This window comes from Rossellomorea sp. NRS-1567, from assembly GCF_050467885.1.
In the GTDB taxonomy this organism is placed as follows: Bacteria; Bacillota; Bacilli; order Bacillales; family Bacillaceae_B; genus Rossellomorea; species Rossellomorea aquimaris_C.
In genome coordinates this window covers 115,343-173,013 of sequence record NZ_JBITPL010000016.1, presented here as the reverse complement: position 1 = coordinate 173,013, position 57,671 = coordinate 115,343, and the positions used below count along the sequence as shown (strand labels likewise).

The window sequence follows — 57,671 nt, the reverse complement described above, 5'->3', positions numbered from 1 at the left end:
GAATGCCGTTTTACCAGTCATCGCTGCTACATTATTAGCAAGTGAAGGAAAAAGTGTCATTAAAAATGTACCACCACTCTCCGATGTATATACGATTAACGAAGTATTACGTCATTTAAATACAGATGTAGAGTTTAACCATGGTGAAGTCATCGTGAATGCATCAAGAGAGTTGTTTGTAGAAGCACCGTTCGAATATGTTCGAAAAATGCGTGCATCCGTTCTTGTTATGGGATCATTACTTGGACGTACAGGTAAAGCACGTGTTGCGCTACCTGGTGGATGTGCGATTGGATCAAGACCGATTGACCAACACTTAAAAGGCTTCGAAGCAATGGGAGCAAAAGTGAAGGTAGGAAATGGTTTCATCGAAGCTGAAGTAGACGGAAGACTGAAAGGTGCCAAGGTTTATCTGGACTTCCCAAGCGTTGGGGCAACAGAAAACATTATGATGGCTGCCGTTCTTGCAGAAGGAACAACCATCCTTGAAAACGTCGCAAAAGAGCCTGAAATCGTCGACTTAGCGAACTTCCTGAACAAAATGGGAGGAAGCGTTGTAGGTGCAGGTACTGGAACGATCCGTATCGAAGGTGTGGACCGTCTATACGGTGTCGAGCACAGCATCATTCCAGACCGTATCGAAGCAGGAACATTCATGGTGGCTGCTGCCATCACTCAAGGTGATGTCCTTGTAAAAGGTGCGATCCCAGAACACTTATCTTCATTAGTTGCCAAGATGGAAGAAATGGGCGTTACGATCATCGATGAAGAAGAAGGTCTTCGTGTCATCGGACCGGAGAAATTAAAATCTGTCGATATCAAAACAATGCCTCATCCTGGTTTCCCAACAGATATGCAATCTCAAATGATGGCATTACTTTTAGCAGCTGACGGCACAAGCGTCATCACTGAAACAGTATTCGAAAATCGTTTCATGCATGCTGAAGAATTCCGTCGTATGGGAGCAGACATTAAGATTGAAGGCCGCTCTGTAATCATGAACGGACCAACGCCTCTTCAAGGAGCAGAAGTGGCTGCAACGGACTTACGTGCAGCAGCAGCTCTTTCGATCGCAGGACTGGTAGCAGATGGTTACACTCGAGTGACAGAACTGAAGCATTTAGATCGTGGATATGTGAACTTCCATCAGAAGCTTGCAGGCCTTGGTGCCGATATCGAGCGTGTGAAAGAAGTGGAAGAAACACCTGTTTCTGAGCAAGACATGATTAAGGATGCGTAAGTATTAGATAAAAAGGTGAGCTTTTCTTTTATAGAAGAGCTTGCTTTTTTTGTTTGGGCTGGGAGTCGGACTGGGTGCGGAAGCAATCTGTAACTCAGTTGGTTTTGGAAAAATAAGTAAAACGGCTGGATTATTGTTGATTTCGGCTGGATTATTGTCAGGAACGGCTGGATTTTTCGTGAAAGTGGCCGGATTTTAATCGAAAGCGGCTGGATTTTCAGCAAAAACCGCTGGATTTGCGATGGGCAATCTTGTAATATCGTCATAATAGGTAGAGAAATAGCTTTAGACGTGTAGGCAAAGGTTGAAAATGCGATGAAAACGTCGTTTATTTTCAATTATGGAGTATTTGTTTTCAAAATTTCACTTTTATTTTCAATTCTGACACATTTATTTTTAAATTTCTGATTTTATTTTCAAAAATGTATCGGCTCATCAACACACTACGTTCCTTATTCCAAATTCACCAATCCCACCCCTAAAAATGACTCTTAAAAGATTCATAATTGCTTGTCCACTACCATACATATGAAAGAGAGTGGAGAAGTGTGCTAGGACATTCTCCTATTTAATCTTTCATTGGAGGCCGCGAACATGAAGCATTTGAAACCAGTACTGATCATCTTCTCAATCTTTATCAGCATCATCTTTATTGTACCTACTCTTCTCGTGCTCCCATTTTCATCAGAAAAGGAAACGGCAAACTTAGACGAAAAGCTAAAAGATACGCCATCCGTTGAAGAGCTGGCGAACTCGGTCGAGGTAGCGGTCTATCGCTCCAACCAGGATCTGATCGAGAAACTTCCTTTGGAGCAGTATGTAGTAGGGGTAGTAGCTGGTGAAATGCCTGCAGATTTTGAAAAGGAAGCGTTAAAAGCTCAAGCACTTGCTGCACGGACGTATATTGTGAATCAGCTTTTACTTGAGGACTCCACTGTTCCGAAGGGTGCCGATGTGACGGATACGGTCTCTCATCAGGTATATAAGAACCAGAAGGAGCTTGCTGGCCTCTGGGGTGCCGACTATGATTGGAAGATCAAGAAAATATCCGATGCGGTGCTTGAAACGATGGGGCAGGTGCTGACCTATGATGGGAAGCCCATTACGGCAGCCTTTTTCTCAACGAGCAATGGTTACACAGAAAACTCTGAGGCTTATTGGCCGAATGAATATCCATATTTAAGAAGTGTCGAAAGCCCTTGGGACTCGGCGTCACCTAGATTCGAAGATCAAAAGGTTATCCCGATCAAAGAGTTCGAGCAGAAACTGGGCGTAACCCTGCCAAAGGATGGCTCGGTAGGAACGATCACGTCAAGAACAGAAGGCAAAAGGGTAGCAAGTGTTGAAATAAACGGTAAAGGATTCTCCGGCCGTGAGATAAGAGAGAAGTTAGAACTGAGATCCTCAGACTTTACCTGGTACCTGAAGGATAATCATATCGTCATCGCCACGAAAGGATATGGTCACGGAGTCGGTATGAGCCAATACGGCGCAAACGGAATGGCGAAGGAAGGCAAGGATTATCAAGACATCGTCACGCATTACTATAAAGACGTCAAAATAACAGAGTCAGATAAACTGCTGCAGAAAGTAACAGCACAAAGATAACAAAAAGGATTGAGTCTATAAGGTCAAGGTGACCAGACTCAATCCTTTTTTAAATAGGCTTCAAACGTCTTCATCTTTCTCGTTAATGGATGATCAGACTTTTTAAAATAAGTCCTGTTCACAATCCAAAAAAGGACAGTGACACCTATCAGATCCTTCGCAGCGTCAATCATCGTTGCCGACCGATACGGAACAAAGGATTGATGAATCTCATCCACAAACCCATAAAAGACCGCAATTAACGCAGCGGTAAAATTCAAAGTGAATCGAAGCTTTCCATGTGCCAACAGAGCAACGACAAATAATCCATATAAAATACCGAATTCGATCAAATGAAGAGATTCTTTAAAAAAACGATCCAACTGATTATCAGGAAAACGAATGACGGCATCATCCGGATTACTGGACATAATCCAAATAAGAATCATATAGAGAAAAGGCGCAGCTGTCAGCACATACGTAAGTAACTTATTCATATGCAGCTCGTCCTTTCTGTTTTTTAATATTGTATCATGCAGGACAGTGATTTCGTTATCATATATCAAGAATTACAGACTTGCTATATCAGATGTTTAGATTGTCATTTTTAATAGGTCTTGTGAAAAAACCGATTCTAAGATAGTTGATTGGAGCGGAAGGCGCTCGACTCCTGCGGGAATAGCGGGAAAGTTGAGACCCCACAGGGCAAAGCCCGAGGAGGCTCAACTCACGCCCCGCGGAAAGCGAGCGCCTGTAGCGAAAATCAACCACTACTGTCTCTGTGAAAATACAAAAAGCGCTTCATAAAAAGAAAATTTCATCTTATTTTAAAAATCATACATATTTTCCATCCCTTTGTCGAAAGATAAGAATTAAAAAATTTTTTCCGAATGTGTATATATTTTCAGAATTCTGTTCAGAATGATTGCAGAGGTGATGAAAATGAGAGAGGAAGAAAAGAAACACCCTTCTCAAAACTTTTTGAAAAGACGTTGGGCATACCCAGCAATCTATTTAGCAAGTGCAGCAATCATTATCACGGGGATTCTGTGGTACCAGGCAGGAAATGATGTAAACGAGAAAGCCAAGGATTACAGCTATGATGGAGTTCCTACTGACAATGAGTTCAACCAGCCTGCAGAAGAAGTCAATCGTTCATTGGAAAACTTTGTAATGCCTGTTTCAAGCCCTGAGGACACAGTGATTGAAAAACAATTCTACGACACTGAAGCATCAGCGGAAGAACAGGAAGCAGCCCTAGTCGTTTATGGTAACATGTATTATCCGAACCAAGGAGTCGACATCTCTAAAGATGGTAAAGAATTCGATGTTCTGGCTGCCATGAGCGGTACAGTTACAAAGGTTCAAGAAGATTCCCTACTTGGTAACACGATTGAAATCGAGCACAGCAAAGGAATCGTTACTCGTTATCAATCAGTGAAAGACTTTGAAGTCGCGGTTGGAGATGTAGTCGATCAAGGACAAGCTATCGCTAAAGCAGGTAAGAGCTTATTCAATGAAGAAGCTGGCGTTCACGTACACTTTGAAATTCGCAAAGCAAATGTAGCAGTGAATCCACTGGAGTACTTCAATAAGTCCCTTGCAACACTTCAAGAAGCGCAATTAGAAGACAAGAAGGTTTCAGGTGAACAGCCGGATGCTGAAGCTGCACAGGAAAACGCAGCTGAAGATCAAGCTAGCGAAGACAAAGCAACAGAAGAAAACGGTGCTGACGATGCAGCTGAAGAAAAACCGGAAGCTGAGCAAAAGCCGAAACAAGAAAATGCTGATCAAAAAGACGACGCAGCCGATAATGGCTCTGACGTAAAAGACGAAGAATAATCATATAGATGAAGAAAGACTGACCGGTGATTTCCGGTCAGTTTTTTTTGTTTTTAGATATATTCCATTCGTTGCCTTATCCATATAAAAAATTTCCTCGGAAATTCGACAAAGGGATTATTTTACTGGAAAAACATTTCCACACCAATCTATTCTACTAATGCAAACCCATTTTTCAATATCTTTATTTTAGTAAAATGATTTATTTATAAAGAGAAAGATCACATGCAGATTTGTCGTTTTTTCTTTATTGACCAGGCTTTTTCCAATAAAGATAATGAGGGCATGAATAAAATTTCAGAAAATTTAATCTTTATTAACGGGAGGTCGTATGATTAAGGAGACCATAATCAGGAGGTGAAACGTTGCTTTACTTCATCGCGATTTTACTCATAACAGGGGGAAGCATTTTTCTTGCAATAAGAAAGAAACGGGCTTTCTTCTTAACCATTCCATTCTTGTCTTTATTCATTTACTTTATTTTTCAAATCGCCATGGTCCCGATTCCGTTTTTTGAGACCGTGAAATTTATTTTCAGTTTAAAATAATGAGCTTGAAAAGGGGTTACATAAATGAAGAAAATCGATAGAGCAAAAGCGGATCAGTATTTTAAAGAAAAAAACCGTTATATGGCAATGTATTTAGTGATTTGGCTCGTCTCTTCCTTTGGGGTCGTGCTGTTTGCCGAAAGCCTGTCAACGATCACGTTCAATGGCTTTCCGTTTCACTACTTCATGGGTGCCCAGGGGTCGATTGTCATTTTCATCATCTTACTCTACGTAAATGCGAAGGTGAGCGATGGAATCGATAAGAAGTATGGAATTGATGAAAGTAAAAATGAACAGATCAGTTACGGAAAGACATTGGATCATTAAACGGCTTCAACCAAATATATAGAACAGAGCAGGGGGAAACGATAAATGGATACTCAGTTTTTAGTATCAACGTCGATTATTCTGTTGACGTTTGCGTTATATATCGGAATTGCTGTTTATAACAAAGCGAAAGCGACATCGGACTTCTATGTAGCAGGCCGTGGCGTACCGCCGATCTTCAATGGGATGGCGATCGGGGCCGACTGGATGAGCGCGGCATCATTCATTGGACTGGCTGGTACCGTCATGATCCTCGGCTATGATGGACTTGCTTACATCATGGGGTGGACGGGAGGATATTTGCTGTTAACCTTCTTACTTGCTCCACAGCTTAGGAAGTATGGACGCTATACGGTACCGGAATTCATCGGGGACCGATATAACAGCCACACGGCCCGGGTCATTGCCGCGATCTGTACGATCATTATCAGTTTCACGTATAGCATCGGGCAGCTATCGGGTTCAGGGGTCGTAATCGGTCGTTTGTTCGAAATCGATGCCAAAGTCGGTACGATGATCGGAGTGGTACTCATCGCCTTCTACGCAGCTTTCGGTGGGATGAAGGGGATCACGTGGACGCAGGTTGCTCAGTATGTTGTTCTTATTATCGCTTATTTAATTCCTGTTATTTTCATGTCGTTACAAATTACCGGAAACCCTGCACCCTGGATTTCTTATGGGGAACTGGTAGGGAAAATCGGGGAGCTCGATCGTGAGCTTGGGGTCTCGGAATACTTCGCGCCTTTTACAAACGGAACGAAGTGGCAGTTCATGGCTCTCATGTTTACGTTGATGGCAGGGACCGCGGGGCTTCCACACGTCATCGTTCGATTCTATACGGTTTCTACGATGAAAGCGGCTCGCTGGTCAGGAGCATGGGCCCTTCTTTTCATCGGACTTCTCTATTTATCCGCACCTGCATATGCCGCATTCTCCCGCTTTATCTTAATGACAAAGGTAGCGGGCAGCCAAATCAGTGACTTGCCTTCCTGGACGAAATCCTGGGTGGATACGGGGAAATTACAGGTCGCAGATGCCAATGGAGATGGAATCCTGCAGTGGAAGGAAATCATCATTTCCAATGATATCGTGGTCATGGCCACGCCGGAGATTGCGAATTTAGGAGTGTTCGTCATCGGTCTTGTAGCGGCTGGTGCCATGGCAGCGGCGTTATCGACAGCGGGTGGGTTGATGATCGCGATATCTTCCTCCTTTGCTCATGATATTTACTATCGTGTATTCAAGCCGAACGCGACAGAGAAAAATCGTCTGGCGGTTGCCCGTTGGTCGATCGTCATCGCGACGGTGCTCGCCGGGATCGTGGCTCTTAATCCTCCAGGGGTTATCACCCAGATCGTCGCCTGGGCCTTCGCACTGGCATCTGGAACGTTCTTCCCGGCACTCTTACTCGGGGTATGGTGGAGGCGCTCTAATGCCCAAGGGGTGATTGCAGGGATGCTTGTAGGGTTAGGGGTAACCCTCACGTACATCTTCCTGGCAAGATCGGGTGTTACCCTATTCGGCATCATTGATACGGGAGCTGGTGTATTTGGGGCAGCGGCAGCAACGATTGCCAATATCGTCGTGTCACTAATGACGAAAGCACCTTCTCAAAAGATTCAGGAAGAGGTAATGGATCTCCGTTACCCAGAACAAATGACCTTCAAAGACGGAGAAGTTTGGGTGAACGACGATGTCGATTTCAAAGCCTGACGGGTCATTTCAAGAAGCTGTACTCCTTCATCCCTTTTTCAAGGGGATGGAGCGTAGTGCGGCTCTTTCCCTTTTTACTGAGTGTAAGCGGCTTGAGGTGGGAAGGCACTCTACCATTCTTAAAAGCTTTGAACATCGTCTGGGACTCTATCTTGTTGTAGAGGGGGAAGTAGAAGTTGTTGTGACAAAGGAAAAGGAAGAGAGTCTCGAGATCATTTCGAAGGACGGGATCGTCGGCTTATCGAGTCTGTATTCTGTACTGAATACAACGATGGATGAGAGTGTATATTCCTCGGTTGAGGTCAAGGCGAAGGAGGACTGTCTGCTCTGCCTCGTGCCATATACTAGTTTGCAAAACTATTGGAATGAACCTTATTTGAAGAATTTTTTATTGGAGGAAACATCGAAACGACTTCAGGATGTTTATTATTCCTTGTCGCAGCAAGTGGGAGTGGCGCACGGACTTGAAGAGCGGACGACGATTCTGAAGCGGGTAAGTGATGTGATGAAGAAATCAGTCGTTACTGTCAGGAGTGAAGATTCCCTGGAGGATGCAGCCCGGGCCATGGGGGAAAATCGGGTCAGCTCTGTCATCATTCTGGAAAACAATCGCATTGCAGGAATCCTGACAGAGAGAGACCTCGTCTCCAGATGCCTTGCAAGGTCCGTCCCTCTCACCAAACCGGTAAACATGGCCATGACCCCCAACCCAACCGTCATCACCCGTCAGGCCTATCTGTACGAAGCTCTCGCCGCCATGATCGATCACTCCATCAAACACCTGCCCGTTGTCGGGGGCGAGGAGAGGGACGGACCTATCGTCGGCATCATCACCCTCCACGATTTAATGAAAGCGAACCATATTGGGGCCCTGACGAGTGCTAGGAAGCTTGAGAACAAGGATTTCCCCCTGGAAAAGGTTAGACCTATGGCAGAGTCAATGCTTACGAGCCTTTGGGAAGCACAAGCTCCGGTGTATCACATACTCGATTTCATGTCAGGGCTATTCGATCGTATTTATCAGCGAATCTTAAGGCAGGTGGAGGAAGAATTGCTTGGGGAAGGACGGGAAAGCCCTTGCTCGTATGCTTTTTATGTCATGGGCTCAGCGGGGAGGAAAGAGCAGTTTATGCTGACCGATCAAGATCATTTCCTGGTTTATGAAAAACATTGTAAAGAAGCGGGGGAATATTTCTGTGATTTTGCTGAACGAGTCGTCGTTGAATTAGAAAAGACAGGACTGCGTCTTTGTGACGGAGGAATGATGGCGAATCAGAAACCGTGGACGGGGAGTATGGGTTCCTGGCAGGAAAGATTGAGAGAATGGTCGGTCCATTCGTCAGAGGAGGCTTTATTGAAGGTGCAAAACTTCTTTTCATATCGTTTTTTATTTGGGGATGAAGCACTTCATTCAACATTTGAAGACGCGATAAAAGATCAGTTGCGCAGCTCAAAAATATTATTGGTAAGGCTGGCTCAAGTGGAAAAAGCCAAGCCGGTGCCTGTCCTTCACTCCTCCATCCGTTTGATATTAGGCTTGGACCGAAAAACGGTTTCCATCAAGAAAGACATTCTGTTTCCTTTTCATCATGCACTGCAGATCTTGAACGTGGCTCATGGTAATACTTCAGGGTCGACTAGAGGGAAGCTGGATTATTTGAAAGAAAGAGGGTCGATTTCGTCGGAGTTTGCAGAAGAATTATCCGAAGCATTCCAAGAATTAATGAAACTATATATAGATTTGAAGCGGAAGGATCAGGGAGATACGATACACCTCTCCTCACTCTCCACCCTTAAAAAAGAAAGTCTATACAGAAGTGTGAAAACGATTCGTGAATTTCAACAAATGATGTTATCTCATTACTCCTTAACGTAGAAGGGATGTGAAGGTTTTCATTTTTTCAAAGAAAAAGATCCAATGTCCGCTCCACTATGATTCAGTCCCTCTGAACAGTAAAATTGAGGACCTTACGTTTGTTGTCTTTGATACAGAGACGACAGGTTTTCGCGTCGGAGCGGAGGATCGGCTGCTTGAAATCGGGGCGGTTAAAGTAAAAGGGTATGAGGTAAAGGAAAACATCACATTTCAGACATTTTCCAATCCTCATCGACTCATTTCTCAGGAAATAATCCAGCTGACGGGAATTCAGTCAAAAGATGTCGAACAAGCGCCGGAAGCAAGGGATGCCATCGATGATTTCTTCGGTTTTTTAGAAGGAAATACCGTGAATAGTCTGGTTGGGCACTATGTAAGCTTTGACGAACTCGTGATGAAGAGTGAACTGAAGAGGGCCGGACTTCATCTACAGATGGCACCGAGCCTGGACACGCTTAATCTAATCGGATATCTTTCGCCCTCATATGATATGAGAGATCTCGAGCGGTATGCCCAGTTGTTCGGGACCAGGTTGTACCCGAGACATCGGGCGTTGAACGATGCCCTTATGACGGCTTATTTGTTTGTGGAATTATTGGAGCTGCTAAGAGATCGAAGGGTGGAGACCTGGGGGGAATTGGTTCGGGTCAGCCGGGGCAGTGGGTGAAAGGGCACCCATCGGATACATTCACGTGGACGATTTGCCCTCCGAAAACCAAGTGAAGGTCCGTCCCTAAGAGTGATTTTTCAGAAAATTCACCTCAAACCTTGTCCTTATTGTGCTTTTTGTGCATATATGTGGGCACAAGCTAATAAAATGATACAAACCTATCAAAATAGAGAGTGTTTGAGGTGAGGAATCGTCGTTATATCATTGATCATTAGCTGAATATTTGTTTATATGTTGTAACATCAGGAAGCTGCCGTGAATTAAATAAGGCTTTCTGCCGCTTGCACATGGGTTTTTATACGCAAGCGGTCTATACTATTTCATTGATGCGAATGCGAGTCTCATTTCACACTTCTCACATCCAATTTAGGGAGGTCGAGTGGTGTGCACGATTACATCAAAGAGAGAACAATCAAGATTGGTAAGTATATCGTGGAGACGAAAAAAACTGTTCGTGTAATTGCGAAGGAGTTTGGCGTGTCCAAAAGTACTGTCCATAAAGATCTAACAGAACGACTGCCAGAAATTAATCCAGAACTCGCAAATGAAGTCAAAACAATACTTGATTATCATAAATCTATCCGGCACCTACGAGGTGGAGAAGCGACGAAGCAGAAATACAAAAAAGAAGAGCTCCACAGCTAACCAAAATACGCCAAGCCCCAGAAAGATGGGTCATGCTTGGTGTGTTTTTGTTTTATGTTGGAATGAAGTGATTTTGCCTGTTGAAATTTCGTCTTTTTTTAACAGTTAAAAGTTCAATGTAATTTACCTGTTAATAATCTTCCAAAGTTCAACAGTATAATAGTGACATTATTTTAGCAGGTAAAAGAATACATATACTGAACCAGCTACAAAAACCACTCATCCCACCCAACTTCACCAAACCTTAACACTCCTGTAACATCCCTCTCCGATATTCCTATACTTTTCCAATTAAATAACAAACTCAATACATTTTTTTGACAAATAATAGCTCCCTTCGACATATTTATGGTAAAATAATTAATTAGGTGAAAGTTTTGACTTAACGTTTTTACGTAATGACATTAAGATGAAACCATAGATGAAATATGATGATGAATTTGTAGAAGAAGAAGGGAGAAACACAAGATGTTCGCGAAAGATATTGGGATTGATCTTGGTACGGCTAATGTTTTAATTCATGTTAAAGGAAAAGGGATTGTCTTGAATGAGCCATCGGTTGTGGCTTTGGATAAGAATACAGGTAAGGTATTAGCTGTAGGAGAGGAAGCCCGTCGTATGGTTGGGCGTACTCCTGGAAATATTGTGGCGACTCGTCCGTTAAAAGACGGGGTCATCGCAGACTTTGATGTAACAGAAGCAATGCTGAAGCATTTTATTAATAAATTGAATGTAAAAGGGTTTCTTTCTAAACCAAGAATCTTGATTTGCTGCCCAACGAACATCACGAGTGTCGAGCAAAAGGCGATCAGAGAAGCGGCTGAAAAGAGCGGTGGGAAGAAGATTTATTTAGAAGAAGAGCCTAAAGTCGCTGCAATCGGTGCAGGAATGGATATTTTCAATCCAACAGGAAACATGGTTGTGGACATCGGTGGAGGAACGACGGATGTTGCGGTTCTTTCCATGGGTGACATCGTGACGAGTCAGTCCATCAAAATGGCTGGTGATAAATTTGATCATGAAATCCTGAACTATATTAAAAAAGAGTACAAGCTTCTGATCGGGGAGCGTACAGCGGAAGATATCAAGGTGAACATCGGGACGGTATTCTCTGAAACCCTGGATGAAGATCGAAAAGAAATGAGCATCCGTGGCCGTGACATGGTGTCCGGTCTTCCACGCACGATTACCGTGACATCAACGGAAATCGAAGGGGCTCTTCGTGAATCAGTGGCCGTGATCGTACAAGCTGCTAAAAATGTCCTTGAAAAGACTCCACCTGAATTATCAGCGGATATCATTGACCGCGGTGTTATTTTAACAGGAGGGGGAGCGCTTCTTCACGGAATGGACACCCTTCTTGCGGAAGAACTGAAAGTACCGGTTCTCATTGCTGAAAACCCTATGGATTGTGTAGCGATTGGAACAGGATTAATGCTTGAGAATATCGATAAAATTTCCAGAAGAAGCATTATATAAATTTCTTTTATAAAAATAGTGCACCAGTCATCCGATATATAAAAGGTAAAGTTATGAGGTGAAAATATGTTTCGCGGATTTTATACAGTTGCATCAGGGATGCTTTCGCAGCAACGCAAGACTGAAATGTTAACGAATAATATATCGAATGCGAATACACCGGGTTTTAAAGCGGACCAGGCATCGATGCGGGCGTTTCCGGAAATGCTCATGGAGCGGATGGATTCTACGTCGATTCCGACGGAGAAACCAATCTCCCTTCCTTTCAATCAGAAAGTGGGGGCACTTAATACGGGCGTGTATATGCAGGAAACAATCCCTTCATTTTTACAGGGGGATCTTCAGGAGACTGGAAGAAGCCTGGACATTGCACTCTTGGACGTGTCGATGCCGGCTAATGGATCGGTGTTTCTGGCGGTTGAAGGTGCGGATGGAAATCCACGCTATACACGAAATGGGAACCTGACTGTGAACGGAAACGGATTTCTCACGACGAACAGTGGTTTTTATATGCTGGATGAAAATGGCGAGCGTATTCAATTAGACAGTGACCAGTTCACTGTTGGGGAGAAGGGTCAGATTCTTGTCGATGAAAATATTGTCGCTACTCTGGGAGTAGGCTATTCAGAAGACCCCAACCGACTTGTGAAACAGGGAGACGGACTATTTGCAACAGAAGGAAATGTGCCTCTTCCGGATGCCTATGAAGAAGCCAATGTTTCTTTTACCACCAAGCAAGGTTTCCTTGAACGGTCCAATGTCGATGCATCCCGTACGATGACGGATATGTTATCAGCGTACAGATCCTTTGAAGCAAATCAGAAAGTACTCCAGGCCTATGATCGAAGTATGGAAAAAGCAGCCAACGAAATCGGTCGTGTCAACTGATAGTTAAAGATTGTAAATGAATTTCGTCACTGAATACCTTATAATTAGGGGGGAACACGTCATGAATCGAACGATGATTACAGCAACCAACACATTGGGTCAATTGCAGAAACAAATGGACATGATCGGTCACAATCTGTCGAACGCAGATACAAATGGATACAAGCGCCGGGAAGCGACATTCTCAGAGCTGCTTGTGCAACAGGTGAACAATCAGCGTGTGGAAGAGTTTGAAGCAGGCAGACTTACCCCTCTTGGAGTAAGGGAAGGCAGTGGCGCAAAGCTTTCACAATCTCAACTGATCCTGAACCAGGGTTCTTTGAAATCAACGGGTCGCTCGCTGGATTTTGCTTTAACCGGTGTGGGGCAGTTCTTTAAAGTTCTTGCTCAGGATGACAATTCAAGTGCCGTGCGCTATACGAGAGACGGAGCATTCTTTGTCAGTCCAACCGGGAATGGGGAAGCGATGCTCGTGAACGGAAGCGGATTACCGGTCCTGGATGAGAACGATAACTATATTACATTTTCAGAAGATGCGTCTTCTTTCCAGTTAGGGGGTAATGGAATCCTGACGGTTACGGATGCAGGCGGCGTAGAAGAGCGATTCAACTTAGGTATCGTCACGGTTGAAAAGTCTCAATTTCTGCAGCAGTTTGGCGGTAATCTGTTAGGTTTTTCAGAGAACCTTGACGAACTCGGGGTTACGGAAGATGAAGTCGTAACGAATGTCGTTGGAGGAGCACGCTCTGATATTTCAATGGTCCAGAACTCGTTAGAGGGATCGAACGTTGATATCGGCAAAGAAATGACGGACATGCTGAATGTCCAACGATCATACCAATTTCAGTCCCGCTCGATCTCCCTTGCAGATCAAATGATGGGCCTTGTAAATGGGATACGCTAAAAGGAGTTAAATGCTATGAGTGAAAAAGAGCTACTACAAGAAGAAAAAACGACAAGAGAATCAGTAAAAACAGAAAAGAAAGCCAAGCAAAAGGACGAATCCAAGCCTGCGCGTTGGGTACGCGTCCGCATGCTGCCAATTTGGCTCAGAATCCTTCTGTTCATCCTCCTTCTTGCAGGAAGTCTCGCACTGGGTGCCGTCATTGGCTTCGCAGGCATCGGAGACGGCAAAGCAGCCGACGTCTTCAAAGCAGAAACCTGGCAGCACATAATTGATATCGTTATGAAGAAATAATTTCTTGATAACTTTTTGAGGGACGGACCTCGGAATATTTAGCTTTTCTGCAATGAATCCTGATATAAAGGGGTTTCGCTGCGATGGAGCTTTGATTCGAGGTCCGTCCCTCTTTTCGAAGAAGAAAACTTGCCAGCCGGTCATCATCAAATATAACCAAAATCTACGCAGGATTGCTCACTTAGTAAAGGGGCGATCCTTTTTCAATTGGGTTTAGAGAGGGACGGACCTCGAGTATGTTCTCTTTTGAACAACAAACCTTGATATAAAAGGGTTTACATAGCAAAGTCAGATGTTTTCAAGGTCCGTCCCTCTCCTGTTGCTATTACACGCACAATTTCTGTACAATAAGGTGTACATACATATTGGTAGGAGGAATTTTGAATGCTTGATATTAATCAGATTAAAGAGATCGTTCCCCATCGTTATCCGTTTTTGTTGGTGGATAGAATTCTTGAAGTGGAAGATGGCAAGAAAGCGGTTGGGATTAAGAATGTTACTGCGAATGAGGAATTCTTCAATGGGCATTTCCCTGATTACCCTGTAATGCCAGGTGTGTTGATTGTGGAGGCACTTGCTCAGGTCGGTGCTGTGGCCATGCTGAAAGTGGAAGATAACCGCGGGCGTTTAGCTTTTTTCACAGGCATTGATAAATGTCGCTTCAAGCGTCAAGTGAAACCGGGAGACCAGCTGAGACTTGAAGTTGAAATGATCCGTTTTAAAGGGCCGATCGGTAAAGGAAAAGGCGTGGCGACGGTTGATGGTGAGGTTGCCTGCGAATTAGAAATGATGTTCGCTTTAGGAGATAAACAATAAAAATGTGCAAACTGGGCTTGTTGTGATTCGTTCACTTCAGGTCCATTTTTTTTGGTTTCAACTCTTCACTTGCTCAAAATCCAATTTCCCCAAAAAATTTCTCTCAAAATGCAAATTAATTCATTTTCAGGGAATGCTAACGAAAGACCAAAGTAACGGTCTTACATTAACTAACATACACGTTAGAAAGGAGTAATACATCATGAGCAAAAAATTATTATCCATTCTTGGTGGTTCAGCACTTGCTGCCATGCTTCTTGTAGGATGTAACGCAAATCAGGAGCCACCTCCGGAAGACGAGGCTCCAACAGAAGAAGAAGTGCCTGAAGATGATGGCATGAACGAAAATAACGGGGACATGGGTGAAGAAAATTACCCTGAATCAGAGGACAAAAACGAGCAAGGCGACAAAGATGCAGCGAAGGATAATAACACGCCTGAGGAAGATGCTGTAGAAGATGATAAGGATATGCAGGATCAGGATAAGAAGGACGAGTAATAGAGTTGAGCGCAGAGGCTAAAAGCTTCTGCGCTTTATTTTTTAGAGTTAAAACAGGAATTCTCTATTAAGAACGATAAAGTTAGGGATTTTAAGCAATTAAAAGATATTTCAAGGATAGTACTTATTTTCAGTGTGTTTTATGGAAAAATAAAGTTGAATTACCTATTAATTGGTATATAATTAATTTTGTTCACTATAATGAACAAAAAACTCAATAGGGGTGTTGTATGTATAAAAAAGTATGTAGTAGATGTACACGTTCCTCTTTTAGTAGCACTGAATTAGGCGATTGGATATGCCCCTCATGTGGAAATAATTTAACAAATTCACCTTTTTATGCATCTTCTCTAAGGCTTGGCAATATACTTCCATTAAGAAAAAAATTAGAGGCTTACAAAAAAGGGATGGGTCAAAAGTATTTTTGAAGTTTCGACGAATCATATTATAGAATAGCAAAAATCCTCTCTATATTTAAAAATTAACAGAGTATTTGTCGGAAAAAGTATGCTGTTGTAGGAAAAAAGTGTAAAAAAGATATCAGAAAAGACAAAAAATATTAACAAAAAGTGGTACTATTGGTATATCAAAGATAAAGACAGGATCAGAAAAAGGCAAACCCATTGAAAAGTGGGGACGCAAAGTCACAGGTCTACAGTATTAATAGTATATATCACTCGTCTGTAAGACTTACATAATTTTTTACACATACTTGGATTAAGTGATAGTTAGATGCTCCATATTAATACGACGGCGGCTGGATTGCCTGGAATACGTTTAGTGTATTTTAGGAGGGGAAACAAATTGGGGAACAAAGTATTGGATCAAGAATGGGTAGATTTGGTCAGACAAGCTTTAGAAGCAGGTATTTCTAAGGAACAGATTAGGGAGTATTTACAAAAGCGACCCCAGGACGTAAAAGCCGAGTACAAAGTGATTTAATATAAATAAAGTCTTGCGAATCCCTCGCAAGACTTTATTTATTGCCTAATTTCCACTTGTTAAATTCAATGAATTCCCTGAACTGCTCCTTGGTAATTCCAGAATCCATGGCTTCTTCTGCAATCTTAAGCCACTCATGATCGATATTTTGATCATCTGGTAGATCGTGTAAAAGAGCATCCATCGGAATCCCTAAAGCAGCTGAAACTTTCTCAAGGAATTGGATAGAAGGGTTTTGTTGAAGGTTACGCTCTATTGAACTCAAGTATGACTTTGCAACACCGGCTTTATCAGCAAGCTCTGTCATGGACATGCGTTTTTCTTGTCTGTATTTCTTTACTCTTTCTCCAATCACAGGGAACACCTACCTAAGAACTTCATATAAGAAGCCACAATATTAATACAATTATATCATAATCAAACAGATGAATATTACATAATTTTGTACAATTAAACGCTAGGTTTTGCCGTTGCCGGAATCCTTGGCTTCGATACCATTTTCTCACGGAACTCACGGATTAACTCTTCGCCCGAATATCCTTTTTGTACTAAGTCATCAAGGAGTAATTCTGCATATTCATTCCTCTGTTTTTTCAATTTCCCCTCAAACATAATACTGATATGCTCATCCATCTCTTTAATACAACGGATTGTAGTCATGAACGCAGCCGGGTCATTGGCCTTATTAGAAATCACGACCTGGATTTCCAAATCTTCCTTTCGTTGCTGAGCCTCTTGAAAGAACTCGATATATTTATTCGACAAGTACGTTTCGACAAGCCACGTACTTTGCCCATCCTCTTTATTAATAATCAGACCGTCCACTATCTCAAAGTCACGCAGTTCATCGTTCTCCACTACTTGCAGTGAAATAACTTTAAAGGTTTTCATGAACGAACATCTCCCATTTAAAGGTTTTATAAAATTATATCATAGTAGGAATTGTTTCCCTAACAAATTCCTCAATGAAAAAAAAGGACGAAAGATGCAATTTTGTGATTTTGGCCCCGTTTTTGAGTAAAAAACGTAAAATCTCCCTAGGGGAATTTCCGAAATTCAAGCCATTTTTGCCTCGAATTTCGGAAATTCACGATTTTACAAGATGAGACAGAAGATTGTAAGATGAAAGCAGCTTAAGAGAAAGGAGGAAAGAATACAATTGATCAACCAAGTGACCCTCGTTGGAAGGCTGACCAAAGATCCTGAAGCAAGAAAAACATTGGAAGGAAAATCGATACTTAACGCTACGATAGCTGTGAATCGTAACTACAAGAATCAAAAAGGCCAAATTGAGACAGACTTCGTGCTCTGCACCATATGGAACCGGGCAGCAGACAATACGGAGAAATACTGCCGGAAAGGATCTGTCGTTGGCGTGACCGGTCGAATCCAAACCCGTTATTTTGATAACGATCAAGGAAAACGAACGTATGTAACCGAAGTCGTGGCTGAAAATGTCCGCTTTATGGACAGCAGAAGGGAAACTGCAGAAGCACCAGAGCCAAGCAAGAAAGAGCCAATCGAATTACCGTTTTAATATTTATTTAAGGGAGATGGAGTTGTGGCCACACTGCAAGATCTTGAACAAAGAATTGACAGAATGGAAAAGTTAACAGAAGACCTCATCAAAAAAGTAGCAAGAGCAAACGTCGAAAATTTCTATTTATCTCAACGGGTGACAGCCCTTGAGCAAGGATACGAATACCCGAGTCCAGTTTTGAAAACCTCGTCATAAAAAAAACTCCACCCAGAATTCTTTCCATACGAACAATCCAACCAACCTAATAAGCAGCTGTCTCAAATTCCAATGGTCATCGCAACATGCCTCAAATATGCCTCATTAGAAATATACATGTGTAGCAGTGAGTAACGTAAGCAGTAATTCCCCTTATTGTCTTCATATTGAGTCGGTTTCCTTTTGGGGAGCCGGCGTTTTTTTGATTGGTAAGAGAGCGATGTTGCATTAGATCTTCTCCCGTGGTGAATGTTAATGATTCCGGTTGTTCACATTTTGGCACGAGTTTTGTGGGAATTGGCACAACAGACGCTAAAAGTGGCACAACAAAGTCCAGAAGTGGCACAAGTTTGCTCGGAAGTGGCGCAACAAAAGGTATCGGCAGATTAAACGTAATCATTTATATAATTATATTTGTAAAAAATGAATTCAAACCTAACCCTAATTTGTCAAAATCCTTTTAAATAACCCCAATAGCCACTAATTTCAGACCACACCTACAAAAAACCTCTTCCCCGCAAAAGGAAAGAGGTCACATACAACTACTCCAACACCAACAACGATTCCAAATCCTGATCCGACAATTCCGTAACCCATTGATCACTGCGGATGATTTCATCGTTCAATGCCTGCTTTTTCATCAGCATGGCATCGATTTTTTCCTCAAGGGTACCCGAAGAGACCAGCTTATGAACATGGACGAATCGCTGTTGTCCGATCCGATACGCACGGTCGGTTGCCTGGTTTTCTACCGCTGGGTTCCACCAGCGATCGTAGTGGACGACGTGGTTGGCGGCGGTCAGGTTCAATCCGGTTCCGCCGGCTTTCAGTGACAATAGGAAGACTGGAAACTCGCCATTTTGGAATTTCTCCACGAGTTCATCCCGTTTTCCTTTGGCCATGCTTCCGTTCAGGAATGGGACATCGACGTTGAATTCTTCTTTCATCACTTCCTGGATCATTTCCCCCATTGAAATATATTGGGTGAAGATCAGGCAAGCTTCGCCAGACTCCAGAGCGGTTTCCACGATGTCCTTCAGCTTCTGCATTTTTTCAGAGCGGGAGAGAATCGATTTTGGATCCGGTTCTTTTAAATAGAGAGCAGGGTGGTTGCAAAGCTGCTTCAGTTGGTTGAGCATTTGAAGGATTAATCCTTTGCGCTCAAATCCACTCAATGTTTCAATTTTCGCGAGAGTGTCCTTCACCAGCTGCTCATACAGTGCCGCCTGCTCAGTGGTCAGGTGACAATATTCTTTCTGTTCCAGTTTTTCAGGCAGATTCAATTCCACTTCGGGATCTTTCTTGGTACGACGCAATAAGAAAGGCTTGATTTTTGCCTGAAGCTCTTTGACTTTTTCTTCTGATTCATCTTTTTCAATCGGAGCAATATAGTTTTTCTGATACTGCGTGAATCCACCAAGGTACCCGTGGTTAAGGAAATCAAAGATCGACCACAGTTCGGACAACCGATTTTCCATCGGGGTCCCGGTGAGCGCAATATGGTGCTTACCGCTGAGTTTGCGGATGGCACGTGATTGTTTTGTATTGGCATTCTTGATGTTTTGCGCTTCATCAAGAGAGATGGAAGTCCACACCACTTCTGATAACTCGTCAAAATCAATATGTGACAAGCCGTATGAGGTAAGAACCACATCGACGCCTTTGATTTCCCTGGCAAATTGTTCGCCTTTCGTCCGGGTCGGTCCATAATGAAGGTGGACCTTCAAGTCCGGTGCAAATTTCTCCAACTCCCGCTGCCAGTTTCCGAGAACGGAGGTAGGGGCAACGATGAGGGAAGGTGTTTCCGGTATCTCGGTTTCTTTTACGTGCTGCAGGTAGGTAATCAGCTGGACCGTTTTTCCGAGTCCCATGTCATCGGCCAGACAAGCGCCAAAGCTGAATTTTCGTAAAAAGAGCATCCAGCTCATTCCCAGCTGCTGATAAGGACGAAGCTCGCCGATAAACGTGTCAGGTGTTTCCGTTAAAGGAATCGAGGACACATTTGTCAGCTGATGAATCATCTTTTTCATAGATCGATTGAGTTCCAGCTGTATCTTGGCATATTTATAAGGATCATGCTCGTCGTCATCCTGCTCCAGATCCGATTCATCAGAATCCCGGGGAACCAGCTCCTGCTCCAGCATATCCTGGATCGAAATCCCTTCCTGCTTCGCTTTCGTCATCATCTGTTGAATTCTTCTAATCATAGCGGGATCAAGCTTCATCCATTGACCACGAATTTTCACTAACCGTCGCTGATTATCGACGAGTTGATTAAAGTCATCCTCTGACAGATTGACTCCGTTCATCGATAATCGCCAGTCGAAATCAAGCATGGCATTGAGGCCAACGAAGGATTTACGATAGCTTGTGTCCGTGTTTTTCAGCTTTGCTTTTACCAATACCTGAGCATCTTTCATCGCTTCCCACCATGACGGCAGGAGAATTTCAATATCTAAATCGATGAGCTTCTCACTTAATACGGATAGGAAATCCCAGGCATCGTGCTCACCAAGAGCTGTGCGGAGGGACCCATCCACGTCACGGAGGATTGGCATCATCTTCATCCACCGTTCCTGTTCTTCAGATACATCAGGCAGGTGCTTTTTCCAGGAAGGAGGGACTGTGTCTTCAGCCAGTGAAATGACGCGATTCGTTTTCTTGCGGTCTCTGAGAATCGTCTCAAGCTCCCAGGACTGATCCTCATCAAGAGGCTCAGAGATCCTCAGGCCGATCGAAAACGGAAGTTCTTCATCCTCACCGGCAATCCACTCACTCCAACGCTTCTCATCAAAATACGCATCCAGCTCTTCAGACGTCAGCGTACTTTCCTTCAGCTTCTGAATCCGCTTCATCGCACTCGATCCACCCGAAGCCATCGCCTCATTCAATGCACCTTGAAACCAATTTTTGGTAAGATTTTTGAGGGACGGACCTCCATCAGGAAGCTCTTCCTTCCAGAACTCATCATTAAAATTCGACCAGACTTCATCGGGGATATGAAACTGCAACCCTTTTTCCTGCCATTCCTCGAAGCGTGGAAGCCAGCGACCGGCTTCCACCGATTCGTAGATCACAGGGGCTATCGCAATGCACGCCTGCCCGGTCTCATCCCAGTCCCACTCGATCATGCTGCTGAAATGCTCACCGGCAAGCAATGTGAGAAGCTGCCATTGAGTCACTGCGATCCCGTTTGTGGAATCCTCAAGGAGTGTCCCGTAGTAACTTTCTTCATGCCAAAGAAACAGCTGACCCTTCCATTCTTTTGGAGGCAGAATTTCACCTTTGTCGTTTTCCGCAGTGATGAAGAAACGGTCTTCATATTCAGTTGTGTTGACGTTGATTTTTACGGAAGACAGTTTAAGCATCGATTAACTTACCCTTTCTGCACTCTTCTTGGAACGCGCGTAATCGCTTGTATTTATCTAAAATGTAGGGGAGATAGACGTCCCATTTGTCGGTTTTCTTCGTTTTTTTATAAATCGTCCGGATCTTTTTCATATAACGAACCGCCAGCTTGTAGCTGTCGCGATTCTTCTGATCGATAGCATCCATGACCCCGGCGTAATAGATCGGAAGGGCAAGCTCAGGCGCTTCCTTCGTCACATCGCGGAGGCCCATGCCTTCCATCTCCTGAATGCTGTAGCTCATGTACTTTTGGAGCTCAACCCATTCACGATAAGCCTTCGCACTGATAAGATACTCATTGTACGAGAAGAAGCTGTACGGAAGCATGGATAGAAGAAGTTCATTGACAAGGGAGCTGTCCTTTTCCATCAGCCAATCCATCGGCAGGATCCGCACAAACCAGCGTACGAATCGGGTCGCTTCATAATAATCGAGGGTTTCCAAGTGGTCCGGCATTCTGGATAAAATATTGCGGACCAGGAAGAATCCCACTTCGTAACGTTTCCCTACGAAAAATTTACGCAGCCAGAATTCACTGAACGCGACGAGCTCAGTACCCAGTTCGTCCACCACTTCACTCGCCTTATTTAAATCTTCAAGGAGTAAATATTGATGAAGGATTGCGACGTTGTAAAAAGTGGAATCCTGCGCGCTGTTTTCTTCTAAACGCGCAACCTCTTCACGGCGCCACGACTTCTGTTTGAACAAGTAATACCATAGGAAGCGGTACACTTCGGCTTTCATCATCGTACTGTTTTCTGCCGAGTCACTCATCTCGACCGTCTGCTTTTTCAAAAAAGCAATGTACGGATCGAAGCTGAATGGCATGGCATGAATCGACAGTTTTTCAACCGCATCTTCCATTTCTCCTAACAGAAAATCATACATGCTGTACTGTTCGCGACTCAGCTCTACATTCCTCTTTTGTAAATAAAGATCGATGTGAATCGACAAATAAAAGGTAGCAAAGAGCTGATAAAGAGGCTTCCATTCCCGTTCGAATGGAGCTTCTTTCATGAAGCGTTTCGTTATATTCTGAACGAGGACATCCATCAAATAGGGCTGTCTTTCAAGTAACTCTAAGTCTTCCTGCTTCAGAAGGGAGTTAAAGAATTGCCACCATTCCTCAGGCGTGTTACCTCGCGTTTTACGTTCATTTAATAGATCGCTTGCTTTCTTTAGAGCACCGGTACTGCTGTGCTTCTTCAATAAATCATCCAGTGTCTGGGCTTCCTGACTAGGGGGAGCCGACTGACTCCGCCAGTTCTGGATCCACTCACTGACCCGTCCAACCTTGTTATATAGCATAAAAAAGGTCGCCATTTGATGCCGGCACCATTTATCCTGAGGACATGAGCACTTGCTTAAAAGGGGAAACGAAAAATTCAGCTCAAGGGTGACAGGCGTCACATCCTGTACCTCGGCCGTCACTTCCTCATCCCGGACCTTCACGTTCGAAACCAGATTCTGACGGAACAAAAGAAGGCCCTTTGACACGACATTCTTGCTCTCATCCTGATTTGGGTCCAATTCACCCTGTATCGACTGACTCATGGGAAGTAACCTATCCTTCAACTCCTGAATACGAATCGACATCAACCAACCTCTCCAATCTATAAAATCGCATTCTTTTATTATAACGCAAAAGGAGGGGGAAAAGGAACATGGGACGGGGGAAGTGGTGGAAGAGGGTGAGAAGAGGATGGAGGAGTTTGTCGAATGGTGTAGTGAGGCGTGGAATGGGAGGCGAATCGATCATAAATTTTGAAAGTCGATAATATAAGTGGCAAAGTCGATAATAAATGCTCCAAGGTCGATAATATAATTCAAAAGTCGATAATATATGGTCCCAAGTCGATAATAAAACCTTCAAAGTCGATAATAACTGAGTAAAAACCTACAAAAAGCTGCCTGGAACCGATCGATGGAGATGGTTTTGAAAATAAAATGTGCGTTTTTGAAAATAAATCCTGAGATTTGAAAATAAAACGTCAATATTGAAAATAAAACTCCCGATTTTGAAAATAAACAGCCCAGAATCAGCTCAAAACCGCTCTATTCACCGCATTAACCCTCCACATGCACATAAAAAGTCTTCCCATCAAACACATTCACACTCTTCAGCCTCACCTTTTCACCATTTTTCCAATAAAAATCCTTATTTTCAGGAAAACGCAGCTTTTCGTCCCCACGCTCCACAACCATCACAGGATTTTTCGAGGTCCGTCCCTCGATCTTCACCTTAAAACCTCTTTTGCGATAAAATTTCACACCATCCAAGTACCAGGAAGCGAATTTACCTGAAGTTAATGAAAATCCAAGATACTTAGAAATCACTTTGGGAATATCGGTATTTTCAATAAGACCAACAGGCTTACCAGGTCCATACGCATATAAGAAGACATCCTCACCAGTATGACCATGTGTGGTAAAGCCAAGATTAGCCCGCTTTGCCATCAGCTTCACCATTTCATCCTCTAAATCCTCTACTTTTTTAGATGCATCTTCCATCGCACAGAATTCTTTCTTGCTCAAATTCCCCAACCCATAGTTTGAAAGAACCTCTTTTAAATTTGAACGGTCCTCCTTAAGTTGGGAAACAGCGCCTTTAACAGTAAGCTCAGCTTTACGCAAAGGCTCCACAAACTTTTCAACAGGCTGATTTTTGTAATCCCCGCTTGTACCCTGATTCCCCAGTGTCAGCCCGCTATTTCCGTGATCAGTCACGGCTACCACCATCGTATTACCGTCCTCACGAGCGAATGCTAAAGCCTCTCCAACGGCGTCATCAAAGCTCAATACCTCACTGATCATTCCTACAGGATCATTTTTGTGAGCTGCCCAATCCACCTTGCTGCCTTCGACCATCAAGAAGAACCCCTTCTCACTTTGAGAAAGACGCTGGATGGCCGCACGAGTCATCTCCGCAAGTGAAGGTTCATCAGGCTTTAACGTCTTCCTGTCCATTTCATAGGCAATGTCCTCTTCCGCAAACGCACCCCATAATTTAGAAGAGCCTATTCTTTTTAGAAGTCCGTCCCTCTTCAAAACCAAATCGTATCCGGCTGAGCCGATGACCTTCACGAGATTTTCTCCGTCCTCGCGACTGACTTCCTTGGTTTTAAGCATACCGTCATCATTTTTGATGTGGTCTTTTGATTTTGGCTTCAACCAGGCGGCACCTCCACCTAAGATAACGTCGAGACCCTGGTACACCTGTTGTTCGCCGATATCTCCAAATTCATCACGGTTCAGGACATGGGCTGTGAACGCAGCCGGAGTGGCATGCTGGACAGGGGAGGTGGATACGATGCCCGTCTTGTAGCCGGAAAACTTGGCACCTTCAAGGACCGTCAAAACGGGACGTCCATCCGGGTTCATACCTATGTAATCAGCTTTCGTCTTCAAACCGGTGGCCATGGCCGACCCGGCTGCAGCGGAATCGGTAATCGCTGACTGAGCAGAATACGTCCGGACGCCGCCGACCAGAATCTTATCCAGTTGAAGGTCCGTCCCTCGGTACCAACGCGACAATGTGACGATGTCGGAGTTGGTGCCGTCCATGATCATGAGGATGACATTTTTGTTGGGTGGGGTTGGGGCTGCGAATAGGCAGGTGGAGGGGAAGGAGAAGGCGAGGAGGGAGAGGAGGATGGTTAGGATGATGAGGCGTTTTAGTGTATTCATGGTGAGCGCTCCTTTTCTGAAGTGGTTAACCAATAGTATTTGTTGGTTGGGAAGGAGTATGTATAGAAAAATGATTAAAACAGGTGGTTTACATTGCACAAGAAATCGTCAAAAAAAAGACGCATCCAAACCATTCCGGTTTAAGATGCGACTCCCATTATTTCCGTTCCAGTATTCCGACCAGCAGATTTTCTAAAACCGTCGGACGATCTACTTTCTTCAACTCACGCAATTTGATTTTATCCCAATCAATGCCTGTTATGAATGGAGTACCATTCTCTAGCGCAGGGATGTCCCCGGGATAGACAATGTAGTATTCCCCGACCTTCACACCGGACTTGATTTGTTGCTGCCCGTTTACTAGGAGCCCTGTTTCAACTTTTCTTTGCTCAACGGTTCCTTTTTCAGTGAGGATCCAGATGAATTTTGAAGGGCCTTCTTTTTCAATCGCAGTGACAGGCACGACGAAAGCCCCTTTTACTTCCTCAGTAATGATCGAAAGGAAAACATGATGACCGGGAAGAAGTTTGTTTTTAGTATCCTGAAGCTTAACTTCCACAGGATACATGCTATCTGTTTGCAAGTGTGGATCGTTTTTTGGAAGAGTGGCAACACTGGTCACAATTCCTTTTTGAGTCTTTTTCTCAATGTCGGATTGAACGATTGCGCTCATATTTTCTTCCACGGTAACGATTTCCTTTTCAGTAAGATCAGTCGTTACAATGGTGGTCTGTGAGGCAATCGTAATCAATGGATTATCTATCGCATGGGAGAGGTCCTTGATGGTACCGTCGACACTGCTTTGAACCGTTAACGTTGTTTCATACGATTCGATATCAGAAATTTGGCGCTCAAGATTATCGATTTGATTCTCTAAACGGTCAATCTCCAATTCTTTAGCGGCGATTTCTTTTTTTATATCGTACTCCGAATGAAGTGCACTGGCATCAATTGGAATTTCTTTATCGTCTGATGAAGTTGAAGGAAGGGACGATTCAAGACTTTCCAAATCATCGATGTTGTCTTCAATACTATCGATCTCATCTTCCAATTGTTCCACTTCTGATTCGAGAACGCTTTTTTGCTGAGTTTGATTGGTTACTTCGTATTCATATAGTGGCGTTCCGGATTTTACCTGGTCACCTTCTTTAACGAGGAATTTCTTGAAGGAACCAAATTCGTCGTTGAAATAGATGTAGCTTTCTTCTTCAGGAGTAACGACACCTGGTTTCGGAAGTTCTTTAACTAAATCGTCTTTTCCGCTGATTTCCCAAGTGGCTAGCCGGACTTCGCGGTCGACCTTGCTGTTCGCCTTTTCAATAAGGTATGTATTTGCACCAACAAATAAAAGAGAGAGTGTTAAGGTGCTATAAAAAATGGTTCTTCTATTCATCATGTTCACAGCCTTTAGAAAGTTAAATTAGGGTTGATATGTTTAAGAAAGCCAATAATGCATTAAGAGACCAAAAGAATAGATTGGTTAAGAGAATTGCCAACCAGATGATCCAGTTTTTTTGATTGGTTAACTGTTTGATGCCTTTATATTGAATGTAGAAAACCCAAACTTTAAAAAGGGAGAAGCTTCCCATTAAATAAATAACATACGATTTTGATGTAACATATTGGGTGATTACTCCTAAAGAGAGCGGTGAAGAGTACCATTCAAGTGAAAAGAATAGTGATAATGGTATATAGGTGAGTTTTTCAAGTAATAAAATGATTAAGACCAGACCTTGAGTGATAACCAGTTTACGGTACTCACCTTCATTGGAGATGGTCCAAAAAATGAGTGATGAAAAAAAGAGAATAATGGCTGCATAAAGCATTCCGGCTAATAGCCTGCCTAAGAAAAATAAAAACTTCTCCAACTCGAATGCAGTTGGGGATAGCTTCGTCATGTCTTTAGACAAAGGGTCCATTCCTATTCCGAAAGACGAGATCAAACCAAATATAACAATGGATAATAAGAAGAGAAATAAGACTCGTTTCTTATAACCTTTTAATTCCTCCATCTCATTGAGTTGATAAAAGAAGATTGATGGCTGTTTCAAACCCCTGAAAAGTCTTACTTCTCTATGCATAAAATGTTGTCCTCCATCTTGAATAGATTACACCTCTTATTCTATCGAAAATCATCGAACTTTTCCATAAATTGTAGAACGAATTGAGAAATAAAATAAAAAAGCGTCGAATGGACGCTTTTTGTTAGTTTATGCTTGATATGTTAAGTAAGTTGTTCCTGCGATAAGTAGAATTGTAATGATAAAGAACCCAATATACATAAAGGCTTTCTTCGTTTTCTTCTTGCGCATTACTTCTTCCGGTGTTAAAAATGCCATTATAAATTTCCCCCTTTACCCAACTTGTAACTGTTAGACACTAACCAACGTATGTACTATTTTTCTAGGGTCAGTTAATTTTTTCCCATACCATCGTAGTATCGGATGTATATTCTGATTTTTAATAGTTCATAAAGCTTATTTAAATTTCTTTTTGTCGAAAAATATTTTGTTGAATCTTGTATAATTATGGTAATATATCTAGTAATTGATGTTTGAACTTTCCTTTAAGAGTGTAATAAAGTGATAGAAACTGTTTTATATTGTAGGAGGTTGTCTTTTTTGAAAGGAATCGTTAGCAAGGAACAATACGTTCTCTCTGTTATCCAGAAAGCTTATGACAAGGGCCAGCAAGGCGATATGGATACCGATAAAATGATTGATTGGCTAAAGCAGGAACTGCAAACTGGATATGCTTTAAATCAAAGTCGAAAAGCGCTGTAGAATCCTTAGCTGGATCTCAGCGCTTTTTGTTTTATATCTTTTTATATTAAGGGACGGACCTCCACTAATAGAATAATAATGTTAATGTGCCTATTTCTTTTAATTCTATTGAGGTTCCTTGAGGTCCGTCCCTCAAGGAATGTCCTACCAATCCTTCATCGTCTGGTAAAGGTGATTGACCTGGGAGATGAATTTTTCTTTGCGTTTTTCTGTGAAGTAGGTGAGGGCGGATAGGGTTCGTTTGAATTTAGGGTGATCTTGAAGGATCTTCAGGATTTCCCTATTTTCTTCGTCTTCGAAGTTTTCTCTTAGAATTATGGGATTGTGACTATTACGAGGACTGACACTTTCCCCGCCGTACATAATTCGATTCATTTCATGGGTAGGGATTTTATAGACTTCTTTAAAGGTAAGGAGCATTTTATACGGGATGTCCCTTGTGCCATTTTCATAGTTTATACTCTGATTGATATTTAAACGAATGGCGGCTTCTCTCTGAGTAAGCTCCAATAGGTCATTCCGATAATGCTTCAACTCTATGTGTAAGTCCATTCTAATCACCGACTATCCCTTTTTTCTTCAAGATAAAGGTTTTGATAGATATCACCGGGAAATTACACGATTTGAAATACTATTATTGCTTACAAATATAGAAAATTTGAAAAAGGTATACAAAATTACATGAAAACGTATTAAAATGTAAATATAATTGTAATTTTGTCGAATTGGGGGTAAAGGTGGAAGATAGAATGGGAGATCAGAACAAAGGGAGAAAGATTAGCGTTATAGAAGGCTCGAAACCCAGTTTAACGAGAAAGGTTAAATGGATACCTTTGAGGTCAGAATCAAAACTGGTATTCAGTACTAAAAATAACGGCAAACAGCTTGTGATCTACTATTCTCAAAACAGCTTTACCAGCGAGGCAACGAACAGAAAAGATTTTCTACTAATAGATAGAATAGAAGAATAAAGATTGAGGGACGGCCCTCCAAAGTAGAACTTGAAGCCAAGCAGCCTGATCTAACTCCTTTTGTAAATTTTCAGAGGTCCGTCCCTCAAAAAAAGAGGATTTTGCGGAGTTGTGTCGAATAGGTTATTGTACGAAATTTAGTTCACTTATGAGAAGGAGTGATGTTATGGTACGAACGCCTCGGGATTGGCGTCCGGGAGCCACTTATCATGTGACGGCGAGAGGGAACCGGAAGCAAGACTTGTTTCATGACATTGAAGACCGAAAGAAGTATTTATCCTACCTGCAGGACACGAAAGACAAATATCCTTTTAAAATCCACGCTTACTGTTTAATGTCCAACCACATTCACCTTCTAATCGAAACCCACGACGTTCCACTCCAACAGATCTTCAGAATCCTTCATACCCGTTATGCGATTTATTTCAATAAAAAATATGATTATGTCGGACATGTCTTTCAAGGAAGATTTGGCTCCACCAAGATAGATACCCCTGCCTATTTCATTAAGGTCAGCAGATATATTCATCAGAATCCTGTCAAAGCCAAACTCACCGTCGTCCCCGAGTATTATCCCTGGAGCAGCTACCCCTCATATGTTCATTCCATCGACAACCCGCTTCTCTCAAAGGAGAGGACCCTGGCATATTTTCCAGATTCAGAAGTGAAGCTTTATAAAGAATATGTAGACAAGGAAATAGAGAAAGAAGAGCCAAACAAGGAATTTGACGAAAATACAATTAAAATTGTAAAAAAATAAAATATTTTTGTAAAAAATTAGAGGGAATTAGATGTTTATGTCGAAATTCACTTTTGTAGGAAAAAATTCCTATATCGAGGAGGAGGAAGTATGAAAAAAGACTTTATATTGGTGTTTGAGGATTTTCATGTTTCAAAGAGGAGCATCAAGAAATCGAAAAAACATTTAGTCGTCTTTCAAGGTCAGCATTATTACAATAAGTTAGTCGTTGTGAATCAGCCACCGGGATTTTCCCATGCACTGGAAAGCATTATGTATTCCGATAAGATACTTGAAACAGTTGGGTTTACCACCTTGTTTGCCGTTCCAATCGATCGTAACCATTCCATCCCATTTAAGTTTGTCCGTATAGGTGACAAGGAACCAAAGGATTGTAAGGTTGTACTCGAAAAGCGGGATGGAGTGGAGCAACTGAATATACGATCTTTATACCCTATGGATGACCGTCTTGCCAATGAAGACAAACAGGATATTCTGTCCTACCTTAGCCTGAAGTCTGATGATGGAACCGTCACCTATCTCATGAACGACCCCCAAGTGTTCAAGGGCAAAGGTAAAAAACAAGAAGAGTAAAGGAGGAATGAGGCGAACCTAATCTGAATAGGTACGTCTTTTTTTGAGGGACGGCTCTCCAACCGTTTATACTAACGAACACCTTCTATGTCCCTACCTGAGAAGCTCTGCAAAACCCTTTACCACGCTACCAAACTACCTCTCTAAGTTTCTAAAATCAGCATTTTTTTCATTGACCTCTTACCGGTCAGACCATACAATATAAGTAGTTATTAGTATTTTTAGAATTTTCATGTAAGGTGCGAATGCCACTTGGATAAGACAGATCATACTCGTATCGGAAAGAATGCCATGCTTCTTCTCCTCGTAGATAAAGAGGAAGAAGAATGGAATCGTCATTTCAATGAACTGAATTGGAGTTACTGCACCGGGAAGATCGGCTCAATGGACAGTCAAAAAATCGTGGCTGCGATTGAAACAGCAGCGAAGCGAAGTGATCTTGTCCGGGAAGATTTGTACCGGGAAATGCATGCCTTATACCACGCCATCATGGAGGCTTTAACGGGTGTGACCCGCGGCCATACGCAATTAGGTGAGATCCTGCGTACAGTTGGATTGCGCTTCTCGGTTGTAAGGGGCACTCCGTATGAGAGTGAAGAAGAAGGCGAGTGGATCGCAGTAGCGTTATATGGAACGATTGGTGCGCCTATAAAAGGGCTGGAGCACGAGACAATCGGACTTGGAATCAATCATATTTAAATAAGTTAGAGCCTAGAGATATTAGTTAAAAGGAGGCTCGACCAACGGCAGAAGTCTGTCTTTGGTCGGGTCTCTTTTTGTGTGGAATTTTGGGGTCAATTTGATTCTTTGGGGAGTGGACAATACAGATTTGGAGGTCCGTCCCAGAGTGGTTTAAAGCGTTAAAGAACGAAACAACAAAAATAGCGATCTAGAGGGATTTGGCCAGATTGGGGTTGTGAAGGTACAGCTTATGGAGGTCCGTCCCTAAAAATATGAAGAGGTGATTGTAATGGTGGAGTTGAAGGGTTGTAGTTTGAGTTTGGATGAGGCGAAGAGGGTTATTTATGGGAAGGAGCAGGTGGAGCTTTCGCCGGTTAGTATGGAGCGGGTACGGAAGAGTCGTGAGGCGGTTGAGAGGATTGTGAAGGAGAAGCGTGTGGTCTATGGGATTAATACGGGCTTCGGGAAGTTCAGTGATGTGTTGATTGATGCGGATGATGTGGAGGAGCTTCAGCTGAATCTGATTCACTCCCATGCGTGTGGAGTGGGTGATCCGTTTCCTGAGAACGTTTCACGTGCCATGCTCCTACTGAGATGCAACGCTCTTTTAAAAGGCTATTCTGGTGTTAGACCAGTGATCGTCGAAAGGCTAGCGGAGTTCTTGAACAAAGGAATCCATCCAGTGGTCCCACAGCAGGGTTCACTCGGAGCGAGCGGAGACTTAGCACCACTTTCTCACTTGGCACTTGCTTTAATGGGAGAAGGAGAAGTCCACTATCAAGGAGAGGTACATCAAACTCTCCCTGTCCTTTCGAAAGAAAACATCTTCCCTATCCAGCTTCAGGCGAAAGAAGGCTTGGCACTCATCAATGGAACGCAGGCGATGACGGCAATGGGGGTCATCGGTTACCTGGAAGCAGAGGAACTTGCCTTCCAAAGCGAGATGATTGCAAGTCTGACCTTGGAAGGACTTAGAGGAATCATGGATGCCTTCGACGAAGATATTCATTTAGTAAGGGGCTATCCTCAGCAGGTCGCAACGGCCAAAAGAATCCGGGATTACCTGGTAGACAGTAAGCTGACAACGCAGCAAGGAGAACTCAGAGTTCAGGACGCATACTCGTTACGATGCATCCCGCAAGTTCACGGGGCATCCTGGCAGGCACTTGACTATGTAAAAGAAAAGCTGGAAATCGAAATGAACGCCGCAACCGATAATCCACTGATTTTCGATGATGGAGAAAAAGTCATTTCAGGCGGGAACTTCCATGGACAGCCGATCGCCTTCGCCATGGATTTTATGAAAATTGCCATAGCTGAGCTCGCCAATATCTCAGAAAGACGTATCGAACGACTCGTGAATCCGCAGCTGAATGACCTGCCACCGTTTCTGAGTCCACAACCAGGGCTCCAATCCGGTGCCATGATCATGCAATACTGTGCGGCATCACTTGTCTCGGAAAATAAAACCCTCGCCCATCCAGCGAGCGTCGATTCCATCCCGTCTTCAGCCAACCAGGAAGACCATGTCAGCATGGGAACCATCGGATCGAGACACGCCTATCAAATCCTGCAGAACTCAAGAAGAGTCCTGGCCGTCGAACTTATCTGCAACTTGCAGGCAGCAGAACATCGAGGGACGGACCTCATGGCAAGCCAGACACGACAATTTTACGAAGCAGCGAGAAAGGTCATTCCTTCCATTACTAAGGACCGGATCTTCTCGAAAGATATAGAAAAAGCCAACCAGTGGCTGCAACAGATCTCGTTAAGCACACTCATCAAACCTAACAAAACAAAGGAGGAAACGACAAATGGTTAAGGCAAACAAACGAATCGTACAAATCAAAACAGGGACGGACCTTGAATGTAAAGGATGGGAGCAGGAAGCGGTCCTTCGCATGCTCTATAACAATCTCGATCCTGAGGTAGCGGAAATTCCGGAAGAATTGGTCGTTTACGGTGGTATCGGGAAAGCGGCACGTAACTGGGAGTCCTTCGACGCCATTGTTCACACGCTCAGAAACTTGGAAAACGATGAAACCATGCTTGTTCAATCCGGTAAGCCGGTTGGTGTGTTCAAAACTCATAAAGCTGCTCCAAGAGTCCTTTTATCAAATTCCGTACTGGTACCGAAATGGGCAAATTGGGAGCACTTCCACGAACTCGATCAAAAAGGCCTCATGATGTACGGCCAAATGACGGCTGGAAGCTGGATCTATATCGGGACGCAGGGAATCCTTCAAGGGACATATGAAACGTTCGCAGCACTTGCGAAGAAACATTTCAATAACTCCCTAAAAGGTACGATCACTCTAACAGCGGGTCTGGGAGGAATGGGTGGAGCACAACCTCTCGCTGTCACTATGAACGGTGGAGTCGTGATTGCAGTAGACGTTGACGCAGAACGCATTCAAAAGCGCCTCGACACGAAATACTGTGACGTGAAGACAGATTCCATCGATGAAGCGTTAATGATGGCCTATGAAGCACGGGACCAGGGTAAACCACTTTCCATCGCATTACTTGGAAACGCGGCAGAGGTTCATCATGAACTTTTAAAAAGAAACGTTCAGATCGATATCGTAACTGATCAAACATCAGCCCACGATCCTTTAAACGGCTATGTACCAGAGGGATACTCGCTTACAGAAGCGGCAGAGCTTCGCAAACAGGATCCAAAAGCCTACACCACCCTTTCACAAAAAAGCATGGCCAAACACGTGGAAGCGATGCTTGAATTCCAGAATAGAGGCTCCATCGTATTCGACTACGGAAACAACATCCGTCAAGTAGCGAAGGATGAGGGAGTCGCCAATGCCTTTGATTTCCCTGGCTTCGTTCCAGCCTACATCCGTCCATTATTCTGTGAAGGAAAAGGACCTTTCCGCTGGGCGGCACTTTCAGGAGACCCAGAGGATATCTATAGAACAGATCGCTTGATCAAAGAGCTTTTCCCAGAAAACGAAGCACTGAATCGCTGGATCGATATGGCACAGGAGCAAGTGGCATTCCAAGGACTCCCTTCCCGCATTTGCTGGCTTGGATACGGTGAGCGAGTGAAGATGGGTCTTGCCATCAACGAGCTGGTCCGAAACGGAGAACTGAAAGCACCAATCGTCATCGGCCGTGACCACCTGGACTGCGGATCCGTTGCTTCACCGAACCGTGAAACCGAAAGCATGAAGGACGGCAGTGACGCAGTAGGAGACTGGGCCATCCTGAACGCCCTCATCAACACAGCAGCAGGCGGCTCCTGGATCTCCTTCCACCACGGCGGCGGTGTAGGGATGGGGTACTCACTGCACGCTGGAATGGTGGTTGTAGCAGACGGGACGGACCTTGCGCAGGAAAGATTAGAACGCGTGCTCACAACAGACCCTGGAATGGGCGTCATCCGCCACGTCGACGCAGGCTACGACATCGCAGAAAAAACAGCCGAAAAACACAACATCCACATCCCAATGAACAAAGGAGGAGAATAATATGACCGCAGAAAAACATTTCGACACCATCATCGACAACATCGGACAGCTCCTGACGCTGGATCATGGGGACGGACCTCTTAAAGGGGAGGAAATGAGTAAACTCGAGGTTTCAGAGCATGCTGCCCTGGCCATCAGGGACGGACTTGTCGCATGGATCGGAACCCATGAAGAAGCACAATCCCTCAAAGCAACGGAACGAATCGACGCAGAAGGAAAGCTCGTCACGCCAGGTCTAGTAGACCCGCATACACATTTAGTCTTCGGCGGCTCACGTGAACACGAAATGGCCCTCAAACAGCAGGGGATGCCATACTTAGAGATACTGAAGCGCGGGGGAGGCATCCTATCAACCGTAGGTGCCACCCGCGAAGCATCAGAAGAAGAGCTGCTCACTAAAGCGCGCTTCCACTTAAACAGAATGATTTCATACGGAGTCACAACTGTCGAAGCGAAAAGCGGCTACGGTCTTGACCGACAAACCGAACTAAAGCAGCTGAGAGTAGCCAAACAACTGAACGAATCACACCCGGCAGACATCGTTTCCACATTCCTTGGAGCACATGCGATCCCACCGGAATTCAAAGGTCGCCCCGATGAATTTTTAGAAGAAATGCTCGAGCTACTGAACGACATCGAAAAAGGACAGCTGGCTGAATTTGTCGATATCTTCTGCGAAACAGGAGTATTCACCGTCGAACAATCCCGCCAGTTCCTAACTAAAGCAAAAGAAAAAGGCTTCTCGGTAAAAATACACGCCGACGAAATCGATCCACTCGGCGGAACGGAAATGGCAACGGAAATCGGAGCAACGAGCGGTGACCACCTAGTAGGCGCATCCGAAAAAGGAATCCAGGCACTGGGCGAGACGGACACCATCGCGGTCCTGCTGCCAGGCACATCTTTCTACCTGAACAAAGGCAAATTCGCCAACGCAAGAGGCATGATGGAAGCGGGTGCAGCAGTCGCTCTGTCAACAGACTTCAACCCGGGCAGCTCACCAACAGAGAATCTGCAGTTCATTATGAATCTAGCATCCCTGCAGCTGAAAATGACGCCGGAAGAAATCTGGAACGCAGTAACCGTCAACGCAGCACATGCCATTAACAGGGGAGACTCAGCAGGAAAGCTTGCAACAGGTAGAAAAGCTGACATCGTCCTATGGGATGTACCAAACTATCATTACGTACCGTATCACTACGGGGTGAACCACACCCACACCGTCATGAAAAACGGCCGGATCATCTACCGCAAGGAGAAGCTCCATGAGCACATTTCGGCACATTAAGCAGGCGGGGAAAGCTCAGTTCAAAGACCGCTATACAACCAAAGCAGCAGAGCTACTGACACCATGGGAAGAAGGAAAGAAAGGGGACATCGCCATCATCGGCGCTCCCCTTTCCAAACCTTCCATTTCCCACTCGGGAGCAAACTTCGCACCCGATGCGATCAGACGATGCCTGAACTCGTTTACGACGTACAACATCGAAAGTGGGACGGACCTCGCCGAAGACAAGAAAACCATCATCGACTTCGGCGATATCACCATGCACCCAACATCAATAGAAGACTGCCATCAACGAATCTATGAATCTGTCAAAGATGCAACCAACACAAACGCAGCACCCTTCACCATCATCCTTGGAGGCGACCATTCCATCACCACATCAGCGGTGAAAGCTATCAAGGAGACGAAAGGGACAGTCGGGATCATCCAATTCGATGCTCACCATGACCTGCGGAACACGGAAGACGGGGGACCAACGAACGGAACACCTTTTAGAAGGTTAATAGAAGAGGGGCACCTCAAAGGTGAGCATCTGATTCAAATCGGCATCCGTAATTACGCCAATGCCAAAGCCTATCATGACTATGCCATCGAACAGGGTGTCACTGTCTATACGATGAAGGACGTCAGACATCAACCAATCGCAGAACTCATCCAAGACGCCCTAACCCAATTAGAATCTCAAGTCGACACCGTCTACCTCTCCGTAGACATGGACGTCCTCGACCAGGCATACGCCCCAGGCTGCCCGGCGATTGGTCCCGGTGGGATGCATCCAGATACTCTAACAAACGCCATCCAAGCCGCCCTGCAGCACCCTAAAGTCACCACCATGGACATCGTGGAAATCGATCCAACCCTCGACATCAGGGATATGACGAGCAGAATAGCAAGTCTGCTCATCATAAATTCACTTTAACAATAAAGGTCCGTCCCTCACCGCTTTAAAGCATTGAGGGACGGACCTTCAAATATATCAGACCTTCAAACGAACTGGTCATCAACTCAAAATCACCTAATCAACTGCCCATCACTCTAATCAGCATATTGATTAATCCATTTGCTTTGTGCTTCGTTTTTTTGAATTGTGTAGCTCTCGTTACCATGCAGAAAGAAATCCTCTCCACATTCACTGTTCGTTACTTGAAAGTATACGTATGTAATTTCTTTTCCGCTTGCTCCGGTCGAACCACCATGATCACCCATTCCATGAATACAGTAATCATCAATTCTTGTACGTTCGCCTTCAGCGTCGACATAATAATACTGATTGTTCACTTCATATGTAGGTGCTTCGGGCGTATAGGTTTCCTCTCTGGACGTCAAGGCGTACCCATAGGTGGCATAATCGGTCTGGTGTAGGGCTTCAATTTCGGTTTTATGTATTGGAATTACGGAGAATTCCCCTTCTTTCTTCAAACCAGGAGCATCAGGTATGTTAAAAAACACAGTAACGGATCCTTCATATCCCTCAGGAATTAAATAAATATGATTGGTTTTCCCTTGAGATGAACATCCTCCAACCAACAATAAAAAGATTAAAACCATACTAAAGTATCTCAAAAATAATGCCTCACTTTCGTTAAGTTCACAATTCCATTATAAGACAGACATCCAAAAGAAAAACAGGTACTTTCCAATAAGAAGAGAATAGTATTCATATGAAACAACCATTTGAAAGCAAATGGGGGATATATTTATGTTATTTCTACATTGCTTATTTGGCCTCGATCATCTTCGAGGTTTTTGCAACTATAACAGTCGACAAAATCCGGTACTCCACCATGAAAAGGAAGATCCCTTTTGAGCTCAGCCTTCTTTAAGGTGGGTGGTTTTGAGATTGTGCGCAGGAATCATTCTCAGCTTACCTTGTCCACTGAAAGGTCTGATATTCTTACAAATACCTTTTTCATCATAAGCTTAATAAAGATGTCTGTAATCACTACTTCGGAAGACGTACGTCCTTCATTAAAGAGGAATAAGAAGAATCCTCTAAACAAAAAACTCTCCTTCAAGCGCAGTAGCGCCTGATGAAGAGTTTTTCAAATCTATACGTGATAAATGTTCTCTCGCTTTATGTCATATCCAGAATGGACTTCGGTCATGCCGATCACTTTCAGGAAATGTTGAAGCTTATTCATACACAAGTCTTCCATTTCATTAATCACTTCCATTCGATCGATCACCGCACACTTTTCAACCTTAGTAGCGGTTACACCCCGGGACTTACGATACGATACGTTGTTGTTCATGGCATACGTGGATACCATGGCTTCCCCGACCTTACAATCACCTTTTGAAAATTCGAAATGAAACTGGATCGACATATCCATATCCGAGTATAGAGGATTTACTTTCATGCTTATGCTTTTCATCATGAAGCCCCCTTTCTTATTGTACTTTTATCCTATCATGTCTTAAAAAACAGTGTATTTTGGCTTATTATTGATTTAAAGCTAAAAGGCGGAGAATTAGTAGGTAAAACGATTTCTTTTCTTCTGTTTCATAATTCTAGGCATATTCCTATAAGAATAATCCTCTCAATGAAAAAAGCTTCCCGACTGCAGGAAGCTTATAATTTGATGATTAATATACGGTTGTTGGAAGTTCAGTTTTTTGGATTTTTACACTTGCAGTTTCAGCATGGTCATTAGCAAGTCCTGCAACACCAAGAAGAAGAACTGAAGCGGTTAAAATTGTAAGAAAACGTCTTTTCATAGGACTTTCCTCCCTTTCTTGTTCAAGTGAATGTTCGATAAAATGAAAGATATATTTGTTATAATAATTAAAACACATATTCAAAATTTGTACATTCGGGTTATGGTGCCAAATTACCTAATTTACAAGACTAATAATAGCGGTTTCATTCAATTTCTTCAAAAAATATAACTCTAGGCATATTTAGGGGTGGGTTTTATGGATTTTAATGCAGTTGGAAAAAAAATAAAAGAGCTGAGAAAAACCAGTGGTCTTTCTCAGGAAGAACTTGCACATGGAATATGTACTCAAGCGCAAATCAGTAAAATTGAAAAAGGTGATGTATTTCCCTATGCTTCTACATTGTATCAAATTTCGCAGAAGCTGGGTGTAGATGTTAACTACTTTTTTGATATCGGGACAACACCACGGTTGGATTATGTTCAGGAAGTATTCCAACAGCTACAGATACTACGAAGAAGTGTGAAATATGAAGAAATGATGGATATCGTAAGAGCTGAATTGGATAATCCATTATTTCTGCAGAATAACAAAAATCTACAGTTGCTACTATGGCATAAAGGGATCTATTTATATGAAGTTAAGAAAGATCTAAGTAAATCAGTTGATACTCTCAAAGAAGCGATCAACCTGACCCACAATAAGGGGAAAATTTTGTTGGAGAGAGAATTGGAAATCCTCTTGGCACTGGGAGCCATTTATTTTAAGGAAGACCTTGACAAGGCGCTTGAGGTATTTGAGGAAGTCAAGGATCATCTTCAGCTTCTTCCCCACTTGAATGACTATACAATAAAAACTCGACTATATTATCATCTAGCGCGCGTGTTAACACGTCTTAACAGACTGGAAGAATCAAATAAATACTGTGAAGATGCTATAAAATGGTGCCTTCATAAAGATAGTGTATTCATTTTAGGTGAATTGCACTATCAAATTGGATATAATATGGAGTTGATGAATAAACCTAAAGACGCCGTCAGGTATATGAAGAAGGCTATCGTCGTTTTTGACCTTCAACAGGATACCAAGCACATACAATTTATTGAAAACAGAATTAAAGAATTAAGTACGCTGATTTAATAAGGGGCTGTCCAAAAAGTCAGTAGTTACTGACTTTTTGACTACCCTTTTTTCATTTCTTGTAGACAACTCCACTGTGGTGAGAGCATTATATACTTTTAATAGACCACATCCTAAATCCGCATCGTACCTTGGTACCATTTCTCAAATCCGATAGTCAGGATCGCCTTACCTTTTCCCTGAAATGTCCACCGTTGTTCAATAGAATAGTAATATCAATTTGTATTAATTGGAATATATTTCATGTAGTGAGAAGTGAAAACTGTTCTACAAAATACTAAGATGGTATATTTGGGGAATTGGAGAGAAGAGAGATCTTTTTTATATTAAAAAACCGGGGTGCAAGATTACGCCCCCGGTTCACACTGCCAAGTAGTACGTTTCTATTAATATGTTAGAAACATAATACTTGGTAGTGGTTTTATCACTTTTTACAAATCATAAAAACGTTTAAATCCATCAAATTTAGATTTCCAGTAAGAATTATCTAAACTGGTAATCTCGACACCATTATCCCCGGCATGAATGAATTTATTGTCCCCTACATAAATACCCAGGTGGGAAATGCCCTTTTTATATGTATTTTCGAAAAAGACCAGGTCTCCAACGGAAGGCTTGTTTACATAGTAAGAGCGACTATAATAACCTTCACTAGAAGTACGCGTTACGTTTACTCCACTCTTATTAAAGGCGTAGTATATAAAACCGCTGCAGTCAAACCCCGATGTAGTAGATCCACCCCAAACATAAGGCTTACCAAGTTGTGCTTTAGCTTGAGAAATAAGAACGTCTGTGTTAAAAGAAGTAATGGTATCTTCCTTTGGTGTTGATTCAGTTGGCGGTGATGGTTGAGAATTTCCTACTTTTAAGGTCTGCCCAACATAAATTAGATCACTAGATAGTCTGTTTAAACTCTTAATTTCTTGAACAGATAGGTTGAGCCTAAGGCTAATATGGTAAAGTGTGTCTCCTGACTGTACCTTATATGTATTCGAACTAACATCTTTTGATGGAGAAGGAGGCGCAGGTTTGCTCCCACTGTCAATTGTTTGTTCACTTGATGAAGATTTAGAAACGACGAGTGACTGTCCAGGATAAATCAAATGGCTATTAATGTTATTCCATTTTTGTAATTCTGCCAGAGTAATAGAATGTCTGTATGCAATGGCGCTAAGAGTATCTCCTGACTTGACAATGTATTTTTGAGTAGATACTGAAGTATTAGGTGGTTGGTTTGTAGATGGGGTGGCAGGTTTCTCAAGTGTGACCGTATCTACTTTTAGTAATTGATTCGGATAGATTAAGTCCGATTTTAATTTGTTCATTTCTTTAAGGGCGGTAATGGAAGTTTCATATTTACGGGCAATTGACCATAGAGAATCACCAGACTCCACTTTATGGGTGTTCGCGGAAGCAGATGCAACAAACGCAGTCGACAGGACAGCGGTGGCAGCGACAGAAACTAGTGTTTTTTTCACTTGTATTTCTCCTTTTTTGTCAGATGTTAGTTATATCGGTATATAATATTGACATTTTATCACATAATAACAAAATAGAGACATTTTTCTTGTATTTATTACAAAATATTAAATTTTTAACAGAATCTTTGATTATTGGTATATCAATTTGAATTGGTGTAAAATCAAAGTGAACTGGACTCCTTTTTTATACGGGTCTTTTTAAAATAGATAGTAGTATCAAATAGGTCTTGTGAAATCAAACCACAATGGCATCTAGGATTACATTCGTTAAACTAATGTTGAAGCTACACTTAATTTCATTTTCCTTTTAGAATACGATAAAATTGGACGCGTAATCTCTTTACTAATGTTTAAAGGAGTTTTTGTATGAGCTATAATCTCGTAACAGGTGGGGCAGGATTTATTGGCTCTCACCTGGTAGAAGAACTATTGAATTTAAATAAAAAAGTAGTAATAGTCGATAACCTTTCAATGGGGAAGGAAGAAAATATCCCCAATAATGATAATTTAACATTTATAAAAGGAGATATCTCAGACTCCGATTTCGTCAATGATATTTTTAAAAAGTATGAGTTCGAGAAGATATTCCATTTGGGAGCTATCGCGAGTGTTGCAGCTTCAGTAGAAACACCTTTAGAAACTCATAGAACTAACCTGGAAGCAACACTATACTTATTAGAGGAAGCCAAGAAACAGGGTATCTTAAATAGATTTGTTTTTGCCTCTTCCGCTGCTGTATTTGGGGATGAACCAACTTTACCTAAAACTGAGAATTCAGAGATCAGACCATTATCTCCGTATGCGATTGATAAATATGCATCTGAACAATATGTGTTGACGTATAATAAATTGTACGATCTGCCTACAACTGCAGTAAGGTTCTTTAATGTCTTCGGAGCCAGACAAAATCCATCATCACCATACTCTGGTGTAGTTTCAATTCTAACTGAGAAATTTTTGAAACTTGAAACAGAGAATCGAGTTGAATTTACTTTATACGGGGATGGAGAACAAACCCGGGATTTCGTCTATGTTAAGGACATAGTGAATGCTCTGATTTTAGTGAGCGAAAATCCACAAGCAGTCGGGGAAGTATTTAATGCGGGAACAGGAAACTCCGTAAGTTTGAATGAATTGATTGCACTTTACGAAGAGCTAACCGGTCTAAAGCTTACTATTAAACGAGAAGATGAAAGAGCAGGAGATATTAAATATTCTTACTCTGACATCACTAAAATAGAGGGAATCGGCTATAAACCTTTCTATAATATGAAGACAGGGTTATTAGAATATTGGAATGAAGAAAAGAAATATAATGGGTGAAATTTTTGGGGAAGAATATAAGGGATGCCTTAAACATAACTTATTACAATACTCAGGTTTCCCTATATATTGATATTGAGAAAGAGAAAAAAGACCATTAACAGCATAGCAGAAACACTATTAAAGCCCCGGATTTAGGTGAAAACTTAATATCTGAGGCTTTTTTATTGTTGAATCTCTCACTTCATTTAGTGGGAAAGATTATATCCACATAACATTAGTGTGTGGCTATTAAATGATTTAGAAAATGTACGACTTCCCCACATTTGGAGCAAAAGGACTCTTTTTCTATAAATTTCTATTTTCTATTTACAATTTTTCTAGGCTTATATAGTATTTAAATTGATAAGTATGTAATCAGAATTTAATGGAGTGGTAAAAAATGAAAAAAAGTTTTGGGATTGCGTTATTGTCTGGTTTTCTTTTATTGAGCGGTTGTGGAACGCAAGAAGGCAAAGAGGAAAAAAATAACACTTCAGGAAATGGTGAATCTGTCGATACAAATAATGTAAATACAGAAACAGTAACTTTCAATGGATTAGCAGACGCTCATACAATGGAAGTGAAAAGTGGAAGTGAAGTGATGTCGATTCAGTTTCCTCCAGAAATGTTAGAAGAAATCGAAGCACTGGAGGAGGGCAAAGAAGTTCAAATAGAGTACAAGCAAAATGAAAATGATCAGCTTGAATTAGTGGATATCACAAAAAAATAATTGGAGGTCTATTTTTTGAGTTATATTAAAAAAACATTAGTGTCTGTTGTAAGTGCCGGAATGATTTTGGCTTATACCCCTGTAACTGAAGCTGATGCAGCTTCTATATCTGTGAAACTCAAAAACTATATTGGAAATAAAACAAACCTTACTATTAATAGTGAAGGCGTTTATAAATTAGAGAATAATAATAATAGGTTTTCCGGTACTGACCGCTATGAGGTTGCAGAGAATGTTGCAAGTAACGGATGGAACTCAGCCGAGACGATATTCGTAGTGAATTCAATGGCCTTTGCAGACGCATTGTCAGCCTCCCCCCTTGCATATAAGTATGATGCTCCTATTCTATTAACAAGAAAAGACAGTATTCCAGACTCAACACTAAATAAAATTAAAGCGTTGAATCCGAGTAAGATTGTCATAGTGGGTGGAACAGGAAGTGTAAATCAAACTGTAGAAACTAAATTAAAATCGATTACTGGTGACGTCTCACGTATTGACGGAAAAGACCGTTTTGAAGTGGCGAAGAAAATAGCACAGAACCTCGGTACTTCAGATAAAGCAGTTGTGACAAATGGATTAATCTTCTCAGACGCTCTTGCCATCGCTCCATATGCAGCGAAAAATGGTATTCCAATTATTTTATCCAAGAAAGATGATCTTCCAAGTGCCTCTCTTGAAGCAGTCCAAGGCAAGTCTGATGTACTGGTAGTCGGAGGAACGGGAAGTGTCAGCAATTCCGTTTACAATCAAGCCAAGGCGACTGATAGGATCGCTGGTAATGATCGATACGAAGTCTCTTCTAATATCATTAAAGAACTTAACATTGATTCAAGTATGGCATACATATCAAATGGATTGACATTTGCAGATGCGTTGACGGGTTCTGTATTAGCAGCTAAAAACGGAGCCCCGCTGTTATTAACAAGAGCAGATAAGCTGCCTGATAGCATTCAATCTACTATTAATGAAGAAAACTTTAATGTATTCAACATTTTAGGAGGTCCTGCATCGGTTAAAGAGAGTGTGGTTGAGCAGCTTCCTAACGAGTTTAAGCTTAAAGAAGGTACCGATTATGTAGTGAAAAATGAATCTGGAAGATTAGCTATCTATGAAGGATCTTCTAAGATTGCGGATTTTGGAACGTCCAGTTTTATATTAAAGCCTGAAGTTTATTCTAAATCTAATATATTAACAATCATTGGGGATTCAGAGAGAGAATATTTAGGCAGAATGCAATTCAGCTCAGAATCTAATGCATATGTTAGACCTACTAACCTGAACATTCCTTTTGAAGACTATCTAAAGAGTGTTGTGCCCAAAGAGTCACCTGCCTATTATCATATGGAAGCATTAAAAGCTCAAGCGGTTGCTGCCCGTACTTATGCATATAATGAAATAGGGAAAACAATCCTGGATGATCAAAGTTATCAAGTTTATGGTGGTTTTGACTGGAATATTAAAACCTCTCAAGCTGTCACTGACACGAGTGGACAAGTATTACGCCACAATGGCAAATTAATAACTGCATGGTTTTCATCCAGTAACGGTGGTTTCACAGCTACTAATGCAGATGAATGGGGCTCGGAGAAGCTTAAATATCTGGAAAATAAACCTGACTCATTTGACACTTACACCTGGGAACTTAAAGTACCAAAAACGGTAATCAGTGACGAAACAATCACGAATACCTCAAATGAAGAAACGCCATACAGCAATGTCACTCTGGAAGCGGCATTGAAAAACCCAGGCTGGTGGTGGGACGCTGTAAATGAAGATAAAACAGTCTACTTAGACGGCAACCAGAAAACATCACCGCTAATTGATAACGTGAAAAATCACCTGTCGAAAAGCTTCCTAAACAAAGAAATAAAAATCAAGTCCATATCAAGCTTTGTCCTCGATCCTGAAAAAAATGCTGCTAAAAGAAGTCTGGAAGGATCCCTGAGAGTTAAGTTTTACCTGAAAGAAAAAGGGACGAAAAATTATTCCATGGATTCTGAAGGCAAGCTGAAAGAATTCGAGGAAACAATCGAAAAATCTGCAACAGACTTAAGATATCTGTTCGGAACGCTTTACTATAGAAGCACTTACACTCCATCTGTAGAGAACAATAGTGATAGCTTCACGATAAACGGTAAGGGGTTTGGCCACGGAGTCGGAATGAGTCAGCAAGGTGCCAATAACAGAGCGAATGACGGGCAAACATATAAAGAAATTTTAGATTTCTACTATCCTAATACCACATTAGGAAAATAACAAACTAGAATATTGTACAAATAGGAGGAAATAATGAAAAAAGTTTTAATTTCACTGGTTGTTGTTTTCGTCTTCTTTGGATTGGCACAAGTGGCCGGTGCGTCGGGTGAATATGAGAGGTTGTCAGGTGAAGATCGGTTCGAGGTTGCTGCAAATGTTGCGGAAGATGGTTGGCCAAATGGAGCCAATGTAGTTTTTCTATCTAACTACAACGCATTCGCAGATGCTTTGGCGGCAACACCTTTAGCTTATAAAATGAACGCGCCGATCTTATTGACGCGTCCTGCAAGTTTAGGAGATACAACAAAGAATAAACTTCGGGAACTTTCTCCATCAAAGGTCGTTATTATAGGTGGAACAGCAAGTGTCTCTAATAACGTCGTAAATGAAGTGAGAAGTCTGGGAATTTCAATGGTTGAGCGTATAAGCGGGAATGACCGATTTGAAGTATCGGCTGCAATAGCCAAGAGAATGCCAAGCTCTTCTAAAGCAGTCGTGGCAAATGGGTTGACCTTTCCGGATGCACTGGCTATTGCACCTTATGCTTCCAGAAACGGCATGCCGATACTTTTGACTCGTGATAATGAACTACCGGCCCCAACCATTTCAAGTTTACAAACGAGACACCCGAGTCAAATAATTGTAATGGGTGGAACAGCGAGTGTAAGCAATGGTGTCTATGCAGATTTACTACGCTATGGCCCCATTAGAATTGGCGGGGGGGATCGTTTTGAAGTTGCTGCCAATATCATTAAGCAATTAAACTTACCGACATCAACTGGATTCCTAGCTACGGGACAAACCTTTGCAGATGCTTTAACTGGTTCAGTTTTAGCAGCAAAGAAAAATGCGCCGATTCTACTAACAAGAAACTCTTCATTGCCTGATGCGACAAAGGAAATTACAGGTCAAAAGGGAATGACTGACTTTGTTGTATTAGGAGGTACAGCGTCTGTCTCCAATAATGTTGTCAAGGCAGTAGCCGGACCATTAGCTGGAAAGTTAATCGTAGTTGACCCAGGGCATGGAGATCATGATCCAGGTGCCTCGGATAATGCTGTTATTGAAAAAGAAGTAAATCTGGATGTTTCCACTAGATTGAAAAGCAAGCTTGATGCAAATGGTGCATATACAATCATGACTCGTGAATCTGATACGTACCCAACTCTCTCAGAGAGAGCGGAATTTGCAAATAAGCAGGGGGCGGATGCATTTATCAGTGTCCACACCAATGCTTTTCCAGATAATCCAGATGTAAGTGGGACCGAAACCTATTGGGATGATACTTATTCTGCTGCCGAAAGCAAGGAATTGGCTACTTATATTAACAAAGAACTAGTAGATAAGTTAGATACGAGGGATAGAGGAGTTAAAAATGTTGGCTTTAAGGTAATTAGAGAATCCACTATGCCGAGTGTTCTAGTTGAGCTGGCGTTTTTAACAAATGAAGAAGATGCAGCGAAGTTGAGAAGTGATTATTATAGAGAACAAGCTGCCAATGGAATCACAAATGGAGTACTTACTTTTTTTAGATAATGAAGGTAAGGAATGATATAGGGAAGGCACCTGGAATATGCTTATTCCAGGTGCCTTTTGTATAAATTATAAGGGGATAGACATTAATGAAAAAATTCACTGTATTCTTTTTTGGTATCGCTGTGTGGCTGGGCTTTTTAGTTGGAGTGGTTGAAGCTGAAACAATAAATGAAAGAATTGACGGTCGAGACCGGTTTGAAGTAGCGGTGAATATTTCGAAAAAGCACTGGAAAAATGGTGCTGACACAGTTATCCTGGCCAATCACTTAGCGTATGCAGATGCACTTTCTGCTTCTCCATATGCTTACCATAAAGATGCTCCGATTTTACTCACAAGAAATGATCGTTTAACAAGTGAGACGCTAGAGGAATTAAAGCGGTTAAACCCTCAGGAAATAATATTAATCGGAGGGGAAGGAAGTATTAATGCAAGTGTTACCACACAAATCAATCAGTCTAACATCCCTATGCTGCATTCTGTTTCGCGGATTCCTGGCGAAGATCGATTTGAGGTTTCGGAAAATATCGCCAGGGAACTTTCTCCTTCCTCTCACGTGATCCTGGCCAATGGTCTGGTTTTTGCGGATGCATTATCAATTGCTCCATACGCTTCTATGAATAATATTCCAATTTTATTAACAAGGTCGAACAGTATCCCTTCTTCTACATTAAGAGTGATAAGGGATAGGGAAATAACCAAAGTCACAATCGTAGGTGGTACAGCAAGTGTAAGTGAAGAAGTAGAACGATTATTGCCTGTTAAAAAAAGGATCGGAGGAAAAGACCGGTATGAGGTATCTGCTAATATCGCTAAGGAATTTTTCCCTGAAACAAGACAATCCTTTCTGGCAACAGGACTTACTTTTGCGGATGCATTAACTGGATCAACGATAGCTGCAAAAGCAAATGGTCCTGTTTTACTTACAAGACCAACGTATACACCTGATCTTATACATGCGTATTTGATCAGCCGGCAGCCTGAGAAAATCACCATATTTGGTGGTACTGGGTCTGTAAACGAGGATGTAATTTATAAGTTGGGAAATTGGAAAATTGATAAGAAATCTTCTTCCATACAGGGGTATGCAGATAAGCCATCATATCAACCCGGAGACAATGTTAATTTGTATATTTCCAGCCAATATGGATACGGTGCAGAAATCTATAGAATGGGCTACTATAGTGGGGAAGGTGCAAAGCTGAAGGAAACCCTAGGCTATATATCTCCTTATAAACAGTCTAATAACAATCGTAATCCTGAGAACTTAGGCGCTAATTGGGTAAAGAGTGTTAACTTTCCCATTCCTGAAGATTGGGAAAGTGGGATGTACTTAATCAAGCTTGTAGATAGTAGATTAAATGCTTCCTATATCCCTATTGTAGTGAATTCGAATGTGAAGAATGAAATCGGAATTGTAATCGCAACAAACACATACCAGGCCTATAACAATTGGGGCGGGAAAAGTTTTTACGGATACAACAGTTCAAATAAAGAACCTTCCATTAAATTATCATATCATCGCCCGTATCAAGAGGGGAATGGAGCGGGTCAATTCTTTCATTATGAATACAACCTAGTCAGGTGGCTTGAAAAGAAAGGATATAAATTAAATTACTATTCAAATGTTGATATAGCCAGAGGTAAACTAGAAATGGACAACCCCAAACTTCTTATCATTCCGGGGCACGATGAATACTGGACGAAAGAAACCAGGGACAGTATAGAACAATTAAGCAAAAGTAATATGAATCTTGCAAACTTCAATGCTAATGTTGGGTATTGGCAAGTTCGATTTGAAGAGGATGCCTCTACCATTGTCAGCTATAAAGCAAAAGCTAGTCAGGATCCATACCAAAAGATACTACCAAGCAAAGTAACCACTCAATTCAGAAACCCACCAGTTAACAGGCCGGAAAATGAGCTGTTTGGAAGTATGTATAGGGGGATTCCTGATAAACCCTATCCGATGGTGATTACCAATTCATCTCATTGGATTTATCAAGGGACAGGACTCAAAGATGGGGATAAAATATCTGGTGTCATTGGCGGTGAAATCGACCGTTACGATGGGGAAATACCAGGAGTGAAATTGATTGCTCGATCTCCGGTAAACGTATATGGAAAGAATAGTGTTGCTGATGTTGTTTGGTGGGAAAAACCTTATGGTACCAAGGTATTTTCTGTTGGAACATTTTATTGGAATTGGTTTCTTGATCCCTATGGACATACCAATGCAGCTGCCTATAATCGGAAAATTGAAATTATGACAGAAAATGCATTAAATGAACTATTGAAGTAGAACTGAATCTATTATATGGTTTTTTAAGAACGATTAATCCTAGTCAATATTACCACTAATAATCTCAAGATTAGGTTAGAAAATAATCCAAGTAGGGTATAAGTGTAATGAAATATAATTGTAAAAAAATTTTCATTCCTTAGAATGTTTTTTGTGTTAAACTGATTGAGGACTAAATATAGAAATAAAAGGAGTAAATATAATGGACACCATGTTGGTAATGTCGGTACTTTTATCTTTTGTCTCCGTCCTTATTGTCACTCCATGGGTTATAAAATTTGCAAAACTCATTGGCGTAGTTGACCAACCGAATCAACGCAAGGTTCATACGAAGGAAATGCCCCGAATGGGTGGCCTGGCAATTTTCATCGGGGTTCTCGTAGGATACTTTGCATCCGGTTTATATAAAGAACCTATCGCTTCAATTACAGTAGGAGCATTAATCATCTTAGTGATCGGATTACTGGATGATAAATTTGCTTTATCTGCCAAGGTAAAGCTATTAGGTCAAATCATTGCTGCTATTGTAGTGGTATATTCTGGTCTGACGATAGAATTTTTATACATCCCGTTTTTCGACAGGATTGATATTGGCTTTTTAGCTATTCCGGTAACTCTGATTTGGGTGATCGGGATCACTAACGCAATCAATTTGATTGATGGCTTAGACGGCTTGGCGGCTGGAATTTCTTCAATTAGTTTGGCAACCATAGCTTTTATGGCATTCATTAATGGAAAAGCGTTAATCTTAACACTAGCTTTAATTGTGCTTGCCAGCGCAATTGGATTTTTATTCTATAATTTCCACCCGGCCAAGATTTTCATGGGGGACACCGGTTCTCTTTTTCTTGGTTACATGATTGCTGTATTGTCTTTATTAGGATTATATAAGAGCGTGACCCTTTTCAGTTTTGTCGTTCCCATCCTGATACTGGGAGTGCCATTATTTGATACAACCTTCGCTATTATTCGAAGGGTTGTGAATAAGAAACCAATTTCTGCTCCCGATAAATCACATCTGCACCACCGTTTAATCAGTTTAGGGTTTTCACACCGTGAAACAGTTTTAATTATATATGCACTTGGATTGTGTTTTAGTATTAGTGCTATCATTTTCACAAAAGCTACTTTATGGGGATCTGTATTATTACTGGCTACATTACTGATTGCCATTCAAACCATTGCAGAGGTTATCGGTCTGGTAAATGAAAAACACAAACCTTTCTTAAGGTTTTATAAGAAAATCTTAGGCCGTCTATAAGCTGTGGGATCATTCCTGCAGCTTTTTATCATATTTCTAAGGAGATTTAACAATGAAACAAGATCAAACACTTATTCTTCTCACAAGTAGATTTCCTTATTCACCTGGAGAAGAATTTATTTATAATGAATTACTGATTCTCTCACAGAAATTCCAAAATATAATCCTCGTTCCAACGAATCAGGAGTGCTGGAATAGGGTCAAGGCGCATAATAGGGAACTACCTGATAATGTAAAAGTCCATACCATTAAGAGCAAGGAAAAAAACCCTAAGCTAAGGAAAATAAAAAGCATTCTATCCGGTGTTACAAATCCTACCGTGAAATCATGGTACAAAAGAGATGTACACAATGCAAAAAAATTCGGCTTGAAAGGAAAGTTTAAACTTTATAAGTGGCTTGTTGACGCTTATCAAATACGCAAGAAAGTTGAAGGCATTGAAGGCAGTGAGAGAGAAAAGGTTGTGTATTATTCTTATTGGTTAACACCTGCCGCCGCTGCGTTGGCTATGTTGAAAGAGGATAAACCTATTAAAGCTGTTTCAAGAGTTCATGGTGGGGATTTGTATTGGGAACGCCATCCTATGCCTTATTTACCTGTTCAGTACCAAGTAATTCAATCATTGGATAAAATCCACAGTATTTCTGAGAATGGAAAACAATACTTACTCAATAATTTTCCAGGACTGGATGAAAAAATAGAGGTTAGTCGCTTAGGTACAAAGGGAATAGAACTCTCGTACAGGGAACCTGATATCCCTTCAAAAGACCCCTTAAAAATAGTATCGGTTTCTTACATGAAGAATGTAAAAAGAGTCCACCTTATAGCAGAAGCAATTAAAAAAGCACAAGTCCCGGTTCACTGGATCCATATAGGGGATGGACCTGAAAGAGAGAAAGTCCAGAATATCATAAATCAGTTCCCTGAGACGAGTAAAGGGGAGTTACTCGGTAGTCTTGATAATGAAGAGGTTATTGAAACTTTAAGAAGTCAACGGTTTGATTTATTCATAAACGTGAGTGAAAGCGAAGGGATCCCTGTCACTATCATGGAAGCTTTCAGTGCAAGGATTCCTGTCGTCGCCACAGATGTGGGGGGGACATCAGAATTAGTGAATGGTTCAAATGGATGGTTGCTGGATAAGGATTTCGAACCGGGTGAAATTTCAAATATATTGAATGAAACCTTTGCTGAACCAGAACTCATCTCACAAAAAAGAGACCAAGCTTACCGAACATGGAGAGAACAGTATTCTTGTGAAAAAAATTATTCCGAGTTTGCAGAGAAATTGTTATCATTAGGAGATTTAAAACATCATGGAAACTAAAAGCTCTTTTTTCTCAAACAGTTTAATCACACTAACCAGACAATTGGCAAGCATTGTCATAGGGATCACTCTCATATCTGTCCTGGGCAGGACGTTAGGTAAAGAAGGTTTTGGTGAATATACCTTAATCACGTACGTCCCATTAATGATCATGACATTCCTTAACTTAGGTTTGAATTCTTCAACCATCTATTTCGTCAGTAGGGAAAAATACTCACTTAAGGAAATATTCAATACGAATGTTCTGATGGCTATCCTATTATCTGTGCTAGGAATCGTCATCGGAACGATTGTCATGTTCATGTTTAAAGAATCGAAATTCGATGAATTAAATCTATCTATTTTATTTGCAAGTTTATTTGCACTGCCTTTTATGCTGGGGATGATTTTTTTACAGACCATTTTCCAAGGTCAACAAAAATTCAGGACATTTAACACCGCACTGTTAATTCAACAATTGGGAACGGTTGTTTCGGTTCTTGTACTTGTACTCTTATTGGATTTAGGGCTTGAAGCAGCTGTTTTCTCTTTTGGAATCGGATACTTTTGCAGTGTGACATATTGTTTAATCATTTTATTGACAGTCGAAAAATTAAAGCTCAGCTTTCGCAGTTTTTCAAAAACATACTTGAAGGAATCTGTTTCATACGGTATTAAGGCTCACATTAGTAATGTCATGACTTTTTTAAACTACCGTTTAGATATCTTCTTTCTAGGATTTTTCTTAGGAAAAGGGTCGGTCGGGATATATTCCGCTGCGGTAAATATTGGAGAAAGACTTTCCATTTTTTCGCAGTCTATTTCGAGTGTCCTGCTTCCGAGAATTTCATCTTCAAAAGAAACATTGGATCGAAACAGGATAACGGCACTCGTGACAAGGATTATGACACTTTTTATGATTTTATTAGGGTGCGCCGTATTCGTTTTATCTGATTTTATCTTTGATGTGATTTTAAATAATGAATATGAGAGTAGTTCTCTTATGTTACAACTGCTAATTCCAGGTATAGTCGTTCTTGCAGTAGAGAAACTATTATCAAACGACCTGGCGGGAAGAGGGAAACCGGAATTAAATATGTATGTATCGATATTTAATGTGGTCTTGAATGTGATTTTAAATCTTATTCTTATTCCTTCCATCGGAATTAAGGGAGCGGCGATTGCTTCATCTATTACTTATATTTTAAGTTTCATGATAAAAGTGATAATATATTCTCGAGAAACGAAAGTGAAACCTCTTGAGTTATTGGTTCTCAAGAAGTCAGATGTTTTATTACTTAGTGGTACGGTTAAGAAATTAGCTAAGTCATTCATGTAACGAAATTGAAAAATATTTATAACCCAAATCACTATCATTTTGTGTATGATAGAGAGTGCGAACAAGAAAGAGTATAACGAGAAGGTGGTCAGTTCGATGATTAAGTTTGGAATTGTTGGTTGTGGACATATTGCAAAAAAACATATTACTGCCATTCAGGAAGCGAATGGAGCGTTTCTTGAAGCGGTTTGTGATACTCAGCCTGAACGGGTAAACGCGTTTGCGAGTGAATATAATGTTGAGGGATATACAAGTCTTGATGAAATGTTGAAAACCGATATAGATGTAGTGAATATTTGTACTCCTAGTGGTTTTCACGCTGATATAGCTGTACAAATTGCGAATGCAAAGAAACATGTCGTTGTGGAAAAGCCTATTGCATTAACTTTAGAAGATACAGACAAAATCATCCAGGCTTGTGAAGAAAATAACGTAAAGCTGGCAGTAGTTCACCCAAATCGATTCCGTCCGGCATTTGTAGCTTTAAAAGAGCTTGTTAATAGTGGTGTATTCGGAAAAATCAGTCATTCCAATGCGACTGTACGCTGGAATCGTAATCAGGAATATTATGACCAGGCACCATGGAGAGGCACAAAGGCTTTAGATGGCGGCGTTTTAATGAATCAGGCTGTTCATAATCTGGATCTCCTTATCTGGTTGATGGGAGACATCAAAGAAGTATATAGCATGGCGGCAACCAGACTTAGAGATATCGAGGCAGAAGATGTTTCTACGGGACTTGCCCGTTTTGAAAATGGTTCATTAGGTGTGATTGAAGCAGCCACTACGATTTATCCAAAGAACTATGAAGAATCCATAAGTATTTTCGGTGAAAAAGGAACGGTTAAAATAAGTGGTGCCAATGCCATTCATATAGAACACCTTACGATTGAGGGAATGGATGAAGCAGAGACAGAACAATTAATCGAGAAAATCAAAAGTGATCCTTGGGGTAAGCCGGGACATCAATGCATCATAGAAGATATGGTACAGGCAGTCAAAGAAGATCGCCAACCTATCGTCACTGGATTAGATGGTAGAAAAGCATTGGAACTGGTCTTATCTTTATATGATTCAGCAGAACAAAATAAACCAATTATTCTTAGCTAAGGAAGGGATTAAATAATGGATACAACATTATCAACACAAGCTCAGACCCTATTTAATAAAATTGCAAATAAAGAAGCGACGATCGGAGTAGTCGGATTAGGCTATGTAGGATTACCTCTTGCTGTAGAAAAAGCGAAAGCAGGCTACAAAGTAATTGGATTCGATGTTCAACAAAAACGTGTGGACATGGTGAATGATGGTATCAATTACATTGGAGATGTAGTTGATGAAGAGCTGGCTGAAATTATTCGTGATAAGAAATTATTGGCTACTACTGACTATTCATTAATTAAAGAAGTAGACGCTGTGGCAATTTGTGTTCCGACACCACTTGACATGTATCAACAGCCGGATACATCTTATGTTGAAAGCTCAGGTAAAGAAATTGCGAGATTTATGCAGGCGGGCATGCTGATTGTTCTTGAGAGTACAACATATCCAGGAACAACAGAAGAAATCCTTAAACCGATTTTAGAAGAAACAGGAATGAAAACAGGGGAAGATTTCTTCCTGGCTTATTCACCTGAACGTGTAGATCCGGGTAACAAAGATTTCAATACGAAGAATACACCTAAAGTAGTTGGAGGTATTACTCCTAACTGTACAAAAGTAGCTGCAGAACTATATAAGAATGTTCTTGAAGGGGATGTACATGAAGTTTCCTCGCCGGCAGTCGCAGAAATGGAAAAGATTTTAGAAAATACTTTCCGTCACATTAATATAGCTCTTGCAAACGAAATGGCAGTGCTATGCAATCGTATGGGTATCGATGTGTGGGAAGTGATTGATGCTGCTGCGACAAAACCTTATGGCTTCATGCCTTTCTACCCTGGTCCAGGATTAGGCGGTCACTGTATTCCGATTGACCCATTCTACTTAACATGGAAGGCCAGAGAATATAAATACCATACAAAGCTGATTGAACTGGCCGGTGAAATTAACAATGCCATGCCTGAGTATGTTGTGAGCCGCACTATGCAAATCTTAAATAAAAATCAAAAGTCCTTAAACGGAGCAAAAGTACTTGTATTAGGTGTCGCTTATAAGAAAGACATCGATGACGTCCGTGAATCTCCTGCTCTGGATATTCTAAGTGAAATGAGTAATGAAGGTGCTGATTTCACAGTGGTAGATCCTCATGTTAAGCAATTCAGACTTAACAACCAGATCGTTGAGCCAGTCAACTTAACTGAAGAAGCACTTGAAAATGCAGATCTTGTCCTTATTACAACTGATCACAGCAGTTTTGATTACAAGATGATTGCTGAAAAGGCTCCTGTCATATTCGATACACGTAATGCAATGAAAAACTACCGTGACGAAATCAAAAACTATTATCGCCTATAAAATTACAGTAAAAAGAGTCCATCTTATTTAGGACTCTTTTTACCAGTATTATGAAAGAGTGATACACTTGAAAGTTTGTCATTTAACTTCTGTTCATCCAACTGAAGATATTAGAATTTTTGTAAAAGAATGCTCGTACCTAAGTGAAGCTGGTTTTGATGTCAGCTTGATTGTGGGCAATAGCGACTCATATAGAAAGAATGGTGTGAACATTGTCGGTGCTCCTGTCGAGTCGACCAACCGGTACCTGAGAATGATCAATGGTCCTCGCAGTGTATATAAAAAAGCCTTAGAGCTGGACGCCGACGTCTACCACTTCCATGATCCGGAGCTGTTACCAATTGGACTGCTCCTGAAATCAAAAGGGAAAAAGGTAATCTATGATGTCCATGAAGATGTTCCTCAACAAGTTTTGTCCAAGCAATGGATACCCAAGCCATTAAGGAAGATCGTTTCCAGGGTAGTCGAGGGACTGGAACGTTATGCTTCAAAAAGATTCGATGCAGTAGTAACAGCTACTCCGACCATCAATGAAAGATTTGTTACATATCAGCAAAACTCTGTTATCATTCATAATTTCCCGATTATGAACGAATTAATAGGAGATAATTCCGCTGATTCCAAAAAGGACCTGAATAGCAATAAAATTGTCTATATTGGGGGAATAACAAGACTCCGCGGCATTGAAGAGATGGTCCTTTCCATGGATGAACTGAATAAAGGTTCCAACAACCCCATTACTCTACATATAGCCGGAGCGTTTGCGCCACCATCGTTACAGAATGAAATGGAAAAGCTGGAAGGGTGGAGGTACGTAAACTTTGAGGGGTATTTAAATAGACAAGAGGTTTCAACATTACTTAATACTTCTTATACAGGTTTGGTGATTCTACATCCGGAGCCCAGATATGTTGTTTCATATCCCATCAAACTGTTTGAATATATGTCAGCAGGTATCCCGGTCATTGCAAGTGATTTTCCGTTGTGGAGAGGGATTGTAGAGGAAGCAGAATGTGGAATATGTGTCGATCCACTAGATCCATCCGCCATTGCCGATGCAGTAAAATACCTGGTTGATCATCCTGAGGAAGCCAGGGAAATGGGTGAAAATGGTCGGAAAGCGATCATGAATAAATACAATTGGGAACAAGAAAGTATTCGTTTAGTTGAGCTATATAACAACTTATAATGGCTTTGAAGGGTGAAATTTTTTGAAAATATGGATGCTGAATGCCGTAGCATTAAAACCAAATGAAACAGGGATAACACGTCATTATGACTTATCAAAACACATGGTGGACAAAGGCCACGAGGTAACGATTTTTGCGAGCAGTTTTATAGTATACCTCTTTAAATGGCGTGATAATAAGAAAAAGAATTACTCAGAGAACGTAAATGGTGTATTATTTGAATGGGTTTGGACGCTTCCCTACAAAGGTAATGGACCTAAGCGATTACTAAATATGATGAGTTATATGCTTACAGCAGTTGCAAGAGGTTTAAAGAAAAAGGATAAGCCGGATGTCATCGTGGGATCCTCTGTTCATCTCTTTGCCTGTTTAGCGGCATATGTATTAAGTAAGGTTAAAGGTGCTACCTTTATTGTTGAAATCCGTGATTTGTGGCCGAAAACACTAATTGATTTCGGGGCCATATCGAAGAATCATCCATTAGCTTTATTATTCGGATGGATTGAAAAGTTCGTGTATAAGAAATCAAAGAAAATTATCGTCACACTGCCCGGGGCTTACAAATATATTACGACCCTTGGAATCCCTGAAGATAAAATTGTTTACATCCCAAATGGGATCGAAATGGATAAAATTCATGAATTAGAAAATAAAGCTTCTCTCGAGCCTACTTTGCAAACCATACGAGAACAATACCCTAAAATTGCCATGTATTTAGGGTCACATGGTGTAGCAAATTCCCTGGAGACAATCGTCAATGCAGCGAATCGATTATCCAGGGAGGATACGGCATTTGTATTTGTTGGAGAGGGACCGGAGAAAAAGAACCTGAAAGTCAAAGCAGAAGAGCTTGGCTTGAAAAACGTCTTTTTCCTTGATGGCATCCCAAAAAGAGAAGTACTATCTACATTGAATCTTGCTGATGTTTTAATGGTCTCAATGTTAGATACAAACTTATATCAATATGGAATAAGTTTAAATAAATTAAATGATTATTTATTATCAGGTAAACCCATCATCTTTTCAGGCAGAGTATTTAACGATATAGTAGCCGATGCTCAAGCTGGA

At 41.7% G+C, this 57,671-nt stretch carries 56 protein-coding genes and 1 riboswitch (2 of these 57 running past the window's edge); of the genes, 41 read left to right on the top strand and 15 right to left on the bottom strand.

Annotated elements, in window-relative coordinates:
* The 3 genes from murA to spoIID all read left to right on the top strand — a co-directional run.
* A protein-coding gene (gene murA / locus ACIFOD_RS12290; RefSeq protein ID WP_113969226.1) for a UDP-N-acetylglucosamine 1-carboxyvinyltransferase crosses the window boundary here: on the top strand, window positions 1–1,240 show its 3' portion. Its footprint begins 65 nt before the window's first position; 1,240 of the gene's 1,305 nt are visible here — the last part of the coding sequence; its start codon lies beyond the left edge, outside the window; it ends in the stop codon at window positions 1,238–1,240.
* 40 nt (window positions 1,241–1,280) lie between these two features.
* On the top strand, window positions 1,281–1,439 hold the full coding sequence (locus ACIFOD_RS12285) for a hypothetical protein (RefSeq protein WP_430314915.1): 159 nt from the start codon (window positions 1,281–1,283) through the stop codon (window positions 1,437–1,439).
* A 395-nt stretch (window positions 1,440–1,834) separates the two neighbouring features.
* Window positions 1,835–2,848, top strand: a complete 1,014-nt coding sequence (spoIID, locus tag ACIFOD_RS12280) for a stage II sporulation protein D (protein WP_430314914.1) — start codon at window positions 1,835–1,837, stop codon at window positions 2,846–2,848.
* Window positions 2,849–2,886: 38 nt separating this feature from the next.
* On the opposite strand, the gene ACIFOD_RS12275 is transcribed toward spoIID, so the two are convergent.
* Window positions 2,887–3,324: a VanZ family protein gene (locus tag ACIFOD_RS12275; RefSeq protein WP_430314913.1), complete on the bottom strand. Its 438-nt coding sequence runs from the start codon at window positions 3,322–3,324 to the stop codon at window positions 2,887–2,889.
* A gap of 445 nt (window positions 3,325–3,769) precedes the next feature.
* Between ACIFOD_RS12275 and ACIFOD_RS12270 the strand changes: the two genes are divergently transcribed.
* The 14 genes from ACIFOD_RS12270 (at window position 3,770) to ACIFOD_RS12205 (ending at window position 16,270) form a co-directional block, all read left to right on the top strand.
* On the top strand, window positions 3,770–4,669 hold the full coding sequence (locus tag ACIFOD_RS12270) for a peptidoglycan DD-metalloendopeptidase family protein (RefSeq protein ID WP_430314912.1): 900 nt from the start codon (window positions 3,770–3,772) through the stop codon (window positions 4,667–4,669).
* Window positions 4,670–5,034: 365 nt separating this feature from the next.
* Entirely contained in the window at window positions 5,035–5,217 is a 183-nt protein-coding gene (locus ACIFOD_RS12265; RefSeq protein ID WP_397553725.1) for a hypothetical protein, read from the top strand.
* Window positions 5,218–5,241: 24 nt separating this feature from the next.
* Window positions 5,242–5,544: a DUF4212 domain-containing protein gene (locus tag ACIFOD_RS12260; protein ID WP_430314911.1), complete on the top strand. Its 303-nt coding sequence runs from the start codon at window positions 5,242–5,244 to the stop codon at window positions 5,542–5,544.
* Between the two features lie 45 nt (window positions 5,545–5,589).
* Window positions 5,590–7,257, top strand: coding sequence for a sodium:solute symporter family protein (locus tag ACIFOD_RS12255; protein WP_428976449.1), 1,668 nt, complete (start codon window positions 5,590–5,592; stop codon window positions 7,255–7,257).
* Window positions 7,238–9,133, top strand: coding sequence for a DUF294 nucleotidyltransferase-like domain-containing protein (locus ACIFOD_RS12250; RefSeq protein WP_430314910.1), 1,896 nt, complete (start codon window positions 7,238–7,240; stop codon window positions 9,131–9,133). Before ACIFOD_RS12255 ends, ACIFOD_RS12250 begins: the two co-directional genes overlap by 20 nt.
* 7 nt (window positions 9,134–9,140) lie before the next feature.
* Window positions 9,141–9,800, top strand: coding sequence for a 3'-5' exonuclease (locus ACIFOD_RS12245; RefSeq protein WP_430314909.1), 660 nt, complete (start codon window positions 9,141–9,143; stop codon window positions 9,798–9,800).
* A 387-nt stretch (window positions 9,801–10,187) separates the two neighbouring features.
* Entirely contained in the window at window positions 10,188–10,448 is a 261-nt protein-coding gene (gene spoIIID / locus ACIFOD_RS12240; protein ID WP_032086905.1) for a sporulation transcriptional regulator SpoIIID, read from the top strand.
* A gap of 468 nt (window positions 10,449–10,916) precedes the next feature.
* Window positions 10,917–11,927, top strand: coding sequence for a rod shape-determining protein (locus ACIFOD_RS12235; RefSeq protein ID WP_113969218.1), 1,011 nt, complete (start codon window positions 10,917–10,919; stop codon window positions 11,925–11,927).
* A gap of 66 nt (window positions 11,928–11,993) precedes the next feature.
* Window positions 11,994–12,815, top strand: a complete 822-nt coding sequence (locus ACIFOD_RS12230; RefSeq protein WP_430314908.1) for a flagellar hook-basal body protein — start codon at window positions 11,994–11,996, stop codon at window positions 12,813–12,815.
* Window positions 12,816–12,876: 61 nt separating this feature from the next.
* Window positions 12,877–13,719, top strand: coding sequence for a flagellar hook-basal body protein (locus ACIFOD_RS12225; protein ID WP_430314907.1), 843 nt, complete (start codon window positions 12,877–12,879; stop codon window positions 13,717–13,719).
* 15 nt (window positions 13,720–13,734) lie between these two features.
* The gene (locus tag ACIFOD_RS12220; protein ID WP_430314906.1) at window positions 13,735–14,013 is read left to right on the top strand and encodes a DNA-directed RNA polymerase subunit beta; all 279 of its coding nucleotides are present in this window, start codon (window positions 13,735–13,737) and stop codon (window positions 14,011–14,013) included.
* Window positions 14,014–14,397: 384 nt separating this feature from the next.
* Complete coding sequence (fabZ, locus tag ACIFOD_RS12215; RefSeq protein ID WP_430314905.1) at window positions 14,398–14,829, top strand: 3-hydroxyacyl-ACP dehydratase FabZ; 432 nt, start codon at window positions 14,398–14,400, stop codon at window positions 14,827–14,829.
* Between the two features lie 202 nt (window positions 14,830–15,031).
* A complete protein-coding gene (locus ACIFOD_RS12210; protein WP_430314904.1) occupies window positions 15,032–15,328 on the top strand; it encodes a hypothetical protein in 297 nt (98 codons plus the stop codon).
* Window positions 15,329–15,931: 603 nt separating this feature from the next.
* Window positions 15,932–16,025, top strand: a riboswitch (cyclic di-GMP riboswitch).
* A gap of 107 nt (window positions 16,026–16,132) precedes the next feature.
* Window positions 16,133–16,270, top strand: a complete 138-nt coding sequence (locus ACIFOD_RS12205; RefSeq protein ID WP_430314903.1) for an anti-repressor SinI family protein — start codon at window positions 16,133–16,135, stop codon at window positions 16,268–16,270.
* Between the two features lie 34 nt (window positions 16,271–16,304).
* Here ACIFOD_RS12205 and ACIFOD_RS12200 read toward each other — a convergent pair whose 3' ends face one another.
* A complete protein-coding gene (locus tag ACIFOD_RS12200; protein ID WP_427599828.1) occupies window positions 16,305–16,625 on the bottom strand; it encodes a helix-turn-helix domain-containing protein in 321 nt (106 codons plus the stop codon).
* A 95-nt stretch (window positions 16,626–16,720) separates the two neighbouring features.
* Window positions 16,721–17,161 (bottom strand): YwpF-like family protein, encoded by a 441-nt coding sequence (locus tag ACIFOD_RS12195; RefSeq protein WP_430314902.1) that lies wholly within the window; start codon window positions 17,159–17,161, stop codon window positions 16,721–16,723.
* A gap of 268 nt (window positions 17,162–17,429) precedes the next feature.
* Here ACIFOD_RS12195 and ACIFOD_RS12190 point away from each other — a divergent pair, with 268 nt between their 5' ends.
* Window positions 17,430–17,807, top strand: coding sequence for a single-stranded DNA-binding protein (locus tag ACIFOD_RS12190; RefSeq protein WP_430314901.1), 378 nt, complete (start codon window positions 17,430–17,432; stop codon window positions 17,805–17,807).
* Between the two features lie 24 nt (window positions 17,808–17,831).
* Window positions 17,832–18,005: a hypothetical protein gene (locus tag ACIFOD_RS12185; RefSeq protein ID WP_181778094.1), complete on the top strand. Its 174-nt coding sequence runs from the start codon at window positions 17,832–17,834 to the stop codon at window positions 18,003–18,005.
* Window positions 18,006–18,547: 542 nt separating this feature from the next.
* Here the strand turns inward: ACIFOD_RS12185 and ACIFOD_RS12180 are convergent.
* The 6 genes from ACIFOD_RS12180 to ACIFOD_RS12155 form a co-directional block, all read right to left on the bottom strand.
* Window positions 18,548–21,373, bottom strand: a complete 2,826-nt coding sequence (locus tag ACIFOD_RS12180; protein WP_430314900.1) for a DEAD/DEAH box helicase — start codon at window positions 21,371–21,373, stop codon at window positions 18,548–18,550.
* On the bottom strand, window positions 21,366–23,009 hold the full coding sequence (locus tag ACIFOD_RS12175) for an SWIM zinc finger family protein (protein ID WP_430314899.1): 1,644 nt from the start codon (window positions 23,007–23,009) through the stop codon (window positions 21,366–21,368). Before ACIFOD_RS12175 ends, ACIFOD_RS12180 begins: the two co-directional genes overlap by 8 nt.
* Window positions 23,010–23,480: 471 nt before the next feature.
* Window positions 23,481–25,100 carry an alkaline phosphatase gene (locus ACIFOD_RS12170; protein WP_430314898.1) on the bottom strand — a complete coding sequence of 540 codons (1,620 nt, stop codon included), beginning with the start codon at window positions 25,098–25,100 and terminating at the stop codon, window positions 23,481–23,483.
* 157 nt (window positions 25,101–25,257) lie between these two features.
* The gene (locus ACIFOD_RS12165) at window positions 25,258–26,493 is read right to left on the bottom strand and encodes an efflux RND transporter periplasmic adaptor subunit (RefSeq protein WP_430314897.1); all 1,236 of its coding nucleotides are present in this window, start codon (window positions 26,491–26,493) and stop codon (window positions 25,258–25,260) included.
* Between the two features lie 22 nt (window positions 26,494–26,515).
* Window positions 26,516–27,181, bottom strand: coding sequence for a hypothetical protein (locus ACIFOD_RS12160; RefSeq protein WP_430314896.1), 666 nt, complete (start codon window positions 27,179–27,181; stop codon window positions 26,516–26,518).
* A gap of 129 nt (window positions 27,182–27,310) precedes the next feature.
* Window positions 27,311–27,439 (bottom strand): hypothetical protein, encoded by a 129-nt coding sequence (locus ACIFOD_RS12155; RefSeq protein ID WP_430314895.1) that lies wholly within the window; start codon window positions 27,437–27,439, stop codon window positions 27,311–27,313.
* Between the two features lie 282 nt (window positions 27,440–27,721).
* On the opposite strand from ACIFOD_RS12155, the gene ACIFOD_RS12150 reads away from it, so the two are divergent.
* Entirely contained in the window at window positions 27,722–27,883 is a 162-nt protein-coding gene (locus tag ACIFOD_RS12150; RefSeq protein ID WP_430314894.1) for a hypothetical protein, read from the top strand.
* A gap of 144 nt (window positions 27,884–28,027) precedes the next feature.
* Here the strand turns inward: ACIFOD_RS12150 and ACIFOD_RS12145 are convergent, their stop codons facing one another.
* A complete protein-coding gene (locus ACIFOD_RS12145) occupies window positions 28,028–28,435 on the bottom strand; it encodes a helix-turn-helix domain-containing protein (protein WP_430314893.1) in 408 nt (135 codons plus the stop codon).
* Between the two features lie 197 nt (window positions 28,436–28,632).
* Between ACIFOD_RS12145 and ACIFOD_RS12140 the strand changes: the two genes are divergently transcribed.
* From ACIFOD_RS12140 to hutG, 8 genes are all read left to right on the top strand, one after another.
* Entirely contained in the window at window positions 28,633–28,854 is a 222-nt protein-coding gene (locus ACIFOD_RS12140; RefSeq protein ID WP_430314892.1) for a hypothetical protein, read from the top strand.
* 166 nt (window positions 28,855–29,020) lie between these two features.
* Window positions 29,021–29,614, top strand: a complete 594-nt coding sequence (locus ACIFOD_RS12135; protein WP_430314891.1) for an REP-associated tyrosine transposase — start codon at window positions 29,021–29,023, stop codon at window positions 29,612–29,614.
* A 90-nt stretch (window positions 29,615–29,704) separates the two neighbouring features.
* Entirely contained in the window at window positions 29,705–30,187 is a 483-nt protein-coding gene (locus ACIFOD_RS12130; protein WP_397553753.1) for a hypothetical protein, read from the top strand.
* Window positions 30,188–30,439: 252 nt separating this feature from the next.
* A complete protein-coding gene (gene hutP / locus ACIFOD_RS12125; protein ID WP_397553754.1) occupies window positions 30,440–30,886 on the top strand; it encodes a hut operon transcriptional regulator HutP in 447 nt (148 codons plus the stop codon).
* 271 nt (window positions 30,887–31,157) lie between these two features.
* Window positions 31,158–32,690, top strand: coding sequence for a histidine ammonia-lyase (hutH, locus tag ACIFOD_RS12120; RefSeq protein ID WP_430314890.1), 1,533 nt, complete (start codon window positions 31,158–31,160; stop codon window positions 32,688–32,690).
* On the top strand, window positions 32,683–34,353 hold the full coding sequence (gene hutU, locus ACIFOD_RS12115; protein WP_430314889.1) for a urocanate hydratase: 1,671 nt from the start codon (window positions 32,683–32,685) through the stop codon (window positions 34,351–34,353). Before hutH ends, hutU begins: the two co-directional genes overlap by 8 nt.
* Before the next feature lies 1 nt (window position 34,354).
* Complete coding sequence (gene hutI / locus ACIFOD_RS12110) at window positions 34,355–35,641, top strand: imidazolonepropionase (protein WP_430314888.1); 1,287 nt, start codon at window positions 34,355–34,357, stop codon at window positions 35,639–35,641.
* Window positions 35,619–36,560 carry a formimidoylglutamase gene (hutG, locus tag ACIFOD_RS12105; protein WP_430314887.1) on the top strand — a complete coding sequence of 314 codons (942 nt, stop codon included), beginning with the start codon at window positions 35,619–35,621 and terminating at the stop codon, window positions 36,558–36,560. The genes hutI and hutG overlap by 23 nt, the downstream gene beginning before the upstream one ends.
* Before the next feature lie 116 nt (window positions 36,561–36,676).
* Here the strand turns inward: hutG and ACIFOD_RS12100 are convergent, their stop codons facing one another.
* From ACIFOD_RS12100 to ACIFOD_RS12085, 4 genes are all read right to left on the bottom strand, one after another.
* On the bottom strand, window positions 36,677–37,189 hold the full coding sequence (locus tag ACIFOD_RS12100) for a DUF6843 domain-containing protein (RefSeq protein WP_430314886.1): 513 nt from the start codon (window positions 37,187–37,189) through the stop codon (window positions 36,677–36,679).
* A gap of 311 nt (window positions 37,190–37,500) precedes the next feature.
* On the bottom strand, window positions 37,501–37,641 hold the full coding sequence (locus tag ACIFOD_RS12095; protein ID WP_430314885.1) for a hypothetical protein: 141 nt from the start codon (window positions 37,639–37,641) through the stop codon (window positions 37,501–37,503).
* A gap of 48 nt (window positions 37,642–37,689) precedes the next feature.
* Window positions 37,690–38,016: a hypothetical protein gene (locus ACIFOD_RS12090; RefSeq protein WP_430314884.1), complete on the bottom strand. Its 327-nt coding sequence runs from the start codon at window positions 38,014–38,016 to the stop codon at window positions 37,690–37,692.
* A 211-nt stretch (window positions 38,017–38,227) separates the two neighbouring features.
* Complete coding sequence (locus ACIFOD_RS12085) at window positions 38,228–38,359, bottom strand: hypothetical protein (protein WP_430314883.1); 132 nt, start codon at window positions 38,357–38,359, stop codon at window positions 38,228–38,230.
* A 198-nt stretch (window positions 38,360–38,557) separates the two neighbouring features.
* Here ACIFOD_RS12085 and ACIFOD_RS12080 point away from each other — a divergent pair, with 198 nt between their 5' ends.
* Window positions 38,558–39,439 (top strand): helix-turn-helix domain-containing protein, encoded by an 882-nt coding sequence (locus ACIFOD_RS12080; RefSeq protein ID WP_430314882.1) that lies wholly within the window; start codon window positions 38,558–38,560, stop codon window positions 39,437–39,439.
* A 431-nt stretch (window positions 39,440–39,870) separates the two neighbouring features.
* Here the strand turns inward: ACIFOD_RS12080 and ACIFOD_RS12075 are convergent, their stop codons facing one another.
* On the bottom strand, window positions 39,871–40,917 hold the full coding sequence (locus ACIFOD_RS12075) for a LysM peptidoglycan-binding domain-containing protein (RefSeq protein ID WP_430314881.1): 1,047 nt from the start codon (window positions 40,915–40,917) through the stop codon (window positions 39,871–39,873).
* A gap of 369 nt (window positions 40,918–41,286) precedes the next feature.
* Between ACIFOD_RS12075 and ACIFOD_RS12070 the strand changes: the two genes are divergently transcribed.
* The 12 genes from ACIFOD_RS12070 to ACIFOD_RS12015 form a co-directional block, all read left to right on the top strand.
* Window positions 41,287–42,243 (top strand): NAD-dependent epimerase/dehydratase family protein, encoded by a 957-nt coding sequence (locus ACIFOD_RS12070; RefSeq protein WP_430314880.1) that lies wholly within the window; start codon window positions 41,287–41,289, stop codon window positions 42,241–42,243.
* A gap of 382 nt (window positions 42,244–42,625) precedes the next feature.
* A complete protein-coding gene (locus tag ACIFOD_RS12065; protein ID WP_430314879.1) occupies window positions 42,626–42,955 on the top strand; it encodes a hypothetical protein in 330 nt (109 codons plus the stop codon).
* A gap of 15 nt (window positions 42,956–42,970) precedes the next feature.
* Window positions 42,971–45,214, top strand: a complete 2,244-nt coding sequence (locus tag ACIFOD_RS12060; RefSeq protein WP_430314878.1) for a SpoIID/LytB domain-containing protein — start codon at window positions 42,971–42,973, stop codon at window positions 45,212–45,214.
* 90 nt (window positions 45,215–45,304) lie between these two features.
* Complete coding sequence (locus tag ACIFOD_RS12055; protein ID WP_430314944.1) at window positions 45,305–46,750, top strand: cell wall-binding repeat-containing protein; 1,446 nt, start codon at window positions 45,305–45,307, stop codon at window positions 46,748–46,750.
* A gap of 86 nt (window positions 46,751–46,836) precedes the next feature.
* Window positions 46,837–49,050, top strand: a complete 2,214-nt coding sequence (locus ACIFOD_RS12050) for a N,N-dimethylformamidase beta subunit family domain-containing protein (protein WP_430314877.1) — start codon at window positions 46,837–46,839, stop codon at window positions 49,048–49,050.
* A 202-nt stretch (window positions 49,051–49,252) separates the two neighbouring features.
* Window positions 49,253–50,311, top strand: a complete 1,059-nt coding sequence (locus ACIFOD_RS12045; protein ID WP_430314876.1) for a glycosyltransferase family 4 protein — start codon at window positions 49,253–49,255, stop codon at window positions 50,309–50,311.
* 52 nt (window positions 50,312–50,363) lie between these two features.
* Window positions 50,364–51,638, top strand: coding sequence for a glycosyltransferase (locus tag ACIFOD_RS12040; protein ID WP_430314875.1), 1,275 nt, complete (start codon window positions 50,364–50,366; stop codon window positions 51,636–51,638).
* Window positions 51,628–52,956: a flippase gene (locus ACIFOD_RS12035; protein ID WP_430314874.1), complete on the top strand. Its 1,329-nt coding sequence runs from the start codon at window positions 51,628–51,630 to the stop codon at window positions 52,954–52,956. The genes ACIFOD_RS12040 and ACIFOD_RS12035 overlap by 11 nt, the downstream gene beginning before the upstream one ends.
* Before the next feature lie 96 nt (window positions 52,957–53,052).
* Window positions 53,053–54,066 (top strand): Gfo/Idh/MocA family protein, encoded by a 1,014-nt coding sequence (locus ACIFOD_RS12030; protein ID WP_430314873.1) that lies wholly within the window; start codon window positions 53,053–53,055, stop codon window positions 54,064–54,066.
* A 15-nt stretch (window positions 54,067–54,081) separates the two neighbouring features.
* Complete coding sequence (locus ACIFOD_RS12025) at window positions 54,082–55,413, top strand: nucleotide sugar dehydrogenase (RefSeq protein WP_430314872.1); 1,332 nt, start codon at window positions 54,082–54,084, stop codon at window positions 55,411–55,413.
* Between the two features lie 58 nt (window positions 55,414–55,471).
* Window positions 55,472–56,602, top strand: a complete 1,131-nt coding sequence (locus tag ACIFOD_RS12020) for a glycosyltransferase family 4 protein (RefSeq protein WP_430314871.1) — start codon at window positions 55,472–55,474, stop codon at window positions 56,600–56,602.
* Window positions 56,603–56,624: 22 nt separating this feature from the next.
* Window positions 56,625–57,671, top strand: the 5' portion of a protein-coding gene (locus ACIFOD_RS12015; RefSeq protein ID WP_430314870.1) for a glycosyltransferase family 4 protein. Its footprint extends 201 nt past the window's final position; 1,047 of the gene's 1,248 nt are visible here — the first part of the coding sequence; it begins with the start codon at window positions 56,625–56,627; its stop codon lies beyond the right edge, outside the window.

What these genes read in the sequence shown, in the direction of transcription:
- spoIID (WP_430314914.1), top strand. Translation starts at nt 1,835, where the DNA reads ATGAAGCATTTGAAACCAGTACTGATCATCTTCTCAATCTTTATCAGC.
- ACIFOD_RS12275 (WP_430314913.1), bottom strand. Translation starts at nt 3,324, where the DNA reads ATGAATAAGTTACTTACGTATGTGCTGACAGCTGCGCCTTTTCTCTAT.
- ACIFOD_RS12270 (WP_430314912.1), top strand. Translation starts at nt 3,770, where the DNA reads ATGAGAGAGGAAGAAAAGAAACACCCTTCTCAAAACTTTTTGAAAAGA.
- ACIFOD_RS12260 (WP_430314911.1), top strand. Translation starts at nt 5,242, where the DNA reads ATGAAGAAAATCGATAGAGCAAAAGCGGATCAGTATTTTAAAGAAAAA.
- ACIFOD_RS12255 (WP_428976449.1), top strand. Translation starts at nt 5,590, where the DNA reads ATGGATACTCAGTTTTTAGTATCAACGTCGATTATTCTGTTGACGTTT.
- ACIFOD_RS12250 (WP_430314910.1), top strand. Translation starts at nt 7,238, where the DNA reads ATGTCGATTTCAAAGCCTGACGGGTCATTTCAAGAAGCTGTACTCCTT.
- ACIFOD_RS12235 (WP_113969218.1), top strand. Translation starts at nt 10,917, where the DNA reads ATGTTCGCGAAAGATATTGGGATTGATCTTGGTACGGCTAATGTTTTA.
- ACIFOD_RS12230 (WP_430314908.1), top strand. Translation starts at nt 11,994, where the DNA reads ATGTTTCGCGGATTTTATACAGTTGCATCAGGGATGCTTTCGCAGCAA.
- ACIFOD_RS12225 (WP_430314907.1), top strand. Translation starts at nt 12,877, where the DNA reads ATGAATCGAACGATGATTACAGCAACCAACACATTGGGTCAATTGCAG.
- ACIFOD_RS12220 (WP_430314906.1), top strand. Translation starts at nt 13,735, where the DNA reads ATGAGTGAAAAAGAGCTACTACAAGAAGAAAAAACGACAAGAGAATCA.
- fabZ (WP_430314905.1), top strand. Translation starts at nt 14,398, where the DNA reads ATGCTTGATATTAATCAGATTAAAGAGATCGTTCCCCATCGTTATCCG.
- ACIFOD_RS12210 (WP_430314904.1), top strand. Translation starts at nt 15,032, where the DNA reads ATGAGCAAAAAATTATTATCCATTCTTGGTGGTTCAGCACTTGCTGCC.
- ACIFOD_RS12195 (WP_430314902.1), bottom strand. Translation starts at nt 17,161, where the DNA reads ATGAAAACCTTTAAAGTTATTTCACTGCAAGTAGTGGAGAACGATGAA.
- ACIFOD_RS12180 (WP_430314900.1), bottom strand. Translation starts at nt 21,373, where the DNA reads ATGCTTAAACTGTCTTCCGTAAAAATCAACGTCAACACAACTGAATAT.
- ACIFOD_RS12175 (WP_430314899.1), bottom strand. Translation starts at nt 23,009, where the DNA reads ATGTCGATTCGTATTCAGGAGTTGAAGGATAGGTTACTTCCCATGAGT.
- ACIFOD_RS12170 (WP_430314898.1), bottom strand. Translation starts at nt 25,100, where the DNA reads ATGAATACACTAAAACGCCTCATCATCCTAACCATCCTCCTCTCCCTC.
- ACIFOD_RS12165 (WP_430314897.1), bottom strand. Translation starts at nt 26,493, where the DNA reads ATGAATAGAAGAACCATTTTTTATAGCACCTTAACACTCTCTCTTTTA.
- ACIFOD_RS12160 (WP_430314896.1), bottom strand. Translation starts at nt 27,181, where the DNA reads ATGCATAGAGAAGTAAGACTTTTCAGGGGTTTGAAACAGCCATCAATC.
- ACIFOD_RS12155 (WP_430314895.1), bottom strand. Translation starts at nt 27,439, where the DNA reads ATGGCATTTTTAACACCGGAAGAAGTAATGCGCAAGAAGAAAACGAAG.
- ACIFOD_RS12145 (WP_430314893.1), bottom strand. Translation starts at nt 28,435, where the DNA reads ATGGACTTACACATAGAGTTGAAGCATTATCGGAATGACCTATTGGAG.
- ACIFOD_RS12140 (WP_430314892.1), top strand. Translation starts at nt 28,633, where the DNA reads ATGGGAGATCAGAACAAAGGGAGAAAGATTAGCGTTATAGAAGGCTCG.
- ACIFOD_RS12135 (WP_430314891.1), top strand. Translation starts at nt 29,021, where the DNA reads ATGGTACGAACGCCTCGGGATTGGCGTCCGGGAGCCACTTATCATGTG.
- ACIFOD_RS12130 (WP_397553753.1), top strand. Translation starts at nt 29,705, where the DNA reads ATGAAAAAAGACTTTATATTGGTGTTTGAGGATTTTCATGTTTCAAAG.
- hutH (WP_430314890.1), top strand. Translation starts at nt 31,158, where the DNA reads ATGGTGGAGTTGAAGGGTTGTAGTTTGAGTTTGGATGAGGCGAAGAGG.
- hutU (WP_430314889.1), top strand. Translation starts at nt 32,683, where the DNA reads ATGGTTAAGGCAAACAAACGAATCGTACAAATCAAAACAGGGACGGAC.
- hutI (WP_430314888.1), top strand. Translation starts at nt 34,355, where the DNA reads ATGACCGCAGAAAAACATTTCGACACCATCATCGACAACATCGGACAG.
- hutG (WP_430314887.1), top strand. Translation starts at nt 35,619, where the DNA reads ATGAGCACATTTCGGCACATTAAGCAGGCGGGGAAAGCTCAGTTCAAA.
- ACIFOD_RS12100 (WP_430314886.1), bottom strand. Translation starts at nt 37,189, where the DNA reads ATGGTTTTAATCTTTTTATTGTTGGTTGGAGGATGTTCATCTCAAGGG.
- ACIFOD_RS12090 (WP_430314884.1), bottom strand. Translation starts at nt 38,016, where the DNA reads ATGAAAAGCATAAGCATGAAAGTAAATCCTCTATACTCGGATATGGAT.
- ACIFOD_RS12085 (WP_430314883.1), bottom strand. Translation starts at nt 38,359, where the DNA reads ATGAAAAGACGTTTTCTTACAATTTTAACCGCTTCAGTTCTTCTTCTT.
- ACIFOD_RS12080 (WP_430314882.1), top strand. Translation starts at nt 38,558, where the DNA reads ATGGATTTTAATGCAGTTGGAAAAAAAATAAAAGAGCTGAGAAAAACC.
- ACIFOD_RS12070 (WP_430314880.1), top strand. Translation starts at nt 41,287, where the DNA reads ATGAGCTATAATCTCGTAACAGGTGGGGCAGGATTTATTGGCTCTCAC.
- ACIFOD_RS12065 (WP_430314879.1), top strand. Translation starts at nt 42,626, where the DNA reads ATGAAAAAAAGTTTTGGGATTGCGTTATTGTCTGGTTTTCTTTTATTG.
- ACIFOD_RS12050 (WP_430314877.1), top strand. Translation starts at nt 46,837, where the DNA reads ATGAAAAAATTCACTGTATTCTTTTTTGGTATCGCTGTGTGGCTGGGC.
- ACIFOD_RS12045 (WP_430314876.1), top strand. Translation starts at nt 49,253, where the DNA reads ATGGACACCATGTTGGTAATGTCGGTACTTTTATCTTTTGTCTCCGTC.
- ACIFOD_RS12040 (WP_430314875.1), top strand. Translation starts at nt 50,364, where the DNA reads ATGAAACAAGATCAAACACTTATTCTTCTCACAAGTAGATTTCCTTAT.
- ACIFOD_RS12035 (WP_430314874.1), top strand. Translation starts at nt 51,628, where the DNA reads ATGGAAACTAAAAGCTCTTTTTTCTCAAACAGTTTAATCACACTAACC.
- ACIFOD_RS12030 (WP_430314873.1), top strand. Translation starts at nt 53,053, where the DNA reads ATGATTAAGTTTGGAATTGTTGGTTGTGGACATATTGCAAAAAAACAT.
- ACIFOD_RS12025 (WP_430314872.1), top strand. Translation starts at nt 54,082, where the DNA reads ATGGATACAACATTATCAACACAAGCTCAGACCCTATTTAATAAAATT.